Source organism: Pedobacter sp., from assembly GCF_035317785.1.
Lineage (GTDB): Bacteria > Bacteroidota > Bacteroidia > Sphingobacteriales > Sphingobacteriaceae > Pedobacter.
Genome location: NZ_DATHGC010000069.1, coordinates 1 through 50,485, shown reverse-complemented (window position 1 = coordinate 50,485; position 50,485 = coordinate 1). Strand labels below are relative to the sequence as shown.

The window sequence follows — 50,485 nt, the reverse complement described above, 5'->3', positions numbered from 1 at the left end:
CGGCTGCCCGTCGCTGCTCTGTACCTGGACCCCAGATACCCTTCCTGCAAGTGCTTCATCAAAGGATTTTACAGGGGCCTTAGCAAATTCAGACATATTAACAGAGCCGACCGACCCCGTCAGATCGGCACGCTTTGCCGTTCCGTAACCTACAACTACCACGTCGTTTAACAGCGTTGTATTTGGCTGCAGCGAAACATTGATCGTTGTTTTAGTGCCTATCGTTACGGTTTGTGAAGTAAACCCAAGGTAGCTGAATACCAGCTGGTCAGCCGGCGATGCCTGGATTTTGAAGCGCCCGGTACCGTCTGTTTGTACCAAGGTTTTGGTATTCTTTATCAGTACCGTAGTGCCCGGTATCAGCCCGCCCAGCTGATCGGTAACAGTACCGCTGACCAATTTGCTTTGTGCATTGGCCATAAAAGGAAGAATGAAGGTTAACAGCAGTCCCGTTAAAACTCGTTGTTTCATACATTAATTGATTATTTGTTTGGTTTGGTTATTAGTACTGGGTAAAGTTGAGCGGAATAAAAAATACCAAGGGGTGAAAATTGTGTTTTTATAGGTTGACAATTGTGTTTTCAACCTTAAATACCAAATAAACGGCATGAAAAACTATAAAAATTGTAATTTACCTTTGGGAAATTACCTTTATAAAAGTTTGCCTGACCTAATAAAAAAACCAAGCATGAAACGAAGTATCCTGGTGCTGTTTCTACTCCTCTCGGAATTTTGCACCGGACAAGATCTCATTTTCAATCATTTGATGACAGAAAACGGTCTTTCTCAAAATTCCATATTTGCCATTGCCCAGGACAGCAGGGGTTTCATGTGGTATGGATCGAGGTATGGGCTAAACAGGTATGATGGCAGCAAATTCCATTTATACAGAAGTAATGCCGCCGACACCTCCAGCCTTTCTGACGATTACATTTCAGCTTTATACAATGATGCCAGGGGCGTCCTTTGGGCAGGCACCATCAATGGATTGAATAAATTCAATCCCCGTAAAAATAACTTCGAAAGGATCCGTCTTAACGCGGACGAAAACAAAACTCCGGTTTATATAAGGACAATAAATGAAGACAGGAAAGGACATCTCTGGGTGGGAACCAATAATGGACTTTATATGCAGAGCGCTGACCAAAGCCAATTTATCCCTGCGGATCAACTGGGGCTTGAAACGGAAATTGCAAAAAGCGAGGTCCTGAGCATTTATGAAGACCATGAGGGTTACTTATGGATAGGGACCGATAAACGTCTTGTTAAATCACTATTCAGCAAAAAATTTAGTGCAATTAAGATTTTTACCAGAAACAGCTCGCCAACGAGTATCAGCGACAATTCAGTGACCGCGATAACAGAAGACCGGCAAAAAAACCTATGGCTGGCTACAGAAAACGGGGGGATCAATCTTTTTAACAGGACCACTCAAAATTTCACCAGGTTTTTACATAAGGAAGGGAACAGCAATACGCTTGTACATAATGCTGTTCGCAAGATCATCATCAGTAAAACCGGCGAATTATGGATAGGTACATTAGAAGGGCTGAGCATACTAAATCCTGTTACCGGCAAATTCAGTACTTTTCAGCATCATAAATCCAATCCCAAAAGTTTAAACCAGAATTCGGTGTACAGTATTTATGAAGATTTAAATGGTTCTGTGTGGGTGGGGACCTACTATGGCGGGGTAAACGTAGTTTATGCATCACCAACTAAATTTAAAACCTGGCAATACAATGAAAAGTTAACAAGCCTCAACCATAATGTAGTCAGCTCCATTACTGAAGATAAAGATAACAGGTTATGGATCGGTACAGAGGGTGGCGGCCTTAACTACTACCAGCCCCACACCCGGAAATTCGGGGCCTACACATTTATGCCCCATGATCCGGCAAGCATAGGATCTGATCTGGTCAAGGTAGTATACCGGGATAAAACAGATCGCATTTGGATAGGTACTCATGGCGGGGGCTTAAACCTGTTCGATCCCTTAACAGGAAAGTTTAAACGTTTCTTTTCCAACAATGACGACATTAAAGCTACCCGCTCTGAAATAGTGGCCCTGCTGGAAGATCACCAGGCGAGATTTTGGGTGGGCAGTCAGACCGGCCTGGGCATTTTCAGCAAGTCAAATACCACGCTGACCCCCTATCCAATTCCCGAAAAGCTTAAAATATTTGAAGATAAAAACATTAAGGTCTTATTTGAAGACTCAAGACAGAACATCTGGATTGCCGCGATCAGCGGTTTATATACTTATTTCAGCAGCACCAACTCCCTGCAGCTATTGGCGCTCCCAACAGGCGCCAACCGGCCAATTACCAATACCATCAATTGCATCTGTGAAGATTCAGAAGGAAACATCTGGATGGGGCTGTATTATGGCGGATTAGCCAAATACAACCCAAAAAAGCGAAGCTTTACCCATGTTTACACCACAAAAGATGGTCTATCCAACGATAATGTCCTTGGAATTATAGAGGACAACAAGCATCATCTTTGGATCAGTACTTCAAACGGACTTTCCAAGCTTGATCCCCTGAACAGCTTTTTTCAAACCTACACGACTAGTGACGGTTTATCAGGAGATGATTTCAACTACAACTCCTTTTTTAAAAACAAAGCCGGCGCAATATTTTTTGGCGGTTTCAATGGCCTTACCTATTTTTTTCCGGATGAAATCCAGAAAAATAATTTCCGTGCGCCCATCGTTTTTACAGGTTTGCTGCTGTTCAACAAGCCCGTAGATATCGGTGCTCCCGATAAACTGCTGGCGCAGGACATCAGTTTCACAAAAGAGCTTTTGTTTAAGTACGATCAGAACGTATTTACCATACAATTCGCCCTGCTCAACTATATCAAATCGAAAAAGAATAAATACGCCTACAAGCTCGAAGGCGTCAATCAGCAATGGATAGAAACCAATACCGCATCTGCCGCTTACACAAATTTACCTTCTGGCACATATACACTTCTTGTCAAAGGTGCAAATAATGATGGTGTATGGAGTAAACCTGCAAGTATCGAGATAGAGATCCTCCCTCCTTTCTGGAAAACATGGTGGGCCTTTTGCATTTACCTCATCATAGTGGTTGTCATTATATTTCTCATTATACGTTTCTTCTATTTACGGGAATTGCTGATCAAAGATGAAGAACTGCACCAAATCAAACTCAATTTCTTTACCAATGTATCTCATGAAATCCGCACCCACCTTACCTTAATTATGGCCCCCATTGAAAAACTGCTTGATGGAAACCAGAACAACAGTTCAATAAGCTGGCAGTTAAACAATGTAAAAAACAATGCAGACCGCTTATTAAAGCTGACCAGTGAACTGATGGATTTTAGGAAGGCGGAAACAAACAACTTAAAACTGCATGTAGAAGCCCATAACCTGGTTACTTTTCTCCATGAAATTGGCCGTTCTTTTGAAGAACTGTCAGAAAAGAAAAAGATCCATTTTTCTATCGTTTATGACCATGACCCGGTTACCATATACTTTGATAAAGAGCAGTTGGAGAAAGTGTTCTTTAACCTAATCTCCAATGCATTTAAATTTACACCGGCTGGTGGCAGCATTACAATAAATATTAAGCTCCTGGAAAATCAGGTTACCATAAATGTAGAAGATACCGGAAGAGGGATCGCACCTGAATACCTGGATCGACTGTTTACCAATTTTTTCCAGGTAGATGACCACAGCATACAAAATACCGGGTATGGCATAGGACTTGCCTTGTCTAAGCATATTGTAGAATTACATCAGGGGACTATCTCTGTAACCAGCAGTGCCGCTGCAGCCCAACAGGCAGGCTATACCAGTTTTACGGTAAGACTGTTAACAGGAACCGCCCACTTCAGTCATACACCGTATTTACAGCACCGCGCTGTTACGCTTGCCGCCACCACTGAAGAGAAAGAGGCAGGACAAGAGCAGGCTCCCATCACTGAAGTTGCCCGGTCCGGAGCGGAAAATAACGTAAAAAAACATACGATATTAGTTATTGAGGACAACGCCGAACTGCGTTTGCTGATCAAAGAATCCCTGCTAAGCGATTATCACGTTCTGACTGCAAAGAATGGGTTGCAGGGCTGGGAAAAAGCGATCGAAGAAATTCCAGACCTGATTGTCAGTGATGTAATGATGCCCGGGATGGACGGTTTTATGCTTTGCCATCAATTAAAATCAGATGTGCGGACCAGTCATATCCCTGTTATTCTTTTGACCGCTAAAAGCTCCGAAGCAGACCAGATAAGCGGCCTAAAGGGCGGTGCTGATATGTATTTAACCAAACCCTTCAGCAATAAAATATTTCTGCTCAATTTACACAATCTGTTAACGGGAAGGGAAACCATGCGCCAGAAGTTCAGCAAACTGTTTGTACTTGAACCACAGCAAATTTTGATTGACGATGTTGAGGAGCAATTCCTTTCGAAACTCATCAGGATCATTGAAAACAACATGGAAGATGAGAATTTTGGCGTTGAATTGCTCGCCGGAGAAATTGGCATGAGCCAATCCGTGCTGTATAAAAAGCTAAAGGCTTTAACAAATATGTCTGTAAACGACTTCTCAAAATCCATCCGCTTAAAAAGGGCCGCTCAATTATTAATGCAAAAGAAATACACGATCTATGAAATTGGCTACATGATCGGCTTTTCAGACCGAAAATATTTTAGCAGGGAATTCAAAAAACAATTCGGCAAAACGCCCTCCGACTATCTAAAAATCTGAAGAAATTCAGCAGCGATGGAAAAACACCCCCATTAAGGTTCAATATTACCCCCTTCCTAAAGTTCATACCGGGTAAATTTGGGTAACCAAATACAAATCAATCATGAACATGAACAAAATTACATTAGGGCTCCTTATCGGAATGAGCCTTTTCACCTTGAGCTGTAAAAAAAGTGCTCAGGATGCAGCCTCGCAGCAGACTGATGATTTTTCTGCAAACACAAAAAGCCAATCATCTGCCAGCGTTTTCTCGACCAGCGCCGTTGATTTAGCCAATTACACCTTGACATTAGAGGATAATTTTGACGGAGTTGGCCCTCTTCATTCCCGATGGAATTACCGGGCCGAGAATACTGTGAGAGGATATGCTACCATCCTGCGGTCAAATGTTACCTATGCAGTGAGCGGAGCAGGGATTCTAAGAATGGCTGCCAGAGAAAATTCCACTGCCCCTTTATTTACAGCCAGTCAAATTTCAACACAGAACTCATTTTTGCAAAAATACGGCTATTTTGAATGCCGTGTTCTCGTTAACAGAACAATAGGGCCACATTGTGCATTCTGGCTACAATCACCCACATATGGAAATACGAATGATCCGGGAGTTTCCGGAACAGAAATAGATATTTTTGAACATCATATGGCCAACGGGCCAAATATTGCCCGCCATAATCTACATTGGAACGGTTACGGAGCCGATCATCAAACCATTGGAACAACAGAAACGGTGAGCGGCCTTCAATACGGCTTTCATACCTTCGGTTTGGAATGGACATCCTCAGAATACATTTTTTATGTAGACGGTGTTGAAAAATGGCGGACCAGTACTGCCATTTCTCATACGAGTGAATACCTCATATTTAGTCAGGAAATAACCGGATATGGAGGAGACCGCTTTGCGGGCACCTACCCTGACTTTATGGATATCGACTGGGTAAGGGCGTACAAGACCAGAAAAGTATCGGTATTCCAGAATTGCACCTATAAAGGCTGGGCAAAACAACTCGCGACAGCTAATTATACAATGGCACAATTAGCTGCTCTTGGGGTAACAAATGATGCCATTTCCTCAGTGTCAGTACCTGCTGGAATAAAAATCCAACTATATCAGGGAGACAATTTTACCGGATCTTCAATAACGCTTACGGCTGATAACTCTTGTCTCATTGATGAAGCTTTTAACGATAATATTTCTTCTGTAAAAGTAAGTGCGAATTAATCATACTGTCGTTGTTTAGATCGGTCTGTAAAAAATAGCCCTCCTTGCAGAGGGCTATTCCTAGCTTTTTCCAAGAGTCGATTTTTTAACCCCTAAAAAAGAACACTTCTGGTCCCAGGTCAGCCTGCCTTTCAGTTTCGGAAACTTTTGCTCAAAAGCCTCAAGCCTTGCCGTCTTACTCTCCATCAGCAAAATATCAGTATGCATCATCCGTCTGCTGATTTGTTCGTTGATTATTTTCTGTGTCAGCAGATAAGCAACCGTATGCTGGTCGTAGATATTATCCATACAAAAGTTAGAGATACTCACCATTTCAGCATCTTCGATCAGCATGATGTAATAATCGCCATTGGGCAGTTTTTCCTTAAACTCTTCATAAAGAACGACAATACTGCCCTCCTCCCAGATGTAAAAGATCTTCATCAGACCGCTTTTGGCGTCAATCGTGTACAATATCGCAAGACCGCTGTGCAGGTAATGCGCTTCACTGACCAGGGATTCGGGCTCCAGCAGAATTGTTCCGGCAACCCGGAAGCGTGCGGTCAGCGCTCCGGGAGCCATCAGCGCGTATTCCAGTTCGTTGATTTGACTGTGTAAGCCTCTCAGGTAATCTACAGTTGCTGTTTTCAATTCATGTTTTCTTTGCTCAGTTAGTTTAAATGGTTTTTTTCTCATCAATATGTATCGTTAAGGATTATATAGATGCGCCTCGTGCGCTGGACAGTATTTCTTCTACTGCAGCGCAAAACTATACAAAACCAAGCCTCACATACAACCCAGAGCTCTATTCAAATTATTCATTATAAGACTGAAAAACAGTTAGTTATGCAACAAAAAAAGGCCATAATTTTGCAACTACAGCCCGAGGGTTATATTCAGTATATAAACACTTATTTTCCGCTCTGCCAGTACCCGGTCACAACCGAATAACACCGGTTATTTAGTTGAAGCATTCAATAAAATTGTTGTTGTGAAAAACTAGATTAGCTTCTTCAGTATATCAGATGCGGCCATTTCCATTTTTGAAAACGCAAACCACTTCAAACCCAAATCCTTTAATGACGCTCCAATATGATAAACTTCAGCGCCATCAATGATCAAAAACCGATCATGTGCATGTTTAAACTGTTTAATGGTGACGGGATCATATTGCTGGTCATGCTTCTTTTTGTCTAGCAAGAGCTGCTTACTGATGTCTTTTGTATAAATAGTTAAAGAGACACCTTTATTCCGTTTTGTAAACATACTCAACACTGTATCATCAACATAGTTGTCGATCAGCACAATCGATCGTTTAGCAACTCTGATCAAATCCGCGACAAACACATAAGCATCAAACACCTGCCCATCGTAAAATATACCTTGCTTAGGCTTCAAATCGCTACTTCCCAAAGCATCAAAAATCTTCTCAAAATTCTCATCAGCCTTAAGCTGCCTTATTTCCGTAACAATTTGCTTTTGTTCTAAAGATTCAATTCTCCGAAAAACAAGCGCATTGTCCCTTAAAATCTTTCGCATTTCTACAAAAGCTTCCATTATTTGAATACTAATCTTTATAGCTGTTTCACTACGCAACACAGCAGAAAGCATCGCGATTCCCGCTTCGGTAAACACCAGAACTGGATATCGGCTCCCTCCATGTTCCAAACTTGAGGTGCCAGATTGGCACCTCAAGTTTTCTAGCTCTTCATCCGTTAATAAAAAACTGAAAGATGTCGGAAATCGCTCTATATTTCTCTTTACCTGCCTTTTAAGCTGCTTCGTCTCCACACTATACAATACCGCCAAGTCTCTATCCATCATCACATACTTCCCGCGTATAGTAAAAATCTGGCTTTGTATTGTCTCTGGAGTAACTGCAATAATTTCTGTCATAATAAGCTAGTTGTTACCAGCAAATATAACCAAAACCCACAGCATTAACCAAAAAGAAATATTTTACATCATCAATCAATTTTCTGAACAAAACATCAAAATTCTGCACTTATTCTTCACAACAACATGTCAATGAACTTTTTCGTCTCTCCCTACAACTGTCTCTCCCTCATTACATACACCCTCTTCCCCTCAACCCTAAACCTCACCATCTTCGTCGCCTGCAACATCTCCAATACCCACTCCAATCTCTCAGCCTTTCCTATCGACCCGCCAAACCGCATCTTCCTTAAAGAATCATCCTCATACACCACCTCCACACCATACCAATCCGTCAGCACATTCATAATATCTTCCAGCGGCTTCTGACGAAATTCCAGCTCCTCAACCTTCTCGACCTTCCGTACCACTTTCTTCGGCACCACCACCTCAACCGGCTCTAACTTCTTCATCACCTCTCTGACAAACCGCATGATCGGCTTAGCATACAGCAAAACCACACTCAGCACAATCAAAGCAAAAGTCAGCAAAGGCTTCAAAACACTACCTCCTGTATTGTCCCTGATCCTGATGTCCCTTATCGAGATCATCGCGGTGCCCAGGTCAAAGTTCAATTTATGAACCCGGACATTACCCGCATCCTCAAAATCGTATATAAAATTTGTCAGTTCAGCGAAAGTGACCCAGCCAATTTGCCGCTTTCCCTCAAGGACCAGGATTCGCTCCGCCCCCGTATACCGCATATAGGTCAACGCCTCAATTACCAATTGATCGGCGCCAAATTTAATCTTGTCCAGTTTTTTTATAAGTTAGTTTTCAGTATCATCCGTAAAGCACTTCATGGTGCGAGGTCGTGATTTCTTCCATCTGCTGCCAAAGAAAAGGCTCAAGTGCATCAGGCAGTTCTATTTTCGGGTTTACGCTCCACAGCAGTTTCATCAACCTTTCAAAAGGAATTTTTGATTTCAACATTTATCAAATCAGTTTACTCTAAAATCAGTCCTGTCAGCAGTCATTGTATCAATACGTCTCATCAGTTCAGTCAGGTGACCCTGGATCTCATTGTATATCCCATCCATATAGTCGCTCGTTCTGCCATGCAGCAAATTTCCTACATAAAGATCATCAATACTCTCGCTCAGCCGGTCAGCTTCTTCACGGTGAAATTCCAAAAGGTATTCCCAGCCCATTGCTTTGTCGTGCCACAGGGCGCCCAAAGACAGGGCGATTCTTCTGAACTCTTCATCCAGGAAGCCCTGATTTTCAGCTGAAGGCGAAAACTTCAAATTACGTTTCAAGTCATAAATTATAACGCCTATCCGGCAAAGTTCGTTTTGCATTTTGTTTTTTTTTTAAATAAAGCCCCTCCCATTTGCCACTGCTTATAAAGTTCAATGATCGAAAAAATGACAGGAAAAAAATGGTAGCTGAATATTAGGCTATGGTATTTTATGAACTCATTTTCATACCATATTAATTGCTAAATTTGTGTAATAGCCGTAATGAGCGAAAAAGAATTTAACCCCAAACGATTGATTTTTATCCCAATTTTCTTTGGGTCAGTATTGATATTCTCTTATGTCAGCACCTGCCAAAGTGAGCGAAGGAATTTTCCGAAATATGCCAGCCTGGTGGTAGCCCGTATTGATACATCTGAATCCATGCGAAAAACTTACTATGATAAGTCAGGAAAAGAACTCGGCTTAGAAGGCTTTACATTTACGGGTGATTATGGAATCAGAATAGGTGACAGCCTGGTCAAAAGATCTGGATCTGACACCCTCTATTTTTACAGAAAAGACAACTCCGGACATTACATTGTTTTTGGACAAAGAACTTACTAATATTGAAATTGAATTCACTTTCTTATTTTCCTCAACAAACCCCTTCCCTAAATCTTTTCGGACTCAGGCCCGTAATCTTTCGAAAACACTTACAAAAATAACTGGGATCTGTCATACCCAATTCAAAGGTTATTTCCTTTATTGTCAAAGTCGAATACTTTAAAAGCTTTTCTGCTTCTTCATGTATCCTGCCTTGCATCAGCTCATAAACCGTGCAGTTAAAATGCTGCCTGGTTAGGTAGTTCAGGTTGGATAATGTTACTTTTAACGCTTCGGAGTAAAACGAAGGCTGACGTATGCCTCTGAAATGTATTTCCAGGAGATCGAATAATTTCTTTAAGACTACAAGATCCGAGGGGATATGTCCCTGCTGAAAATGAATGATTTTGTTGTTTAATAATGTTAAATGTTCCTTTAACATAGCATCCATGTAATTTCGCTTTTTTTACTTCTTAAAAGGGCTGCAGGCTAAGCCCGCAGCCCGGCTTGTTAAACTAAATTCTGTCTTGATTTCACCAATTTTTTTCATTTTTTTTATCTTTGTTTAAAAGGCGGTCTTTTACCAGCCTGTTTAGGGGCGATCAATAACGGTCGCCTTCTAATTTATTTTCATTTCCTGGACCTGGTTCTGCATAAAGTTTGGATCATACCGGTTCCTGGTCTTGTGAACAGCGAACATCATCTCGAGCAATTGCCGTTGGACTGCGACAATCGCCTTCATTTTAATGCCGTGTCGAGCAACCAATCGATCAAAGACAGCCTTGAACTTAGAATCATATTTTATCGCAGTCAGTGCCGACATATGCAGTGCCTTTCTCAAGTAGCGATTACCCTTTTTTGAGATGCGGGATTTGCCTTTTACCGAAGTGCCAGACTGCTTTTCCTTAACATCCAGTCCTGCATAGCTCGCCAGCTGCCTCCTGTTGCGGACATGCTCAAAACAGTTGGTCTCTGCTATGACTATCGCTGCTGTAATCTCACCGATACCAGTTATACTCGTCAGCAATGATACTGTTGCTCCAATCTTTTCATCGGACTTTAAGAGTTTCAAAAGTTCCTTCTTTATTTCTTCGTCCTGTTTGTTCAAAAAAACGATTCTTTTCTTCATCCTGTTAACTGTAAATTTATTCGGCTCGGCCTCGCTTTGCTCTGCATGTAACTGGTTCTTCACTATAGTTCGTTCGTTCATCAGCTGGTCACGCTCCCTGGTCAGTTGTTTGATCTTTTTGCATACCGGTGACGGTCTCATCCATTTATCAAGTGGTCTGCTCAGCCCGAACTGCGCGATTGCTTGCGATGCAGTTTTGTCGGTTACTGTTTTAACAGTCAGCGTGCGTGCATAGTTGTTGATCTTGTTAGGAAGTATTACACTTACATACTCACCCTTGCTATCAAGAAAATAGGTTAGCGCTTCATGATAGACACCTGTGGCCTCCATAACATACTGCAAGGGAAGATCCTTAAAAGCAAACTTTACCGCCCATTTCTGCAACGCAGCAAATCCTTTCTCAGTATTTGCAAAGGCAGCATGTGCACAAAGCTCGACCTGAAGATCAGAATCCATTTTTCCAAGGCATACAATCAATTCCTTTTTGGAAACATCAATGCCCAATACCTGTTTGATCACTGTTTTCATACCAATCATTTTTATGTAATGAATAATTGAAAATCTCTCTTCGTTTTGTTTCCCGGTGGACATACAGGATACTGGTCAATGACAGCTCCTTACATTCTGTTCAAACTCGAAAAGATAAAAAAGATGAGGCTACATTTAATTATCTGTATGCCTGTGGCTACTTATCATCATCTCTGCTCTCATCCTTTTCAATTATTCTATTTATACTAATTTATTGGTATTATTTTCATCAGTCAAAGAACATCTTATTCTCAAATCAAACATAGGAATCATCATCGCACCACAAACGACAATTTCTCAATAAGCGTTAATTCTCAATCAATTCTTTATTTATGTTGTGCTAACTCTTTAATAACCCCGGCCGGAAACTGATCCAACCGACCAGGGTCGCACTAATCAAAATGGTTGCTTTTTATTTCTTATAACTCCTCAACAAACCTCCCCCAAAACCTTTATTTTTTTTATAAGTAAACGATCTTGCCCGGTTACAACCGGTTATATTAAGTCCATTTGCATCAGTTCCTTCATCATTTCGTACTCTTTCTCCCCTTGCAGGGGATCCTGATTTTCTAGTCTCTCCAACAGGAGGCGATAATATTCAAACTCTTTCATTTTTTAATTCTTAAAAAAGGCTGCAGGCAAAGCCCGCAGCCCGGCTTGTTAAACTATTCATCATCGCACCACAAACGACAATTTCTTTATTGAACCATCCCTCCTCTCTCCCTCCGGGAGAGATGTCCGCAGGACAGAGAGGGAAAGATTTCAAAAACCCTCTCTCCCCGCAAGGGGGATCTCTCCCAAAGGGAGAGAGGAGATAATTTCACAAACTCCCCTGGGCTTCGAATAATTAATAAGCGTTAATTCTCAATCAATTCTTTATTTATTTTGTGCAACCTCTTTAATAACCCCGGCCGGGAACTAAACCGACCAGGGCTTACTAATCAAAAATGGTTGCTCTTTATTTTAATTATCTCTTTTTATAAAATGCGGAGGTGGTTTAATCCTCCGCATCGTAAACCCAATCAATTTTTAGTTATGGCAAATCCTTTAAAATAACAGCACTTGTACTGGGATCTCCATAGGTACAATATTGCTGCAAGCCCCAATATGCGCTTCCATAGCTCTGATAATAATAAAAATCTGGTTTCCATTCAAAGCCATTCCAGAATCGTTCAGTTAATACCATGCAAACAGCATCATTTCCGTATTCACATTGCTCATATGGGTTTTGATCGTCTGGCAGCAGTACATAATTATTTGGATTTAAATAATTGTTAATGTTATACGACGGTGATGGTCCTGTATAAATAAAATAGTAAGAATACTCTGGGTCAACAGCCTTTGCTTCTTTAGTTGCATTAAATTTACTTGGTAGGGTAAATGCCATTGCAGTAATGGTAATTACAAAGGCCAAAACTGGCAATAGAAATCTTTTTAACTTCATAGTTTGAGCCTCCTTTTTCTGAAAAAGGAGAAAATTTAAATGAATAAATAAGTATAGTTTTTGGATGATTGGGTTTACTTCAGTTCAATTTTAAAAGGTATTTCATCATTTATACACTGTTCCTTATCACAGGTCATGTACTTCACTTTGCCTGAGATGACTTTATTACCCTTATCATTCTTCACTTTCACCAGCTGAACAAATTCCACCTTGTGCTCAAAGTAGTGTACGTCAACTCCAAATACTTCTTCATGCTTTTTCTTCATCGTGCCTACCTCTTTGGCCTTTCCGCCCAGCAATATATTCGGGTTCTTGTCAAATGAAATCACAGTCGGCTCTGGCCCACCCTCAGGTGTCCACTGGCTATATGTTGTCCAGCCCTTTTCAATGGTCGTAGTCATATGCACCTCATACAAACCCGGTTTTACAAACTTGCTTGTAAAGATCCAGGCAGCGGGTTTTATAATTTGGGCTTGTGCGCAAATCCCTGCAAATAACAGAACAAATAACAATATCCTTTTCATTTTAACAACCCTTTCAACGTTTTCCTAAGTCCTTCACCTCTAATTATTGGTCCTTGCTGACCTAGACCTTTCTGAGTAATAGAAATAATATTCGAAGCAATTATTTTCCCTTCATTGTCTAATAATAAATAAGAGGGAATTCCATCCTTTGGAAATAGAGTATCGGTAATGTTAGTTAAATCCCTACCTTGATCCCAAGGTGTATTATCCGTAGCAAGAGCCTTCTTCCAAGATATTTCTTTATCATTTTTCGCTGTAACAATTCCAATTATGTTAAAACCCTCACTATTAAATTCTTTATAAACTTCTTTCAGATCAGGAATAGCAGCTCTGCAGGGCGAACACCAACTAGCCCAAAAATCGATTAGGGTAAATTTATTTTGTCGAATTAGTTTTTTAGCCGATATACTTTCACCCTTTACATTAGTCAAAATAAAATCCGGTATTGTATCACCTAGCTTGAGAGCATTAATTTGATTTTCCAATTCCACGCCATAATAACTTCTTTTCGCTTCCAATGTTAGTCTACCATAAGCCTCTTTCGTTCCTTTTTGTCCCAAAGCTTTTTTAAAATGACTTATTCTTTTTGGAGCAAATAACGAAGCTGTATGATTTGCTATCCATTTTAATGCTAATTTGTTATTATCTTTGACAAGACTATCTACTTCTCTTTGCATGTCTGCTTTTTCATACTTTAACCTGTTAAGTTCTATTGAATCTTTTGTTTTTTCAGTTACAATAGTATTGTTAAACAAAGCGCTACTAAGTTCCCTAATTCGATTCGAAATGTTTGCTGTGGCCTTTATCACATCCGCATAATCTTGATGCCCAGGAGATCCAACTACTTCTATGCTTTTCATCCCAAATGTACCAGTTACCTTTATAGATCTATTCTCCAAAAAAATAACATCTAAAGCCGTACTCTTTAAAGGATTTGACTCATTGCCTATGATAATAAAGTGAAATCTTCCATTTTGAGGAAGCTTTCCGGTAAAAGAAAAAAACTCATTTTTTGCAACTGCAGTCGAAATAGTATCCTTGTCCTGATTTCTCAAATATACTTTTGTTCCATTCGGCAGCCCTTTTAAATGGCAATTTACTTCAAAGCCTATTGTATCTTGCGCTACACTTCTCATGAGGATACCACTACATAAAAAGATTAGGGACGCTATTATTTTATTTTTCATTTGTTATTTGTCTGAAATTAATAATCAACTTATTTTAATGCACTTATAGTTCCTTAATTGAAAGACATTTCACGTTCCTTATAGCCTCTTTAATGTGTAGGCCATAAAGTGCCAATTCTCCATTAAGTTTTACTAAATCTGGTTGGAAACGTAAATCCATATCAACTTTAAATGTTTCATTATAACCTGTTTCGTTTAACAATGGAGGAGCATCTTTCTCGCCAAAACAGATTTGCATTTTCTTATTAAGCTTATTTAATAATACTCCAAACGGTGTATTTCTGAATATTGCTGTGCCGTTCATTTGATCCGAAAAATAGCTGTCATCTGATTCCTTCATTTGAACAAATTCAGATCTGCCTTTACTTTTCAATTTATCTGCGTTATTAATTCTGGTGATTACCCAACACTTCAATTTTCTGTTTTCTACTGAGTAAGTTATTCCAAAATGACTTAATACATAATCCTTTAAGTATTTTTTGATATATTCTCTTTCCGCATTATATCCTAATGACATCAGCAATCTATCTGGTAATGAAGAGATCTGAATTTTATATGCGTTTTCCATCCTCCACTTAGACTCAAGGTCAACATTAACTGGCGGGAAATATTTGGTGAAATTTAAGGAATCTCTAACTTCAACTACCACTTTTTTAATCCCAAAGCTTTCATCAACATCAATAAAATGGATCCTAATCAAAGCTGGAATAGGCCAAAATGCGCTTTCATTCAAAGCTATATTTGGGTGCTTTTTCATAATGAAGACGCCTGCTTCCAGATATTTTTCTGGCTCAGGTATATTTAATAGCTGTTCAACGATAGGAGCATTTAATATTTTGGAGGACAGGATTGATTTTTTTAAAGGCAAATCAACTTTGCCGGTTTCTAAATATTGTTTAATATTAGTTGAATTTGTGGAAGTCCCATCCGTCATACCTACAACTTTACCATCTGGTCCAATCCAAACATGATAAGGAACCCCAATGTGTGGAAACAATTTATTAAGGATAGTATCTCCAAGAGGCATTGGTAACGTTACAGCTTTCGCATTTGGACTCTTTTTAAAAAGCAACTTTAACTCTTCTTCATTATTTTTACATACTAACAGTATTTGTATTTTATTTCCAAATTCTTTCTGCAGAGCTTCCATTTTGGGAAAGTTAGCAATGCAGCTCGTACACCCTTTATCCCAAAAATCAAGCACCAACAATTTCCCTTGGAAATCCGAAATTCTAGCAGTTTTTGTAGGGTAATTTCGTATTCTTTCGATAGTGACGTCCTCAACCTTATCACCTAAATCATACCATTTTTGATCTTTATTAATCAGATATTTATTTATTTTTTGTTGCGCAATGGTAGGCAACGACGCCAACAATAGTGATGCCGTTACGTATGCTTTAATACGTTTCATTTTATTAAGATTTGTGTGTTTGCTATTAAATATTCATTAAATACAAGATACTTACCATCCAGGGTTTTGTTCCAGATTCGTTTTTTCCATAGTATCATCAGGGATAGGAAAAGTATATTTATAACTATTTGGCTCTAAGACATATGTTTTACCTCCAACGATTCTTGTAAGTGTAACAGCAAATCTTGGATCCCGGTTCAGTCGTCTTAAATCACTCCACCGTAAACCACGCATAATCAATTCCTTTTTTCGCTCTTCCAATACTTTTCTTAGCGCATCATCGGCACTAGTTGCAGTTATATCTGTATAAGCACCAGACCATCTGGTCCTTAATAAGGTATTCAAATCCGTCATAGCCTCTGCTACTTTTCCAGCACGAGCATAGCATTCCGCCCTGATCAAATAGAGCTCATCTGTGGCCAATCCTGTAAAGTGTAAATTGAATCCAACTCCACAGTAAGTTCCTTTCGATGTTATAAGGCCTGTAGTTAGATTTCTATTGAAAAAAATCTTCTTTCTCAAGTCGTTATCTGCATATAAGTTGTACCAAGTAGGATCTATCCTGTTATTTGTGAAACTATTAGATGATGCCGATGTCATTGAAGAATAAAAAATCATTTCTGGATTATACACCGAAATGGGATTAGTCGTTGACATGGAATTTAAACTACGATAGTCCATCAATGTACTATAACCATCCAAAGACAAGCCAGCATAAATTCCCGCCTGATTATACTCCTCCATGCTCAAATATACTCTAGACAACAATGCCAACACTGCTGTTTTGGAGGGACGGGTTTTATAGAGCGGGGTGTGAGGTAATATATCCAAAGCAGTCAATAGATCCTTAATAATTTGATCATATGTTTGCTTAAGAGTCCCCCGTTTACTAGGAATATTTACATCTGATTCCAAACGTAAAGGAATGCCTAATTTGCTTTCTGCGTTTGTGGCCTCATAAGGCGCAGCAAATGTTTGACTCAGGTCGTAAAACGCTAAGGCTCTATGAAAGAGTGCTTGACCTTTTACATTTCCCCACTCTCCTCGTTCTTCAGTTCCGTTAGGTTCAATTTTACTTAGGCCTTCCAACACTATATTTGCATAATAAACCCTCCTATAACATCCATTATTAGCCACGACCCAATCGACGATATTTTCATTGCGTTGTTCATGTGTCCATGTATAAGCATTTCTATCTCCTCCTACTAAAGCACTAGCTCTTGTTTCCTCTAGATAGTGTCCATCAGAAGCTACCTCCTTTAGATATGGAGTATTTATATTTAGAGTTCCACTATTATCCATTAGAGCTTGCATGTCTTTCAAAGTTGAAGGTACAGAAAGCTGCTTATTTGATTTCACATCATACCAGTCGCCTTTTTTGCAGCTTATACTTAGAATTGCGATACATAATACAATATAATTGAAATATTTTTTTCTCATCTTTTTCATAAGTTTAGAAATTAGCGTTTAGTCCAAATGCAATAGTTTTAGAATTTGGTAATTGAGTAAATGCATAGGCATCTGGGTCAAGCCCATGCTTGTTCGCTTTCCAAATTATTCCGAGATTAGAGACAAACATGTATAACGAAACATTTTTGAATGGGGACTTTTTAAATGTATTTTTATCAAACCGATAATCTAACCGAATATCTTGTAAACGAACATGATCTGCTTTCTCAACTAAAAAATCAGAATTTAAATAAACATTCTCTCTATTTGGATTTGAAGTTAGAGGTAGAGAAGGAACGTTTGTAAAAAGTTCATCTCCTGGTTTCTTCCATCTCAATGTATAATCAAAGTGCCCATTTGGAGAAGATAGAAATAAAGGATTTATATAATTGTAGTCTATTGAGCTTCGTCTAAAATAGTGGCCAAACTTATAGGTGACATTTGCAGAAGCAGAAAATTGTTTGTAATTAATCTGATTGAGAATTGAGCCAAAAAATTTCGGATTCCTCTGACCACTATATCTTAAATCTTCCTCCTTTACTTGAGTTACATTTCCAAATGAAGATATAGTATCTGCCAAATAGAATCTTGGGTCACCATTTAATGGATCCAACCCAGCCCAACGATAACTTAAAATCCTTGATAGCGAGTATCCAACAATAGGGGAACTCACATCACCTGCCAGACTCACTCCTCTTGGTTTTATTCCCTTATATGCTGTAACTTTATCTTTATTAAAACTGGCTAATAATTTAGTAGTCCACATGAACGATTTTTTTTTAACATTAATAGTATTTAGTATAAAATCTATCCCTTTAATATTAATACTCGCTTGATTACCTGTATAACTAACTACACCGCTTGTAGGATCCGGAATTATCGGACCCAATAAATCTATCCCATCCTTTTGATAAAAATCGATACTTCCATTTATTCGATTATTTTTTATAGAAAAATCAATTCCTAGGTCAATTATTTTAACTCGTTCCCAACGTAATTGCGGATTATTAACTGTTAATAAATTGCCCCATATGACGTTTCTTATTGGAACCCCTTCACTTCCAGTTCTATTTATAAAAGTTGCATAACTACTTGCCCCAGAATTCGCATTTCCTGTATACCCGTAGCTTGATCTAAGCTTAAGTGTTGAAAGCCATGAAATGTGATAAAAGTCTTCAAGGTGTAGGTTCCAAGCCAAACCTACATGCCAAAGAGGTACACGACGCAAATTTGCCTTCACTCCAAAAAAATTACTTTGATCTATGCGCCCACTGAGTGTGGCTAAATATTTTCCATTAAAGTCATAAGCTGCATTCCCGTACACACTGCCATTTCTTGTTAAATTTTCACCCGGATCTCCAGTATTCCTTGGAATTCTATTAGCACCTATTGGTCTAGTTGGGAACACGTTTACAACGTCAACCGACTTTGAAGTATACGTTTGTGGATCAAAACCATATAGTGTGCTAAAATTAGATTCACTTGTAGTTTCTCTTAATTCCATTCCTACAAGCGCAGAAATGTGATGCTGCCCAAATTGCTGATTAAAATTTAAGCTCCCACGTATATTCCATGCCTTGAATATATTATTGCTTAAACCAATTACGTCACCTAATGGCCAAGGATAAGTTAATTTACCTGTTGCATCTTTGTTTGTAAATTTATTAATACCATCTCGTACAGTAAAACTTTCCTGACTGCTATAATTGCGTCCATTAGACTGGCTAGTTTGATTTTGGTATTGAAATTCTGCTTTAACCCAAGGTCTGATATTGTATTTCAATATGGCGCTAAGCCTTGTATCATACTGCTGATTTTGATTATCAGTATATTTATAATCTTCAAGAGGCCTATAATGCCAATCTAATAACCCGGGATAGCGCGCGGTATCTATATAAGCCATGCGGAAACTCTTTGGAATAGCCAAAGCCATTCCATTTTCATCAACGAGCCTGGTATAAGGTGAGTAATTGGATAATAATTCATCATAGATAACTGACATTCCAGGACTTTTATTATTCATCCTAGTATGAACAATACTACTACTGATTTCAAGACTCTTGATCGGACGCCATGTATTGTTAAAATTTAACGAGAGTCGACTATTTCGGTCTTCAATATTATCATTTGTACTTTTATCATATCCAATAGAAGAATAATAATTAAAAGTACTGCCTCCGCCGGATAAGTTTAGGGCATACTGTTGATTTAAACTATTTTTTAACAAGTATTTCTGAATATCATTGCGTATATCATATTTACTCAATTCATCCAATTGGGCATTTACAGCTGGATCATTTAAGGCATTGTATCCTACAGTGCTTTCATTCTTTTTTCTGGCAGCAAGTAAGATTTCTATAGATTGCGGAATTATAGGAAAATTATTGATCGAAGGATACAGATCATCATATTCATTAAATATACCTGCGCCATATTGCTGTTTTTCAAACTCAATCATATCTTTTGATGGTATATATGGGATATAAAAAAGATCTGGTTTTTGACCAACTGTTACATTACTGTTAAAACCTATACTTGTTGGTTGATTAAATCTGCCTTTCTTAGTGGTAATGACAATTACTCCGTTCCCTGCTCGGACACCCCAAATACTTGCTGCTGCTGCATCTTTTAAAACTGTAATTGACTCAATGTCATTGGGATTTAAACTCTTCAAATCCCCCTCATATGGAAAATTGTCGACAACAACTAATGCACTATTATTAGCTTCAATAGTACTCACACCACGTATTACAATGTTATTAGGATCCGGTCCTCTGGTACTTGTTGGAGTTGGATTAAAGATTAAACCACTTGTTATATTATAAATTCTATCTAATACTGTTGAGCCAACTGCTCTATTGAATAGTTCATTATCAATTTGAACAAAACTCCCTGTGCTTCGCTCTTTATTCAACTCCTGATACCCTGTATTAAACACTACCTTCACTTCCTCTAATTCCCCAGTCGCCACATTCAGTTTAATCTCCAACGGCATCACCGCATCCTTCAGCGCAATCTCCAACATTTTGAAACCAACATAGCGTATCACCAAAATACCATCATCAGCAACATCAGGAATACTAAATTCCCCTTTATCATTACTATTATAAACCTTAGCTTTCCCTTTTACCTGTATCGACGCATTCGGCAACGGATTACCCGTTTCATCCACCACACGCCCATGCACATCAATATCAGTAAACCTGGCAACCAGATTATCCAGAAAGGAAGGCTCCTTAGCTTTTAACGTTACCGTTTTATTTTCAATCGTATAAGTAAGTGGCTGCTCGTCAAAAATACTTTCCAGCACATCTTCTAGCTCCATGTCTTTTACTTTCAGGCTTACAGATTTAGATTTCTCCAATAGCGCTTCTGTGGCTATAAAATCAAAGCCGCTTTGCAGGCGCAGTTCCTTCAACACCGTTTTCAGCGGCGCATTGGTTTTAGATAAAGTGATTTTTTGTGCAAGGCCGGCAGCGCTGACTTGCATTAGGGACGCTATCAACAGGACTGTGGTGAGTCTCATAATTAGCAGGATTTTATGGTACAGCCGATTAGGCATACCATGTAATGGTATATTTTTATACATTTGTTCAGTTGGTTCTTATGCAGTTTGCCTTTGTCCTCGAAAAACTTCCGGCTTGCTGCGATAAACAGTTGATTTCAATTAATTGTGCCAACATCAACCAGGCTTTAGTCTGGTTGATTTGCATATAGCCCTAGCTATTCTGTCGTAAATGTTTCTTCATTCCCATGATTTTAAAGGTTTGTAATCCTGTTAATTGTATATCAAAGGGGGATTTACCGTGAAACATAAATCCTCCTTCCTTCTATTTTAAAATGAACGTTGTTGGTTGATTCTAGTGCTTTCAGCACTTTAGATACATTGTCAAACCTGGACACAGATCCCCAAAACTTATCCGTTGGCAACTCTCCGGTGTATATGACCTCTACGTTGTACCAGCGTGACACCATGCGCATAATGTCTGTGATGCTTTGACTGTCAAACATAAATTTGTTATTCTTCCAGGCGACAGCAGCTTCAGGGTCTATGTCGGTTACTGCTAACCGGTTAGAACCGGCTAAAACAGATTGTTGGTTAGGTTTTAAGAGTACCATTCTATCTGCCAATGTCTCGTAATCTTTTCCAGGCTCTGGCAAATTATAAACTCTTACACTTCCCTCCAACAACGTCGTCTTAGTATTATCTTCATCCTTGTACGCATTAATATTAAAGTGCGTACCCAGCACCTCTACTTCTTGTTTATCCGTCGCTACCATGAAAGGATGAGTTTTATCCTTTGCTACTTCAAAATACCCCTCACCTGATAGTTTCACATTTCTTGTTTTACTATTCACAAAATTGGATGGAAACTCAAGTTTTGAGTCAGCGTTTAGCCAGACCTTGGTTCCGTCGGGGAGTGTGAATTGGTAAGTCTGGCCTTTGGCAGTACTTGCAGTAAGCGCCATGCTCCTCTCTCCCCCTGGGAGAGATGGCTGCAAGCCAGAGAGGGCAGTACCGTCATCATATTTTAAATCTTTTCCCACTACTACCCCACTCTTCGCATCACTCAGCTGTATCATCTTGCCATTAGCTAGTGTAATAGTCGCACCATTTTTCCCTGGAGCTATATCGTTTGCAACAGCCGTTTTAACCGGTTCTAACCGGTTATCACCGCCAAAATAAAACAAGCCTGCACCAAAAACAACAACAGCTACCGCAGCGGCAGCTATCAGCGAAGTCCCGAATTTACTTCGGGAAGCTGCAACCGCTATCTTCGGCCATAGCTTGACAGTCTTACGGTCTGTCCCTATTACTCTTTGCCTTAGTTCCGTTAGATCAGCATTAAGTTCAGCTTCAGACAAATCGAGATCAGTAGCCTCGCCAAAGGTCAGCCAGTTTTCTACGATAGCCTTCTCTTCTGGACTGCACAATCCTGACTGGTACTTCTCAATTAAACTTTTAGCATCCTGTTGTGACATGTTTTGATTATCCTATTTAGATACATAACGATTTGATGTTAAGCCAGGGTCAAAAAAATATTAAAAAACTTTTCGGCCCCAGTTTTCCCTTCAGGATTTTCAAAGAACTGTGCATCCTGCTCTTTACGGTTTCTTCAGGCAAACCGAGCGTATCCGCAATTTCTTTCCTGCTCATTTCTGTATTTCTACTCATTTCAAAGACGATTCGCATTTTCTCCGGCAATGCGGCTATCTCTTTTTCTATCAAAGCTGCAAGGTCATTATGCCTCACTCTGTAATCCGTGGCTTCAGGCTCCACATTAAGGTATTCCTGGAAGGCATCCAGGTAGCGCTGAGTTACCTTTTTATGCTTATACAGGTCAAATATTTTGTTTTTTAATACCGTATACAAATAGGCCAGCACTTGCCCGGTTATACTCAGACTTTCACGCTTCTCCCAGATAGCGGCAAACAGATCATGAACGATATCCTTGGCCTCCTCCCTGTCATTAATCTTTTTATAGGCAAAAATGTAAAGCAGCGAATGGTATCTTTCAAATATTTCTGCAAAGGCCGCATGATCCCCCTGCTTTAAAAAAGCCACAAGTTCCTGATCGGTATAAGAGCTATAACCAGCCATGATGTTAAATTTTCCCTGTATTAAAGATAATAATTAGTTGTGGCAAGTTTATACATTATTTAATTACCAACGTTAATCACGGGAGAAAATAGATGGACGTTAATAATGATACCTGCATTGCAGAATAATTATTGAATCATCTTCTATCCTATACACGACATGATGCTCCAGATTTAATCTTCTGAACCACCACCCCGATAAATCATGCTTAAGCATTTCAGGCTTCCCTTGCCCCTCATATGGTGTTCTCTCAATTTCTTTGATGATCATATTGATCTTCTTTAAAATTGATTTATCAGTTTGTTGCCAGTAAAGGTAGTCTTCCCAGGCACCGCTTTGAAAAATAATCTTCATTCCTCAATAAGCGATCTTTCCTGCCCTTTGCCTTTTTTATATTCTTCAATGCCTTCCATAAGCCGTGAAGCATTTTTAGGACTTTTTAATAAATGAAATGTTTCCATTAGACTTTCATAGTCAGACTTTGAAAGCACAACAACATCTTCTCCATTGCTCCTGCTGATATACAGCGGACCCTGATTTAAGAATACTTTATCCAGAAAGCTCTTTAAATGTTGTCTAAAGTTAGAGTATGTTGTAATCTCCATGATCTTATCTATAGTATTGGAATTCAAATATAATTAAAAAATTAGAGTTGTACAACAACACGTACAATCCCATCTGGATGTCTCTTCTGCCATGGTCATCGCTAAGCTTTATAGATTATCTGAACTAAAATGTATCTTCGTTTTGACCATTACAAACTATAATGAGTGCTCTTAAACAAAAAATCGCCGGTAAAACGGATAATGAGTTGATGTATTACATTAATAACGTTGACAAACACACAGAAGAAGCGGTACAGCTGGCCTTGGCTGAATTAAAAAGCAGAGGTGTTCAACTTCCCGATACAATTGATGATGATGTTCAAAGAGAATTGGGTGCTAAAACAATTCTTGAACAACAGAAAAACAAAAACTCCTGGAAAAGGAATGTCGTAGAGGATCCGGATGCTCCTCAATACTATTCAAAAACTGCAATCTATGTCTTCTCTATTTTATTTTCTACATTCTTTGGGTCATTTATGCTGGCATCTAATTGTAAAGATGCCGGCAAGCCTGGCTGGCCGGTGATAGTTTTTGGCTTTCTATATTCTGTAGTTTCTATGGCTATTTTAGACCGCTTTAATGCCAATGGCTCTTTCACATTTATCGCCAACAGCATTGGTGTATTAATTATGTACGAACTATTTTGGGCAAGGTATATAGGTGCTGATACCAGGCACCGGGCAAAACCAATCTGGAAACCATTAATCATAGCAGCCGTTATATTTATTCCATTGACGGCCTTAATGATTACAGTATCACACAGCAGAATTAATTCGCGGATCTTACCTTTCTTATCTGCATCCGGGGAAAACAGGATTGTTTTGAACAGCGCACCAGTTCCCACCAATCAAAACTGAATTTTCAGCTTTGGATGGTATCAGCTTCTGGATGGTAAAATACAAAACTTCAGGGTAGTGTTTGATCCGAGACCGCTGCTGGACTGAGTTAATGCTATTTTCTGCGCCTGGAAGCGGCTTCCTGCGCTTGTCCTGCGGTTACGTGGCGTACTTTCTGCGGTTAGAGGTACTTTTAACCGCAGAAGGTATGCAGAAGGCCCGGAGAAATTGTGCGGAGGGGGATGACAGTAACTCTAGAAAACTTTTCTTTTCCATATCTTTAATGAACATATTGATTAACCTCTCCAAAAATGGCTGTTTTTATACCATATGAACGAATAACCTACACAACCAATCTTGATAAAGACGAGGTCATAAAAAGGCTGGTATCAAAAATAGACCCTAATCCCTCTCTCCTCAATTGGAAATTCGGCAAATTAGATCGGCCTTTTAAAGGAGAATTGCTGGGCTATAAATTTAGGTTATCGAAGATTAGCCACAATGGGGTATCATTGCCAATTATAAGCGGAAAGATCGACGACTCTAAAGGAAATGTAACTGTGAGTGTAACCATAAAACTCGACAGGTTATTAATCGCCTTTGCCATGTCTTTCTATCTTATATTTTTTGCTGTTACACTGGCATTTATCATTAGCAGCAACAGATCGTATTGGCCAATAATTCTTTTCCCTATGGTACCTATATTATTCTCCTATATTGTAGCAATGATTTCCTTTAACTTTAAAAGTAGCTTCATAAAAGATGATCTTAAGGAGATTTTTAAAGGGGAATAATAAGCATTTTCAGTAAAAATGGCTGAATGACTAAATTTTATCTTCGAACACCAAACTTTAACGATTCTTATGTCCAAAGCAGTTAGAAACAAATCCCTGATCAGGAAAACCAATTTGGCCAAACGCAACAGTATTCTAAGACCCGAAAAACTCTGGAAATTCTTTTACAACGCGTCCTTTTTACTCGGAATACTTTTGCTGGTTTTAGAAGTTCAAATTTTCCGTGTGACCATTATATCTTACCTTATTCCTTTGGCCGTATTATTTGTTGTCGGAATTTTGGGCCATTTCATTACTTCAAGACACTTGGACGAATTATATCCAGGCGGAAATATTTTTCTTAAGCTGGTTCTAAGCTGCTGCGCCTGGGGAGGTATCGTTTGTTACCTTTTAATGGCCGCCAATTTTTATCTGGCAAACAATGAAACTGAAGTAAAGACATTTCCAATTGCAGAGAAGAGTTCGTTGCCTGGGCCGAAAGGACATAGAGAACGCCGAAGTCCTGTTGCGAGATTCGATTATTTTGGATCTGAAAAAGAATTGATTTTTAAATATCCGGAAACAGAAAAAGTTAAGCGGGCTAAAAGTGTTTATATACATGTGAAAAAAGGTGCCCTTGGCTTTGATGTGATCAGTGAATTTGATGCGTTTTAATCCTAGGGTTATTATAGACGATCTGCATGCGAAAAACTTTGAACAAAATAAGTGATCAAAACGAATCCAGGAAAAATTACAAAATAAAGCAAACCCGCCCGGAAAGCTAAAAAATGATATTTAGAAACCGATTTGAGCTTGTTATTATTGTAGGCCGTAACAGCCATCAATACCGGGGCAGGGAGCATTAAATAAAACATACCTAATGAAGCCATTCCCGACCACCGCCAAAAGAATCCAGTTAACACGACCATCAACAAACCACCATAAGTAATAAAGATAATTAAAAAGTAGATCCCCAGGGTACTGACCAGGTTCTGCTTTCTAAGCTTTGCCAGCAAGCGAAGGTAAATCGCGAGCCCTGCTAGAGGCACAAGCACATGAATAAACAAGACAATGATGATTTCTTTAACGGACATCCTAAGAGATTATCAATAAATTTTAGAGCGCTCAGTCTATTTGTAATAATCAAACAAAAGATCAAATGTTTGTAGTGCCGTCTTAGTGGTCTGTTTAACCGGCAAGCCTTCAGCATTGTACTCATACTCATAAACAGTCGGGTACGGATTTCCATATTGATCGAAGCCAGTATTTTTTACCCTGTTATTCGGATTGAAGTATTCATCAATATTAGTCGGAGAAACCAGCTTGTAAAGAGGATTGATTTTATTGTCGTATTCCCTGAGCTCAACAGACGTACCAGCAAGTGCACCCCTTACATAATGATCCCTTTCGATCTTGGTTACATTCCCCTTATCGTCCGTCGTTAACCTGTCAATTGAAACCAATTCTATAATGCCCCCACTGCGCAGAAATTCCATTTTCTTTGTTTTGATGAAGCCCCTGCTATCATAGGTAAGCGTAACCAGTGAATTATCTTCTCGTGGTTGTGGACCTAATTTTTCTATCAGAACCTCGACTATCTGATTCCCGCTGTATTTATAAATCTGTTTGAAATATGGCTCCAATGGATCTTTCCACCTTGGAGGAGGTGGTGTGGAAACATTCAATGACATTACTATGCCGTCTTTGTAAACAAAATCATGAACTGACATCAAATCAGACCCAGATCTGGTCTCCACTTTGTCAATACGACCGTTGCTGTTGTAATAATAATCTATCCCACCTGGCCCATCAGGCGGGCGCACAGACTTTAACTTTGCCAGCGGTACGGGCTTTTCTTCAGGTTCGTCAGGGCCTGAGTTCTTTTTGCTGCATCCCTGAAACAGTAGTACGACCAAAACCAGAGTTTTGACGAGAGCGTTTTTGAAATTCATAGTTTGAAAATAAGATGTAAATATAATATTTCCCCTTAAGAAAAAAGCAGTTTCATAGAAGATGATCTCGGAGGCACAGCTATTTTTTTATTGATCTATCCTATTACAAAGCCAATGGGCCCGCAAAAAGAAGCGCAAGCTTTGTTTTACTTAAGGGATTTTCAATTTGTCCTGAGGGCGTTGACATGTCGCAAATATAAATGAGAACCTCTAAAGGTAAATTTTTAAGCAAGAATATAATATAGACAGAGAAACTGAAAATAAATTAATACTTTTAAGCAAGCATTAAACAAAAGATGAATAGACGCTCAATAACAATGATTTTGCTGATCACTGTAGCAACATTTGCTGTAACAGGCTGCAAAAAAGAAAAACCAAAAGAAGAGGAAAAAGAACAGGAAACAGAGGGCCAGAACCCTAAACTACTAAATAAAATACTATATGCTGGAGGAACCATAAATCTACCCTTGCATCGGCAGTTTTATACCGTGAATAGCGATGGAACCAATGAAAAACAGCTCACTTCATTCCCAAATCCGGAATATCTGCAGATTCACGGAATGTCGTGGTCGCCAGACGGCACCAAAATTATTTTTGTCTCCAACGAAAGCGGTCCAAGCATCTATGAAATATACATCATGAACGCTGATGGTACTGGTGCGACAAGACTTACTAACAGTCCAAACCGATTAAAAGCCAGTCCATCATTCTCTCCGGATGGAAAAACTATCCTATTCAGCACCTCACCTAAGGACAGATTATATGCCATCCAGCTTTTTACCATGAATATCGACGGTACGGGAGAAAAACAATTGACATTCTTTGAAAATCACGGAATATTCAATTTTACCTCTGCGGGCGCATGGTCTCCGGATGGCAAGAAGATCGTGTTTATGTCAAACAAGGATGCAAAAAAGGACAACTATGAAGAGTATCAATTCTATGTCATGAATAGTGATGGCACAGATGCAACCATATTGAAGACAAAGGCTAAGGTGAAAAATTTTCCGTCCTACTCACCCGATGGCAACAAAATTCTATTTAACGGAAATGTTGAAAATAAGGTAGGACAAAACAGGTTATTCACTATCAATATTGACGGAACGGGAGAAAAGCAAATCACCAACGACCAACTCATTGTCAACTCACCAAGGTGGTCGCCGGACGGCAAGAAAATCATTTTCGGGGGCTACACGCATATGGAAGACTATATGCTGTATACCATAAATGCAGATGGGACGGGTATGATAAAATTAAATACTAAAACGCCCGCAACAGGTGACGTGGTGTGGAGGTAGGTGAAAGCAAGGTAAACGTTTGTCGGCGATACGATTGAGATATTCTACCGAAGACCCTGAAGTTTTTGAAATATTGAAATGAGAGTATTTTCACTGGAAAAAATCTGGCAGATATATATGGCAATTGGCTGTAGACTTGGCGCTAAATGCTCCAATTTCTTGGATTATTTGGCAAAAATATAATATTTAGCTGTTTACATAATCTTTTTGTTTGTGCTAAGTTATATAAGTTTGGGTTAAGAACTATAAGTGGCCGAAAGATTTCATAATAAGCACATCTGTTTTTTACAGTAGTTTAGGATATAAGTAATTCTTTTTTTTCCCATTAATAATTGTAAATTGAGAAAACATTTATAGAAAAGTATGATTGATCTTTATGAGAAAGGCAGGGACACACTTCAAACTTTACTCCAAGAATTTTCCGAAATAGAAAAAGAAAGATTAAACGAAGCTGATACTCGTTTTAGATTCATAGATAGAATATTGATCGATTGTCTAGGATGGGAACCAAAAGACATTAATAATGAAGATGTTAAGGACGGTCACTATTCGGATTACAAACTAAATTTATTCAGACCAGTTGCCGTATGGGAAGCAAAAAAAACGGGAAATTATTTTGAATTACCAGCTGGGGCTACTAAGTTGATTTATCCTTTAAAATCAATCGTGAAGGATAATGAGAATATCAAGAAGGCCTTATATCAAGTAAGTGGATATTGTCATGAACGAGGAATTCAAATTGGCGTAGTTACGAATGGGTGGCAAATAATTGCATTTATAGCAAATAGAAATGACTCCATTGCTCCTTTAGACGGTCAAGCCTTAGTTATACCGAGTTTAAAGATATTCCTGGACAACTATAAGGAGGTTTGGAATTTTTTATCGAAGGACGGGTTTAATGAAGAACGCCTTTTAAAAAAACTTACTGGAGAATTTAACGAAAATCTACCGCCAAAATTAAGCTCAATTATTGATGACTATCCAGGTGTTAAAAATAGAAATCCTTTTCAAACTGAGGTTGAAATAATAAGCGATCTAGTGCTAGAAGACGTAATCAAAGATAAAGCGATTGAAAAGGAATTTCTTGAGGATTGCTATTGTAAAAGTGGATCATTATCTCAATACTCTGTATTAAGCAGGCAAATATTAACGACACGATATAGCTACTTATTTGAGGGTAACGATAAAAAAGCCGTATTAGAACAAGTAATGAATAAAAAGGGCGTATCAAATGATCTATTAGATCTTTTCGCCAACAGTCTCAGCAAAAGGCCAATATTACTAATAGGTGATGTTGGTGTAGGAAAAAGCACATTTATAGACAATCTCCTGTTAGTTGAAGCTCCTCAAATTTTTCAAAAATCTATAACTTTCAAAATAGATCTTGGCTCAAAAGCTATTATTACTTTTGATATAAGGAAAGCCATATTAAAAATTATTATTGATCAACTCAATAATATATACGGAATCAATATCACTGATGATGATTTTGTTAGACACGCATATTATGTCGAGTTGGAAAATTTCAAAAAAAGTGTCCACGTAAAAAGACTATATGAAATCGAGAGCTCTAAAGCCATCGAAAAAGAAATTGATTTTCTAAGTGATCTGGTCAATGACGAAATAGCCCATTTAAAAAAATCGTTGGAGTATATTTGTAAGAACCAATCTAAACAAATAATAATTTTCATTGATAACTGTGATCAAAGAAATGATGCGGATCAGGAAAGCGCATTTTTGATTGCTCAAGAATTCGCAACTGATTGGCCAACTTTAGTATTTTTATCCTTGAGGCCTGAGACCTTCCACAGAACAAAAAAATCAACAGGTGCTTTAAGTGGTTATCACACTAAGGCTTTTACAATTTCCCCTCCAAGGATTGATGATGTGATAATTAAAAGGTTGACATTTGCTCAAAAAATAACTAAGGGGGAAATTTCGCTATCAAAGCTTCAAAATAAAACAAGCTTTTCTAAATTGGAAATGTTATTGGAGTCATTTAAAAACTCGTTACTTCGAAATCGAGGTCTTTTCCAATTTATTGAGAATATTTCAAATGGAAATGTAAGAAAATCAATAGAACTTATTAAGAAATTTCTGGGTAGCGGCCATGTTGATACAGAAAAAATCATTTCAATAATTGAAGACAGAGGAAGTTATACTATTCCTGTACATGAGGTGCTAAGAAGTATCATATTTGGAGACAATATTTACTACAATTCCTATAATTCAGACATTGTTAACATCTTCGATGTAAGAAATAGTAATGAAAGTGACCACTTTACAATCCCAATAATACTGGGTTTACTGAATGATCAATCCGTCAATAGTAGAAACGAAGGTTTTATTCCTATTAATGAAGTATATTCATACATGCAGGAGAAGGGCTTCAATCCTTCTATGATTGATTCCGCATTAAACTTTATGTATAATAAGCAATTATTTGAAACTTCAGAAAAAGGAAATTCGTTACGTACCGAAAAATCGAGTCTTATGCTGCGTACCACGAGTTCTGGGATTTATCATATAAATTATTTAATAACTTCCTTCACATATATTGACGCTATAATTGTTGATGTGCCAATTTTCCAGATTGAAGTAAGAAATCAAATGTGTAATAAATATGATATAGAGTATCGTCTCGAGAGGGCTAAACTTTTCGCTCTCTACTTAAATGATGCTTGGAATAGGTGTAAATTTTCCGACACTTATTTTGTTTGGCCTGTGAAATCTGATGAACTAATAGAAGATATTAAAAATATTCAGGCCAGAATCAATTCGGGAAAAAAATAGCGTCAACCCACCGCCAGCTTCCCACTCTCTTTCCAAATATAAGCTGGCATAGGCTCCTGTAACTTCCATTCTATATTCATGGGCTTCGCTCCTTTTGTTTTCACAAAATCTGCCAAGCCTAAGAACACGTAAGCTATGGTATTACCATATTCGTCATCATTCTGCTCACGCACAAACAAAAATACATTTTTACCAGTATCTGCTTGCTGAATGTAAGATATACCAGAGGTATTCTCAGGGGATGCTCTATTTTGTGATTGCCAGTGAAATAGAGACTCACTAATTGCATAATCATCATACAATGTAGTTGGGGAATATTCCTTCTGAGATTTCTTTAGTGTCACAAATAACGCCTCTGAATTTAGCTCCTTATTTAAAGCCACTCCTTCCCTATTCGACGATGCCTTTTCAAATTTATGCAGTTGCATAGCCACAAGTATTTGATCCCTGTTATAGCGACCATGTACATTCAAAGGAAAAGCAAAACTCAAATCAACATCCTTTTCAACAAAACTTACCTTGTTAATTAAAAATCCCAATACTTCAGACAGCTCAGCAATCATATTGGGATTCCCAGCCAATGCATTTATACTACCCTCCAGGCTATTAAATCCAAGAGTTGGTCCAGCAGCTTGCCAAACATCATAATGAAACATCAATAACATCTGCTGTTCAACCTCAGATGGCTTATTTAACCGGAAGCCTTGCTCAATTAAATTCAACAGGAACTTAAAATAACTAATAGAATTGCCTTGCATTATTTTCTTTATTCCCCGTGTCAATTCCTTTTCCTGTGGTTCATTAAACTGCGGAACTACACCGGCATCTGCACACAGCCTTTTCCAACTTCCTTTTTTATAAACCAACTGGATTTCAATATGATAGAACGCCATAAAGTTTTCTAGGGTCAATTCCGAAGTACTATTATGTGTAAAATTCCTAATCTTAGTAAGCAGTTGATTTCTATTGAAGCGAGTGGCCTCTTGAATGTTCTTTAAGATGACATCTTTTGCTTTTTTCTCCAATACAATTGAACAGCCCAGTGGCAAATGAGGAAAGTCATCTTCAATTTCTTTAATCATTGAGGTATGCGTCTTTCCTACAAGTGCTCTAAACTTATGTTCAAAATCATACTCAGGTCTTGCATTACCAACAAAATCCAACACTGTCAAACAGTCCTTTCCACTGGCTAACCGCAATCCCCTACCCAATTGCTGTAAGAAAATAGTTAAACTCTCCGTAGGCCTTAAAAACAGTACAGTGTCAATCTCCGGCACATCAATACCTTCATTAAAAATATCTACAACAAAAAGATAGTTAATTTCTTTACTCCGTAAACGACTTCTAGCGCCATCTCTATTCTGTTTAGCATTGTCACTTGTCAGATAATCTGCTTGCAGGCCGGCAAAGATGAATTTTTCTGCCATGTATTGCGCATGCTCAGTACTGACGCAAAAGCCGATTGCCCGAACCTCATGTACATCGGTCAGATACTTTTCACAATTGCTCAATATTTCTGCAACCCTTCGATCATCCTTTGTGTAGACGCGTGTCAGCTCCTTACTTTCATATCTACCGTTTTTCCAGCTAACATCTTTCAAATCGATGGAATCCGAAACGGCAAAATACTGGAACGGGGTTAATAATTTCCGATTCAACGCTTCTGGTAACCTAATCTCCGCAGCAATAACACCACAAAAATCTTTCAATATATCCTCACCATCTAAGCGCTCTGGCGTAGCAGTAAGTCCTAGAAGTAAACTTGGATTAAATTTATTCAGTACAGGCCGGTAACTACTGGCAGCAATATGATGTACCTCGTCAATAATGATGTAGTCATAAAAATCTGCAGATAAATTTAAGAGGTGCATTCTACTGTTTAGAGTCTGCACAGAAGCAAACAAGTATTCATACTCTACGGATTCAAGGCCATCAACCCACAAATCCCCGAAGTTAGCGTCTTTAAGAACGTGTCGGAATGTCTCTTGGGCCTGTGTAAGTATCTCCTTTTTATGAGCAACAAAAAGGAGTCGTGCCCGAGGATTTCCATCTTTAAACCGCTTGTAGTCAAACGCAGATATCACTGTCTTTCCCGTTCCCGTTGCTGCGACGACAAGGTTTCTAGCTCTCAGATGAATCTGTCGTTCTGAATCCAACTTCTGTAAGATCTCCTCTTGATATGGGAACGGCTTTAAATCAAAGAAAGTAGTGATGTTACTTCTATCTGAAGAACTTTGCTGCTTAATGGCTTTGGTCAGTTTCTCTTTATCAGTGCCAAGGTTGTAATATTCGAACTCTTTATCTTCCCAGTAAGTTTCAAACGTCTTTTTGAATTTCTCTATAATGTGCCCGATTTCTTTGGAAGTAACCTTTAAATTCCACTCTAAGCCATTGGTAAGTGCCGATCTGGATATGTTTGAAGAACCAATGTATCCGGTATCAAACTTCGTTTTTCTTAAAAACAAATATGCCTTTGCGTGCAACCGTTCATGATCAGTGTTATAAGAAACCTTGATTTCGGTATTTTTCAGACCAGCTAGAAATTCAATAGCTTTCGGATCAGTAGCGCCCATATAGGTCGTCGTGATAATCTTCAATTTCCGACCGCTATTGGTAAATTCCTCTAATTCAGACTTGAATATTCTGATACCGGAATATTTAATGAAAGACACCAACCAACAAATTTCATCGGAAGAAAGAATCTCTTTTTTTATCTCACTTTCTAAAGATATCCCTACGTTACTCCCCGTAAACAATTCACTCTGGCTCAGCCTGGTATACGGCATAATCTCTTGTATCCGCTTTCCAAGATCCGGATATGGGGAATCTAATTTTGTAATTACAGCCTCAAGTATTTTCCCTTCGTTATGAATTAAATTCTCTGTTAAGTTGAGATCAGGAAGTTCGGCAATTAGTAATTGAATTAGCTTGTTTGATAGTTCAACCTTATTTTGAATGCTGTTTTCTTCGTCCTTAACAAACTTCAGAGCGTATTTTATTGTCTCTGATAAATACTGGCTTAAATAACGAGAAGCTTCTGCTTTATCTAACGCCACTGTTTTTATATAGAAAGCATCGTTATCTAGAGCATCTAGCTTATTGGCAATAATCTTGGTAATCAGCTGCTCGTATATTCCCTGTTCAAATGACATTTATAGAGGTTAAGTGTTTCAAATCTAACAATTACTTTGAGTTTTTTTTCGTTCTAGCAATAGCTCTAATATTTCCTCTTCAGAATGCCATTGTTCCCCCTCAAATAAATACCAGTCGTATCAAAGAAATAGTTAACAGGTTCAGCAATAAATGCCGGGCACTGCGCGTGCCAAGTTTCCGTCTGGTGTTTAGCCAATTTTAAAAACAACGCCTGAAGTTCAATTAATTTGATAGTTTCAGCGATAAACTCTACGATATTATAGTACCAGTTTGACATGTATCAGCATTTATGAATATTGCTAAAATATATACTTTTGTATTGAGGTAAAAAACGGTAAGGTTACTTTTTGTTATTTTCACTTCACACAAGATTATCTCATCTCGGATTTGACCAAATTCTACAGCTGAGATCTACAGACCCATAATGCTCATTCAAAGATACGTAATCATGAATTACGATTTCTAGCACAATTAGTTTGAATTCATATAAGCTAATAGCCAAGATCTGCCTTAAAAAACCCGATAAATAATACCTTATTTAATAGTGAATTATTTTATTCTAAGATTTAGTATTGTGTAAAAAATTGTATTGTTAATGATTTTTTTGAAACTTGACGCCATTATTGAGTATTCTTGATGTAATTTAGTTGTCGAATAAATAAATAGGAAATTAGGAGTGATAAAGGAAAAAAAAAGTGTCTCAAATAAAAGAAATTACCTTGTATCCAATGTTTTACAATGTAAGGACATAACAAATATATGGTTAAAAGAAATAGATCTAGTTCAAGCTATAAATCTGGGGCTGCCTGAAATTGATGATCGATATAATATATGGAGAGTGCCACTTATAAGTGGATTATCGAAAGAAAAAATAGGTGAAGTTGTTATCGATGCCTTTACAACCGAAATTTTATCTGACAAAACTACCAAACCTTCAATGCTTGAAGCTAGATTATTAGGTAAGAAGGAAATTAATACTCGAAAAGGGAAAGAAAAGAAAAAACAATATATCTTATCGAAAGTTCGCAACACAATTGGTTTAGGAGATAGCTCTAATTTAATAGATGAGATGCCGACTGAAAGCGTCGATTTAATTTTCACTTCACCACCTTATTTTAATGCTAGACCAGAATATAGCGATTATGAAGTCTATGAAGATTATTTAAAAGAGATGCGTAAAATAATTCGTAAGTCTCATAGAGTTTTGAACGATGGAAAGTTTTTTGTGATGAATTGCTCACATGTCCTAATTAGAAGAGCTAACCGTAACGAATCGTCTCGTAGAATTGCTGTTCCCTTTGATCTACATAGAATTTTTATTGAAGAAGGCTTTGAATTTATTGACGATATTATTTGGGTAAAACCTGAAGGAGCAGGATGGGCAACTGGAAGGGGAAGAAGGTTTGCAAAAGATAGAAATGCGATGCAATATAAAGCAGTTCCGGTTACCGAATATGTTTTGGTGTTTAGAAAGAAATCAGATTTATTAATTGATTGGTTCATAAAAAATCACCCTGATAAAAATATAGTTCAGGACTCGAGAATTGGAGACGATTATGAAAAGACAAATATTTGGAAAATAAATCCAAATACTCATTCTAAACATCCTGCCCCCTTCCCTGTAGAACTAGCAGAAAAGGTCATAAAATATTATTCATTTAAAGGAGATGTTGTTATGGATCCATTTGCTGGGTCAGGAACTGTTGCAGTAGCATGTAGCAAATTAGATAGAAGGTTCGTGTTATTTGAAATTAACCCGAATTACTTGCAGATAATTCAGGATGAAATTACAAAGGCAAATAGTTCAATTGCTGAGGAAATTCTTTGGGTTAATACTCATGCACCGGTACCCACAAAGAAAAAAAAGTTGTAAAACATAAATAACATGACAAAAGCTCTTAAATCAACTTCTGAAACAAGTACAAATGTATTTTCATTTTTCCCTGAAGAGGGAAAAGTTTTATTAACGGGTGGTGGTAAGGAATTTATTGAACGAATCGGAGTTGATTCGGTGAGGAATGCCGTATATAGCGTAATGATAGGTGAAAACCTAAGATCACAAACGGAACCTCTTTCTCGACGTAGAATATCACAAGTTAGTGGAGCATTAATCGCAATGGTTACTAAAGGTTATTTAAAAATTGACAATTTACAATCGCAGCTTTCTCAGTCAGCGGTTGATTTCCTCAAAATATCTAGAAAAAATGATAATTCTGCTGTTTGGCTTGCACAATGGATAATTGGATTAACAGGTAAATCTGTGCAAAATGTTTTGAGGAGTGATAGCGCCGCATTACAAGATTATGTTAAAGACTTTGAATTGGCAATTAGAGAATCTGCGGATCATTGTGCTAAACAAATTGGTGATTATTCCATTACTTTAGGTTACAATGATACAGATAAAAGAGAAGAAATAAGACTTGACTGGGAAGGGATGATCAGATTGACAACAATGATCGGTGCCCAAACGCTCACTATAAGAGGATCAGATAAATCAATGTACGGAAAGTTATTTGAAAAACTTGTATTAGGATCAATCTTAACAATACTTGGTTTTAAAAGAGTGGACCCTAAAATAAACACTGAGACCGAAGGAGTATTTTGGCTTTCTGATAGTAGTGCAAATAGGGAGAGCGATGCAACATTGTTAATTTCTGCTGGTAAAGTAGCGAGATTTGATATTGGTTTTATAGGTCCCGGTAATTCTGAAATTTCAAAAGATAAACTTTCAAGATTTGATAAGGAAATAGAAACAAGTGCTGGGAAAGGATCTTCTGTCACTTTTATAATCATCGATAGATTACCAAACACAGGAAAGACAAAAGCTGCAGCTGAAAAAATAGGTGCAGAGATTATTCAAATGAGTATGCAATATTGGCCTCGTGAATTAGGGATAAAATTAAGAGAAAGATTTGGTTTCAAGCATTCCATTCAATCTATGAAAGATAATGAACTCAATGAATTTCTAGAAAAAAGTTTAAATCAGATAAAAATTCAAGAATTTTTATCTGATATCTCTTTAGAAGAAATTGGAGTAATAGAAGAAAATCAATTAACTCTCAATGATCAATTAAATATAGAAGATAAAGGTTGATTGGAATCAATTAAAGACGGGAAGAAATGTCTATCAAATAAATTGCCCTATAAAAGCATATTTCTAATCTTATTAACAGCTCCAAATGCGACAAGCTCCCTTCTATAGCACATCATTTTGATCCGCATTTTGATTTGCAGGTGCTGGGCTTAAAGACTGTGCTCAGCAATGCGCACAACAAGAACACAGAAAAGCTGCTGCAGGATTACCTGACGTTTATTCCTGATTTGGGGGATTTTGGTAATTTGGATGTTTCTGTGCTAAAGGCTAAGTTCAAAGATAATATACAGCCTTTGATTACGATAGCAAGTAATAATGGGTTTGAGTTTCTATAACACGCCTCTGTCCGACCCTTGCAGTCCTTCTGGACCTTTGCCGTCATCTCGACGAAGGAGAGATCTCTTGTTATTGGTCCAAAACTCAATTTTCATATCAAGCGCTAACTTAACCGGATAATCACCGACTAATTGAATACTTGTTGTTTATACTTGCAGCATAATTTGAAAATGCAAGCTATGTCTGATTTATTACCTATTACTAACGAAACTATACAGAGTCAAATTTTTACAATACGGGGCAAGCAGGTAATGGTTGATCGAGACTTAGCGAAGCTGTATACAACTACAACCAAAGCGCTTAACCAAGCTGTTAAACGTAATGTGAGCAGATTTCCAGAGAAATTCTGTTTCCAGCTAGATGAAGTTGAAAAAAATGGACTGGTAACAAACTGTGACCGGTTTAAGACATTAAAACATTCTAGCTACCAGATCAATGCATTTTCGGAACAGGGTATTGCCATGCTTAGTTCAGTTTTAAGAAGCGAGATTGCTGTTAAAATAAGTATTCAGATCATGGATGCTTTTGTAGAGATGCGGAAATTCTTAAAGGATAATGCTGAAGTATTTATAAGACTAGAAAACGTGGAGCGAAAGCAACTCAGGGCGGACGAAAAGTTTGATAAGATCTTTGATGCTTTGCAAAGCAACGATCTAAAGCCTAAACAAGGGATATTTTATGACGGGCAGGTATTTGATGCTTATACTTTCGTAGCTGATCTAATCCGCGAGGCTAAGCATTCCATTGTATTGATTGATAATTATGTCGATGATACTGTACTAAAGATGTTTGCCAAACGCAATAAAAATGTAGCTCTGTCGATTTATACAAAAAAAGACTGCATACTGAGCTTAGATTTGGCTAAATATCAGACGCAATATGGTGTTATAACAGTTAAAGAGTTCAAGCATGCACATGATCGGTTTCTGATTTTGGATAGTACTACGGTGTATCATATTGGTGCTTCCTTAAAAGATCTTGGGAAAAAATGGTTTGCCTTTTCAAAAATGGAGATAGGAGCTTTAGATATATTAAACAAACTTTGAAGACCTTACCTCTCTCAAAACAGTGGCATCTTAAAGTCCTTTTGCTATTGGCACCTGAGTCTATATCTTCAAAAGCGCATCCTAATGTCCCTGATATTCCAAACAAGCTGATCAAACCGCCACAAAGAAATGGTTTATCTAAGCAGCGCAAGGATTTCTGGGACCTGGTGATCCATCACAATGGCCCGGTCAATTGCATTTATACACAAAAGAAATTGACCATTGGCGACTATGCTGTTGAGCACTTTGTACCTTACGCATTTGTATCACACGATCTGTTGTGGAACCTCATCCCTGCCGATCAAAGTTTCAACAGCTCCAAATGCGACAAGCTCCCTTCTATGGCACAGCACTTCGATCCGTATTTTGATCTGCAGATGCTGGGGTTAAAGACAGTTCTCGGCAATGCGCACAATAAGAACACAGAAAAGCTGCTGCAGGATTATTTGACGTTTATTCCGGATTTGGTTGATTTTGGTAGTTTAGATATTTCAGTGCTAAAGGCTAAGTTTAAAGACAACATCCAGCCATTGATTACTATTGCCAGTAATAACGGGTTTGAGTATCTTTAGCCACCTCCGTACGGCTTTTGCCGTCATCTCGATACTGACCACGAAGTAGCTGCGAAGCAAAACAAGTTCAGCACAGGCTGTGGGAGAGATCTCAGTTTTTTAAAATCGTCATCCAGGTGCACCCCAGAATTGTTTGACGGTTTTGTCACTTAGAGTGCTTTCATATATTATCCTGGAATTTTAGAGCGGGAAAGCTTGACAAGAAGTGTAGAGAAGAATTAAATGCTTACCTGGAATTGTTAAAGCCTATGAGGTACATCACCTCAAGGGAAATAGGCAATGTCCAAAATCATACTATATGGAGTGTTGTTATAGTATAAAAAGAGAAAAGGCAATGCTATCGCTAGCAAAGCCTCCGATACAAATGTAAGAATATTCAAAATAAAATAAAACTTCGCTCACCTTTTTTATTTTCTATGAGATCATTAGTAACACACTTAGAGTAAGCAACAATACTGCAACACATCGCTTGCTTCGCTACTTTGACGGAGAGGTGCCCTATCGCTTCCTGAGCCCATGGTTCCCTGCTGCTAAGGGCATCCCTTGATCACTATTGTCAGTAATATTGATGGGCAATTGAGAGAGCCATGCAATAAGATGTCTTCTCCGCATTATTGTTTTATGTCATTTATGCTGTCGACAAAGTTGTCTAAATTTCGGAGATATCGAAAATTACCGCCTTTTTAAAGATGTTATATCCACGATATCCAATTTCCTTAAATTGGAATTCATATTTCTTATCACGTATGTAAAACTCGTTACTTGTATTTACGTTAACGAATAAGCTCTTTATTAATTTATAATCAGAAGCCTCGCGAACCTCAACAACTGCTGTTTTCTCTCTCTTATTTAAATCTGCAAGCACTATTTTATAATTTTCAAATTTCACGTAATAACCCACTTTGAACCAAAAATCATCAGACGGTTGTGTCAAATATTTTGAATCGGAGGCTAATTCAAAAATTGCTTTTGAGTCTGTAGTAACTTTGATATTTTTTTGAGTCTTTTGCGGATAGCAGTAATAATTTATCGATTGCTTTGCAATTTCATAATCTATCCATATATACCCATCATCACCCCAATCTTTTCCCCAAGAATTTAAAACTTTAATAGCATTGAGCTTATCCGAGTATCCTACACACACCATAGCATGGGTTTGATCTTTATCGCCGTAGTTCTTCCAAATTTTAGGTTTCCCTGTGCGGGGACTACGACCTAAATCACCTACTTGATCATCAAGTCTTATACTGATAATCAAAGGCTGACCATCAGTTAACTTCTTTTGGGCAGAGAAAAGATCCGTCACTACAAAAACATCATAACCAGGCAAGGCATTCTTCTTAGCACTTTGTAAAACTGAAGAATTCATATCATTGCTTCGGTTACAATCGGTGCTCCTGTACGAAAATCTATCAAATGTAACTGCTCCTTCCTGAAGGATCTTATTAAGAGTGAGCTTCGCAAGCGCACCTGAGTTGCAAGGTTCGTCGCGTCTGTTACGGTATTTTTCATAAATAAATGCAGGGCTATAAAGCGTTGAGCTATCCAAAGAACCGTCAGCCTTATAGTAACCCTTATTTTTTTCAAAATCCATCCAACTTCTCATTGCATAAGCTGCTGCCCATGCCCAGCAAGAACCTTGCTTACCCTGATCACTAGCAGGTGGCATTTTATTACTTAAATCGACCAAAGTATCAATTTTAAAGTCCTTCTTCTTAAATTTTGTAGAAATAACTGATTTTTCAAGTGAATCAGTAAACTCTAATTCACCGGTATTGTATGAATTATTTTGAGCTTTTAAAGAAGAAAAGAGAAAAGAAAAAAAGATAAGAGCAATTAAATATTTAAACATTATTTTAGATTTAAATTCGCTATATCTAAATTAAATATTTTAAAATCAAAAAAACGTAATCATGAAAAAAAATTTTACTTTTATTTTGCTAATTATTTGTTTAAACGCAAACGCTCAAGTTGTCGAGGTTTTCACTGGGTACTTAGAAAAATCAGACAGTACTTCCCAAAAAACTAAGTCAATAGAGTTATTTGGAAAAGGTCTTATCGATTATGGCTTCCAAGGTCAACTTCAAACTACAGCTCAAGCTGTCAAAGTAAATATCGGAGAGCCAGATGCTTTTTATCTACCTTTGTATTTATTAGTTGGTGCAACTAGCGGGGATTTTGGCACCAATGAATTAAACAAAAACACTGTATTAAGTTTGATCAATCCTACCGGTGGAGTTCTAAATCTTTCAAGTAATTTATACTTAAAGATTTTGTCTTCAAAAAGCGATATTACTTCTTTAAAATTTACAACACTCTTTGGTGGCAAACTGGTTTCTGGCAGGGACGTTACTAATGCAAGCGCCTTATTAAAGCCAGCTGGATTCGTTGATGCAGGACTTTATTTTCAAACAGGAGCATGGGAAGAAGATGCCGGTTATCAGGATGGTGGAGTATTTTGGCTACAAGCTCGTTATGGTATTATTGGAATGTCAAAATCTGATTTAACCTCTTATTTTGGAAATACAGCATCGGTTCCTCATGGCCCTAAAATCGAATTAGGAATTCTTGTCAAAAACCGAGTAAATATCAAACTCTCTTATTATAAAGCTGTTGGTACCACAAATATCCCAACCCTTGACAAGGACCAATTCAGATTAGCATTAGATTATAGTGTCTTCAAATAGGTGAATTATTAAAATATCTAATCAATAAGTATCGTATTTATTAGATTTTCCTTTTAAAATGATATTATTTCGATCTAAAAATGCCCATTCCCCCGAATGGGCATTTTTAGCAAAGCCTCAGATATAGATATGAAAATATTCCAAATAAAATAAAATTTCAACCACCTTGTTTATTCCCCTATAGGATCACTAGTAAACAAGCTTAAAACAAATAATCATTAATTACCATTGCCAGTGATAAAAGCCTGTTGGTGGCGAAGGCAATACATTGGATTTTGATTTCCATAAGTCTAGATTCTTTCGGACCACTGTAGCCCACCTGGCAGTTCATGACAACAAAATTCTATGTGTATTACTCTTCTTTTGTTGTTATTTGTTGTTCTGTTCGAACTATGCAGCAATAAGGGTTTCATAATCATAACCCCTCCTCTTGGTACAGCACAGGTAAATTCAGTTTCCTTATCCCAGTCAATTGCTTCAGGACGGTAAATCTGCTTAAGGTGTGAACCTGGTACAACTTTCAACGCTCCATTATTCGCATCGGTATCATCAAGATGGATTCTGACGGTAAAACTCTTTTCCAGAATGTGTAACGGAGGCTGCACGGCAAACTGACCTTGTTTTACTGTCCATTTGGTAAACCCATCCAGTTCCATTTTCTTGTTAACAGAGATCGTCAGGTCCTGATGGTAGGAAACAAACCAGTTGGATTGCTCTGGCTTATCAAAATAAATCGATTTGACGACAAAATGGTCTTCTGTGAACAATCCGGCCAGCAGGTTCTTAAAGGTGTCGTTAAAAATCAGCGGATAAATATCTGGCACTTCTTTTAAAAACTGTCTGATCGCAAATAGGTCGGTGGATCTTCTAAAGGTATCGCTGGAACTATTAGCATTTTCTATCTTTTCGCAAAACTGCAAAATCTGTTCCTCAGAAAATACATCGTCAATAACGGTAAATCCGTTTTTGGCGATCTGATTTTGATAGATGTTCATTCACAACAAAGATGGCGATTTATTTCAAATGCCATTAATCCCCATTATCAGTAATATTGGGTTTGAGTTTCCGAAAAGTTCAATATGAAACAGAAAGCACTCAAGTAAAATCTAATTGATTGACTATCAAGCAAAGCTTTTACTAAAGTATAAAAGATTAAGGACTTATTTTGATGGTGTGGCCAATAAGTCCTTGGCTGGAACGTGTTTGATATTCCCGTCTTTATCAGCAAGAACTAATTTTTCGTCATTGGCGGCACTACTTATAATGAGTTTATCAACCGCTTTATGTATACCAGCCATGATTTTACCTCTTAATTCGATGTTCTCCGGTTTCAAGTTCATATTATCTGAGCCTTTATCATATTCCAAATATCGTAATTATATATTAATTCTGATTGATCAGCTTCACCATCGGCTATTATCTCTGATCTTCCAGCTGAATTATTTACAACCAACCAATAATCGCATATCGGTTTATATAGTTTGAACAAATTGGTTAATCCGCCATAATACCTCCTCCTAATCACATCATGCGGTATATCATGTCCGCCTTTACTGACTCTGGTAGCAACCCGTGCTATAGCTTCTTCTGGAGAGGTTAACCAAAAGTAAACCAGGGTAATTTTATAACCTAAAGCCCTGGCCTTTTTAATCAGAGAAACATAGCTCTTAGTGGACAGCGTAGTTTCAAATGCAAAATCAGCACCTTCCTGCATTAATTCGTCAATGCGGTTTAACATGATCCTCCCAGCGCCAAGCGCGACACTTGCCGGATTAAAAGGTGATATACCAGCAGCTATGTTATCTGCGTTCACAAATTCCTGGCAATTTAGCATTTCAGGCAGCACAGTATAACTGGCAGTAGTTTTTCCGGCTCCGTTACATCCTGAAATAATATACAAATTGGGCGTCTGAGGTAATGTTTTCATTCCATGCGAATATAGTGAATGTAGAGAACTTACACACGATCTGTTGCGACAAGCTCCCTCCTATGGCCCGTTATTTTGATGCTTACTTTGACTTGCAGATGCTGGGCTCAATATCATATTGAAAGCGCACATTAATGAGTCGACCCGTAAGTTATTGCAAGAGTACCTTACTTTTATACCAGAGCTTAAGGAGTTCAATAACATCAGCAGAAAAACGCTTAGGACAAGGTTTAAGGATAATATAGAGGCCTTGATTACTATAGCAAGTAATAATGGGTTTGAGTTTATGACAAATGTATAAGATCAATCAGATGTTTACTCATAAAACCGGTTTCTGCAAATAATTCAGCATTTTTAGATTTCTTAATTCTAATTGGTAGTTCTTCAGTGTAATATTTTAAAAGGTCATCAATATTGTTTACGTAACAGTAAGAAGCCTTAGCAACAGTCGCTGGAAGATTTAGTGAACAAACGTATCCAACGTTTTTAGACATATCCAACCAAGTCATTTTAATCATGCACTTGTCTACTAAGTAATTGATGTTTTCAAGCGACCCTTCCCGTGTTCCGAAAAATTTACCTTTCTGAAAATTTATCGCTTTCGGCGTGCCTTCGCTTCTGTACTCAATTAACGTCATATCATAGTAAGACTTAAATGTTCCAGTAATTATGGCAGCTATAAATGCTCCGTCTGAACATTTAAGTGAGAGACAATCACCAGTTTTATATTTGGATTTTCGTTGCATTTATTACTTTATTCTCCGTGAGTATTAATTCAAATAGTATTCGCTAGGTTACACAAATGTTTACAAAAACGGTTTGATTATCATCATAAAAGCTAATAGAATAGTAACGGGTACTATATATTCCATTGACGTGAATTTAGAGATTTTCTTAAGTTAACTGATTATCGATTGTAATAGCCGGTTAAATCAATTTGTATTCAATGGTAGTTTGATGGGTATGCTTACCTTAACTCTGATTTTTTTTCCAGCTTGAACACCTGGCTCCCATTTAGGCATAGACTTTACTACCCTCAAGGCCTCCCGATCTAGCGACTCACTTATACCCTCTTGGATAACTGCACTAGCAACTTTACCTTTTTGATCTATCAGCGCCTCTACAATGATCTTCCCTGAGGTTGCTTCATCTCCCACTGGGAAATGAAAATTTTTAGAAAAGAATTTATTCATTGCATCTGTTCCGCCATTATATTTAGGGAACTTTTCTAGGCTTACATAGTCATATGGTCCGTCACTGCCACCGACAACCTCAAATTGCTGAAGTTTTTTCTGGGATGATTTGGCGTTGCGCGTAACTGTGTCTATATTCTGAGAGAATGCTATAGTTGATAGACATATATAAAGATTGAAAAGTGAAATTGTGTATCTGAGATTGATCATGATCAAATCTAATAATTGCTGGTGACAATTTATTAACTATTGGAATTGTTGCTATCCCATCTCACTTATTTACTTTTAGAGGAAGCCACTCCTGCTTCCTTGTTTTTAGATAATATTTGAGGTGCCCACAATGTAATGCGTCCTATATTGATTTCGAAAGATATAAGTATATGCGACCAAATGAATATTACGGTAACACTTACATTAATGAAAATCGGTAAAGTTAGAGGCTTAGTTTTCTAAACTGCCAATTGAACGGACAAAATGGATTGCTTACCTCTCTCAAAACAGCGGCATCTTAAAGTCCTTTTGCTATTGGCACCTGAGTCTATATCTTCAAAAGCACAATCCTAATGTCCCTGATATTCCACACAAGCTGATTAAACCGCCACAAAGAAATGGTTTATCTAAGCAGCGCAAGGATTTCTGGGACCTGGTGATCCATCACAATGGCGGGGTCAATTGCATTTATACACAAAAGAAATTGACCATTGGCGACTATGCTGTTGAGCACTTTGTACCTTACGCATTTGTATCCCACGATCTGTTGTGGAACCTCATCCCTGCCGATCAAAGTTTCAACAGCTCCAAATGCGACAAGCTTCCTTCTATGGTAGATCATTTTGATCCGTATTTTAATTTACAGCTGCTTGGGTTACAGACTGTGCTCAGCAATGCGCACAATAAGAATACGGAAAAGCTGCTCCAGGATTACCTGACGTTTATTCCGGACTTGGCTGATTTTGGTAACTTGGATATTTATGTGTTAAAGGCTAAGTTTAAAGATAATATCCAGCCATTGATTACCATTGCCAGTAATAATGGGTTTGAGTATCTATAACACCCTTTTTCCGACCCTTTCCGTCATCTCGACGAAGGAGAGATCTCTTGGTCTACGCCCTAGAGTTACATCTTCTTTTTATCTTTATGCCTATCCTATATAGTTAGGTATTATATTTGCTATTCTATTTGTTATTCCAAGTTAATCTATATTTGTATATTTGTATATTAATTGAAATCATTAATGTTAATCAATAGATCGGACATCTCGGTATTAGAACAACTTTCCACAGTGAAGGACTTGGTTCCTATTGAAAAAATTCCTAGCTCTTTCAAATCAGATTTCAATAAGTTTTTCTTTGGCAAAACCCTCGTCAAGGATGAAAAAAACCATTTATTCGTTTATCCAGCTGATATTAAGAAATGGATTCGCGTGCTTTTTTCGACTTATAAATAATTTCTGGTTCGATGCTTTCACAACATCTTCAAAGATTTAATGAAGCATTACGAAAGTTTCAAGAGGAATTTCCAAGAAAGACTTGGTCGGAAGAATTCAAGACAAATTTGGTCAATGACTTTTCATTTTTTTCATCCCGAATCGAAGATTCTAAATTGGAATATGGTGATACATTGAAATTCTTGAATGATGAGTGGGTAAAAAAGGAAAATCTATCCAGTCTACTTCAAATCAATAATCATAAAGAAGTGTTGAAAGAGGTTGTCGACCGTTACGACAACTTCGAAATTACAGAGGATTCTATAAAAGCCATACATAGAAACTTGATGGGAAATGAGCTGTCCTGGAATGGTGACTTTAGGCCTGACTTGGTGGGCAACTATCGGAATTATCCAGTAATCGGTTATAGAGAACCATTATATTCTAATAGAGAATACGATCCTCATTACAATTTGGAGATCATTATGGCTTCTCATGTTGAATTCTTTCAACGAGCTTTTGAGAATATTGACAATTCAAGTGACAAAACGCACTTAATTACGGCATTGGCCTTTTTTCACAATAAATTTTTGAATGACATCCATCCATTTGCTGATGGTAACGGCAGGGTTTGCAGGATAATTATGGGAACGGTAATGATGAAAAATAACTGTCCGCCTGTATTTGCTCGAATATTGGATAATACGGATATGGAGCAATATATCAATACCATAATAGCCTGTGAAATGACAAATTCAAATGGTCCTTTCGCTGAATTCTTGGCAAATGGAATGTCGGAATATCTTGAACAGAAATTAATTGCATCAAAATAGTAAACACCCTTAAAGCAAGCAACAATACTTCAACACATCGCTTGCTTCGCTACTTTGACGGAGAGGTGCCTATCGCTTCCTGAGCCCATGGTTCCCAGCTGCTAAGGGCGACAAGATACAGATTTACAGTTTATCCCGGTCATTCCTAAACGATTCGCTATATGCCGTAAATGAGCATGAGGTGACCATAAATCAATCTATATCTTCAAAAGCACAATCCTAATGTCCCTGATATTCCAAACAAGCTGATCAAGCCGCCACAACGAAATGGTTTATCTAAGCACCGCAAGGATTTCTGGGACCTGGTGATCCATCACAATGGCGGGTCATAATAAGCTCCCTTCTATGGCACAGCACTTCGATCCGTATTTTGATTTGCAGGTGCTGGGGTTAAAGACTGTGCTCAGCAATGCGCTCAATAAGAATACGGAGAAGCTGCTGCAGGATTACCTGACGTTTATTCCGGATTTGGTTGATTTTCTAATAGTGTCTATTTTCCCATTCCTTTTTTACCAATCAGATAGGTTAGTACACAAACATTTCACAAGATTATTTAACATATCGAAATCAACTACAAAGAAATAAGCATGTCCACAGTTATTATTGCGCACATAAACAACATATTATAGTAAAATTTATTTCACTGATATAGCAAATAAACGTTTTTTACAGGGCAATTTCTGGTATATTTTGAAAAATATTTATCCATTTTAAAACTTTTATATATAAATACAGATTTATTTGTTTTTCTTAAATAAGTTATTTAACTTTCAAATACAAATTGAATTATTTTATTTACTATAGATTAACGCTCCCATGAATCTAGATGTTTCCTGCAATCTAATCATTCCTATAACTGGCCTACCTGCAATCGGATTAACCCTTATTATAGCATAAAACCATAACTGCCATGAATACCTTTGATATTCCAGTAAACTTAAAGGCTTATTTCAGCAAGGCCAATCACCTGAAACTATTGGCAACTTTACATATTCGGGATACTGAGGACATTTCGACTCCGGACTGGGGAATATTTTTCAGTGTAAAAAAAGCGGTTAACGGCGATCCGGATTTTACCGGCCAGGTAAACAGCCCCGCTCCGGGGATACTTAAGTGGAAGCCTGTAAAAAGCCTATGGGTTGTACCCCTCAATAAATTCGCAAATGACAACTATGATAAACTAAGTGCGTCTTCGATAAGGATTTGGAATGAAAAAAGTAATAATGGGGATTGGAGTGGCTATAGGTTTGAAGAAGCTACTGGCACCGAAGGACTGGAAATTGCGTTAAATGCAAACACAACTGCGTATTTAAATTCTGCATTCGGGCTATGGCATAAATTACAATATAGTGGTGAAGAAGCATGGAATGTTTGGATCACGACTAATGTTTTTGAACTCAATGACAAAATTATTCGATTTGATTTACCAGATACTAAGATCATTGAACGTGATGGCCGATATCCGGCAATGGACCTTTCTTTCGGAGTACGTAATACAGACTCAGGAGTCGGCCCTTATATCAGTATAGATCTTGCCAACTCAGAAGATAATGGTGAAGATTGCCCTGTCACCTGGCTGAAAAATGAAATGAGACTGGATGATGTGTCTCATAAATTATCACAGACATTTGAAGCAGAGAATTTTACACTGAACTGCTTGAGAACAAATGGGGCCGACTACAACATAAGGTCTTTAGCAATAACGAACAACTTAGATACAATAAATTCCTATGAGCTCCTTCCCTGGATGATAAAAGAAGGTAAGAGTTTGTCAACCATATATGTAAAGGCCTTTTTTTATTTCAACGATGTTAACGTAAAAGTAATCCAGGTAAACAGAAAGAAAAATACGCAAATCTATACAAGACTCTTGGAGCCACTACTTTTTTTAACCAAGGGAACAAAGACCATTCAGGATGTGCGATCTGGCATTGAATCGACTCAGGCAGCTAATCCTATTGGCATCGTAGCTTCCAGCCTTGGTTTAACGACAACAAAAACGCCAAGAGCATACGTCGCAGAATGGAAGATAGACCAGGCAAATAGTTGCACTAGCTTGGGCAACAATGTTGATTTGGTAAAAACCATTGCCTTCGATACGACGGGTAATTTCATTGACGATAGAGACAAAACCGGAGGCGCAAAAATCGCAATAAGATCCAAACTTGAATTCCCTCTCCTTAAAACCACCAGTGGCAAACAGGTCAGCCTTAATAACGCGGGAATTCAAACTTATCTTGAACATTCGCAGATTAACGATAATGGAACGATCATAAGATGTGTCCTGTATGACTACGATTTCCCAGAGGACTTTACCATCATAGATGGGCCCTTTGAATTCACACTGGGGAAAAAAGCTGGTCATGTAATTGACCCGGCCTCCCTCACAAAAAAGAAGTTTGGGCAAATCCGTTTTACGCTGCAAAATAAAAAAAACCAAACACCCTTCTTCATCTGGCAATGGCATGCTGGGTTAAAGGCAGAAGATATTGCCTACAATTATTCAATTGAAGACTTTTCTCTGGCAGTGAAATCTGTGAAAGCCGCCGGACAGGACCTCCTGAATACTGAAAGGTCTCTGGCGGCTTCAAGTCTCGGAAGTATTGTAGAAGGTGCTGGAGAAAGAAACGAACCAGCGCTCATTATTCCGATTGCAAATACAAATAAGTTCGATAATTATTTCCTCACATTTTCGGAAAGTGTCAATCTTGGTCAGGACTACCGGCTTGATGCAAAAATTCAGGAATTTAGTCCTGATGCAGAACGGGATCACAGTTCCACTATCAAAGCGGTAATCCTCGCTACTCATCCGCAGTTTACCGGACTGCTGGATGCACGTTTTCTGCAGCAACCAGGCTATGATGATGGCACGTGGATCCTTGCCAGGCGTTCGCCGCTGTCACTGGAAAATGGTTCATGGGAAATATTGGATGACAATGCAAACACCAAGGGCTTCAAACTCATTCTGCCTTCCCAGGCGATCGGCGAAGCTTACACCAAAAACGACATGACAGCCGACGCTGAAA

General features: G+C 38.0%; 45 protein-coding genes. 18 read left to right on the top strand and 27 right to left on the bottom strand.

All coding sequences use genetic code 11. From position 1 onward, the window contains the following. A partial coding sequence (locus VK541_RS04440; protein ID WP_324367326.1) for a carboxypeptidase-like regulatory domain-containing protein occupies nucleotides 1-471 on the bottom strand: 471 nt, incomplete at its 3' end. Nucleotides 472-688: 217 nt separating this feature from the next. Between VK541_RS04440 and VK541_RS04435 the strand changes: the two genes are divergently transcribed. Then, nucleotides 689-4,744 carry a hybrid sensor histidine kinase/response regulator transcription factor gene (locus tag VK541_RS04435; protein WP_324367324.1) on the top strand — a complete coding sequence of 1,352 codons (4,056 nt, stop codon included), beginning with the start codon at nucleotides 689-691 and terminating at the stop codon, nucleotides 4,742-4,744. A 109-nt stretch (nucleotides 4,745-4,853) separates the two neighbouring features. Continuing rightward, complete coding sequence (locus VK541_RS04430; protein ID WP_324367322.1) at nucleotides 4,854-5,963, top strand: family 16 glycosylhydrolase; 1,110 nt, start codon at nucleotides 4,854-4,856, stop codon at nucleotides 5,961-5,963. 60 nt (nucleotides 5,964-6,023) lie between these two features. Here VK541_RS04430 and VK541_RS04425 read toward each other — a convergent pair whose 3' ends face one another. From VK541_RS04425 to VK541_RS04405, 5 genes are all read right to left on the bottom strand, one after another. After that, nucleotides 6,024-6,638, bottom strand: a complete 615-nt coding sequence (locus VK541_RS04425; RefSeq protein ID WP_324367319.1) for a Crp/Fnr family transcriptional regulator — start codon at nucleotides 6,636-6,638, stop codon at nucleotides 6,024-6,026. A gap of 303 nt (nucleotides 6,639-6,941) precedes the next feature. Then, nucleotides 6,942-7,838, bottom strand: a complete 897-nt coding sequence (locus VK541_RS04420; protein ID WP_324367318.1) for an ORF6N domain-containing protein — start codon at nucleotides 7,836-7,838, stop codon at nucleotides 6,942-6,944. A gap of 152 nt (nucleotides 7,839-7,990) precedes the next feature. Next, the gene (locus tag VK541_RS04415; RefSeq protein ID WP_324367316.1) at nucleotides 7,991-8,605 is read right to left on the bottom strand and encodes a DUF4974 domain-containing protein; all 615 of its coding nucleotides are present in this window, start codon (nucleotides 8,603-8,605) and stop codon (nucleotides 7,991-7,993) included. Between the two features lie 55 nt (nucleotides 8,606-8,660). Next, nucleotides 8,661-8,810 carry a hypothetical protein gene (locus VK541_RS04410; RefSeq protein ID WP_324367314.1) on the bottom strand — a complete coding sequence of 50 codons (150 nt, stop codon included), beginning with the start codon at nucleotides 8,808-8,810 and terminating at the stop codon, nucleotides 8,661-8,663. Nucleotides 8,811-8,818: 8 nt separating this feature from the next. Further along, complete coding sequence (locus VK541_RS04405; protein ID WP_324367312.1) at nucleotides 8,819-9,178, bottom strand: hypothetical protein; 360 nt, start codon at nucleotides 9,176-9,178, stop codon at nucleotides 8,819-8,821. Between the two features lie 162 nt (nucleotides 9,179-9,340). On the opposite strand from VK541_RS04405, the gene VK541_RS04400 reads away from it, so the two are divergent. After that, nucleotides 9,341-9,682 (top strand): hypothetical protein, encoded by a 342-nt coding sequence (locus VK541_RS04400; RefSeq protein ID WP_324367310.1) that lies wholly within the window; start codon nucleotides 9,341-9,343, stop codon nucleotides 9,680-9,682. A 31-nt stretch (nucleotides 9,683-9,713) separates the two neighbouring features. Here VK541_RS04400 and VK541_RS25795 read toward each other — a convergent pair whose 3' ends face one another. From VK541_RS25795 to VK541_RS04345, 12 genes are all read right to left on the bottom strand, one after another. Further along, nucleotides 9,714-10,103 carry a helix-turn-helix domain-containing protein gene (locus tag VK541_RS25795; protein WP_414692604.1) on the bottom strand — a complete coding sequence of 130 codons (390 nt, stop codon included), beginning with the start codon at nucleotides 10,101-10,103 and terminating at the stop codon, nucleotides 9,714-9,716. A 177-nt stretch (nucleotides 10,104-10,280) separates the two neighbouring features. After that, nucleotides 10,281-11,318 (bottom strand): transposase, encoded by a 1,038-nt coding sequence (locus tag VK541_RS04395; RefSeq protein ID WP_324367308.1) that lies wholly within the window; start codon nucleotides 11,316-11,318, stop codon nucleotides 10,281-10,283. 1,033 nt (nucleotides 11,319-12,351) lie between these two features. Next, nucleotides 12,352-12,762 (bottom strand): DUF6520 family protein, encoded by a 411-nt coding sequence (locus VK541_RS04390; RefSeq protein ID WP_324367307.1) that lies wholly within the window; start codon nucleotides 12,760-12,762, stop codon nucleotides 12,352-12,354. 74 nt (nucleotides 12,763-12,836) lie between these two features. Then, nucleotides 12,837-13,286, bottom strand: a complete 450-nt coding sequence (locus VK541_RS04385) for a protein-disulfide reductase DsbD domain-containing protein (protein ID WP_324367305.1) — start codon at nucleotides 13,284-13,286, stop codon at nucleotides 12,837-12,839. Beyond that, nucleotides 13,283-14,473, bottom strand: a complete 1,191-nt coding sequence (locus VK541_RS04380) for a TlpA disulfide reductase family protein (RefSeq protein ID WP_324367303.1) — start codon at nucleotides 14,471-14,473, stop codon at nucleotides 13,283-13,285. The genes VK541_RS04385 and VK541_RS04380 overlap by 4 nt, the downstream gene beginning before the upstream one ends. Nucleotides 14,474-14,516: 43 nt before the next feature. Beyond that, the gene (locus VK541_RS04375; protein ID WP_324367301.1) at nucleotides 14,517-15,884 is read right to left on the bottom strand and encodes a TlpA disulfide reductase family protein; all 1,368 of its coding nucleotides are present in this window, start codon (nucleotides 15,882-15,884) and stop codon (nucleotides 14,517-14,519) included. 51 nt (nucleotides 15,885-15,935) lie between these two features. Continuing rightward, the gene (locus tag VK541_RS04370) at nucleotides 15,936-17,333 is read right to left on the bottom strand and encodes a RagB/SusD family nutrient uptake outer membrane protein (RefSeq protein WP_324367299.1); all 1,398 of its coding nucleotides are present in this window, start codon (nucleotides 17,331-17,333) and stop codon (nucleotides 15,936-15,938) included. Between the two features lie 4 nt (nucleotides 17,334-17,337). Next, the gene (locus VK541_RS04365; protein ID WP_324367297.1) at nucleotides 17,338-20,859 is read right to left on the bottom strand and encodes a SusC/RagA family TonB-linked outer membrane protein; all 3,522 of its coding nucleotides are present in this window, start codon (nucleotides 20,857-20,859) and stop codon (nucleotides 17,338-17,340) included. 275 nt (nucleotides 20,860-21,134) lie between these two features. Next, a complete protein-coding gene (locus VK541_RS04360) occupies nucleotides 21,135-22,316 on the bottom strand; it encodes a FecR family protein (protein WP_324367296.1) in 1,182 nt (393 codons plus the stop codon). A gap of 49 nt (nucleotides 22,317-22,365) precedes the next feature. Next, complete coding sequence (locus VK541_RS04355) at nucleotides 22,366-22,935, bottom strand: RNA polymerase sigma-70 factor (protein WP_324367294.1); 570 nt, start codon at nucleotides 22,933-22,935, stop codon at nucleotides 22,366-22,368. Nucleotides 22,936-23,034: 99 nt separating this feature from the next. Beyond that, on the bottom strand, nucleotides 23,035-23,289 hold the full coding sequence (locus VK541_RS04350; protein WP_324367293.1) for a Txe/YoeB family addiction module toxin: 255 nt from the start codon (nucleotides 23,287-23,289) through the stop codon (nucleotides 23,035-23,037). Further along, a complete protein-coding gene (locus VK541_RS04345) occupies nucleotides 23,286-23,540 on the bottom strand; it encodes a type II toxin-antitoxin system prevent-host-death family antitoxin (protein WP_324367291.1) in 255 nt (84 codons plus the stop codon). The genes VK541_RS04350 and VK541_RS04345 overlap by 4 nt, the downstream gene beginning before the upstream one ends. A 161-nt stretch (nucleotides 23,541-23,701) precedes the next feature. Between VK541_RS04345 and VK541_RS04340 the strand changes: the two genes are divergently transcribed. From VK541_RS04340 to VK541_RS04330, 3 genes are all read left to right on the top strand, one after another. Continuing rightward, nucleotides 23,702-24,397: a hypothetical protein gene (locus tag VK541_RS04340; RefSeq protein ID WP_324367289.1), complete on the top strand. Its 696-nt coding sequence runs from the start codon at nucleotides 23,702-23,704 to the stop codon at nucleotides 24,395-24,397. A gap of 290 nt (nucleotides 24,398-24,687) precedes the next feature. Further along, complete coding sequence (locus VK541_RS04335) at nucleotides 24,688-25,170, top strand: hypothetical protein (RefSeq protein ID WP_324367287.1); 483 nt, start codon at nucleotides 24,688-24,690, stop codon at nucleotides 25,168-25,170. A 195-nt stretch (nucleotides 25,171-25,365) separates the two neighbouring features. Continuing rightward, nucleotides 25,366-25,824 (top strand): hypothetical protein, encoded by a 459-nt coding sequence (locus VK541_RS04330; RefSeq protein ID WP_324367285.1) that lies wholly within the window; start codon nucleotides 25,366-25,368, stop codon nucleotides 25,822-25,824. A gap of 11 nt (nucleotides 25,825-25,835) precedes the next feature. Here the strand turns inward: VK541_RS04330 and VK541_RS04325 are convergent, their stop codons facing one another. Together VK541_RS04325 and VK541_RS04320 are read right to left on the bottom strand one after the other, a co-directional pair. Continuing rightward, on the bottom strand, nucleotides 25,836-26,243 hold the full coding sequence (locus VK541_RS04325) for a hypothetical protein (RefSeq protein WP_324367283.1): 408 nt from the start codon (nucleotides 26,241-26,243) through the stop codon (nucleotides 25,836-25,838). 36 nt (nucleotides 26,244-26,279) lie between these two features. Continuing rightward, nucleotides 26,280-27,101 (bottom strand): hypothetical protein, encoded by an 822-nt coding sequence (locus tag VK541_RS04320; RefSeq protein ID WP_324367281.1) that lies wholly within the window; start codon nucleotides 27,099-27,101, stop codon nucleotides 26,280-26,282. Nucleotides 27,102-27,397: 296 nt separating this feature from the next. Between VK541_RS04320 and VK541_RS04315 the strand changes: the two genes are divergently transcribed. Together VK541_RS04315 and VK541_RS04310 are read left to right on the top strand one after the other, a co-directional pair. Then, nucleotides 27,398-28,399 (top strand): hypothetical protein, encoded by a 1,002-nt coding sequence (locus VK541_RS04315; RefSeq protein ID WP_324367279.1) that lies wholly within the window; start codon nucleotides 27,398-27,400, stop codon nucleotides 28,397-28,399. Between the two features lie 363 nt (nucleotides 28,400-28,762). Further along, nucleotides 28,763-31,192: a hypothetical protein gene (locus VK541_RS04310; RefSeq protein WP_324367277.1), complete on the top strand. Its 2,430-nt coding sequence runs from the start codon at nucleotides 28,763-28,765 to the stop codon at nucleotides 31,190-31,192. Between the two features lie 2 nt (nucleotides 31,193-31,194). On the opposite strand, the gene VK541_RS04305 is transcribed toward VK541_RS04310, so the two are convergent. Beyond that, on the bottom strand, nucleotides 31,195-34,344 hold the full coding sequence (locus VK541_RS04305; protein WP_324367276.1) for a DUF3427 domain-containing protein: 3,150 nt from the start codon (nucleotides 34,342-34,344) through the stop codon (nucleotides 31,195-31,197). Nucleotides 34,345-35,021: 677 nt separating this feature from the next. Between VK541_RS04305 and VK541_RS04300 the strand changes: the two genes are divergently transcribed. From VK541_RS04300 to VK541_RS04280, 5 genes are all read left to right on the top strand, one after another. Further along, nucleotides 35,022-36,218: a site-specific DNA-methyltransferase gene (locus tag VK541_RS04300; RefSeq protein WP_324367274.1), complete on the top strand. Its 1,197-nt coding sequence runs from the start codon at nucleotides 35,022-35,024 to the stop codon at nucleotides 36,216-36,218. Between the two features lie 12 nt (nucleotides 36,219-36,230). After that, nucleotides 36,231-37,439: a CfrBI family restriction endonuclease gene (locus VK541_RS04295; RefSeq protein WP_324367272.1), complete on the top strand. Its 1,209-nt coding sequence runs from the start codon at nucleotides 36,231-36,233 to the stop codon at nucleotides 37,437-37,439. A gap of 140 nt (nucleotides 37,440-37,579) precedes the next feature. Next, complete coding sequence (locus VK541_RS04290) at nucleotides 37,580-37,774, top strand: hypothetical protein (protein WP_324367270.1); 195 nt, start codon at nucleotides 37,580-37,582, stop codon at nucleotides 37,772-37,774. A 180-nt stretch (nucleotides 37,775-37,954) separates the two neighbouring features. Then, nucleotides 37,955-38,821 carry an ORF6N domain-containing protein gene (locus tag VK541_RS04285; protein ID WP_324367268.1) on the top strand — a complete coding sequence of 289 codons (867 nt, stop codon included), beginning with the start codon at nucleotides 37,955-37,957 and terminating at the stop codon, nucleotides 38,819-38,821. Then, the gene (locus VK541_RS04280) at nucleotides 38,818-39,393 is read left to right on the top strand and encodes an HNH endonuclease domain-containing protein (RefSeq protein ID WP_324367266.1); all 576 of its coding nucleotides are present in this window, start codon (nucleotides 38,818-38,820) and stop codon (nucleotides 39,391-39,393) included. The genes VK541_RS04285 and VK541_RS04280 overlap by 4 nt, the downstream gene beginning before the upstream one ends. A 649-nt stretch (nucleotides 39,394-40,042) precedes the next feature. Here VK541_RS04280 and VK541_RS04275 read toward each other — a convergent pair. Then, on the bottom strand, nucleotides 40,043-41,245 hold the full coding sequence (locus VK541_RS04275) for a C1 family peptidase (RefSeq protein WP_324367264.1): 1,203 nt from the start codon (nucleotides 41,243-41,245) through the stop codon (nucleotides 40,043-40,045). Between the two features lie 61 nt (nucleotides 41,246-41,306). Between VK541_RS04275 and VK541_RS04270 the strand changes: the two genes are divergently transcribed. Next, complete coding sequence (locus tag VK541_RS04270; RefSeq protein WP_324367262.1) at nucleotides 41,307-42,080, top strand: hypothetical protein; 774 nt, start codon at nucleotides 41,307-41,309, stop codon at nucleotides 42,078-42,080. 290 nt (nucleotides 42,081-42,370) lie between these two features. Here the strand turns inward: VK541_RS04270 and VK541_RS04265 are convergent, their stop codons facing one another. From VK541_RS04265 to VK541_RS04245, 5 genes are all read right to left on the bottom strand, one after another. After that, a complete protein-coding gene (locus VK541_RS04265) occupies nucleotides 42,371-43,075 on the bottom strand; it encodes a phytanoyl-CoA dioxygenase family protein (protein ID WP_324367260.1) in 705 nt (234 codons plus the stop codon). A 165-nt stretch (nucleotides 43,076-43,240) separates the two neighbouring features. Beyond that, entirely contained in the window at nucleotides 43,241-43,420 is a 180-nt protein-coding gene (locus VK541_RS04260; RefSeq protein WP_324367258.1) for a hypothetical protein, read from the bottom strand. Beyond that, nucleotides 43,417-44,007 (bottom strand): zeta toxin family protein, encoded by a 591-nt coding sequence (locus tag VK541_RS04255; protein WP_324367256.1) that lies wholly within the window; start codon nucleotides 44,005-44,007, stop codon nucleotides 43,417-43,419. Before VK541_RS04255 ends, VK541_RS04260 begins: the two co-directional genes overlap by 4 nt. A 284-nt stretch (nucleotides 44,008-44,291) precedes the next feature. After that, on the bottom strand, nucleotides 44,292-44,753 hold the full coding sequence (locus VK541_RS04250; protein WP_324367253.1) for a hypothetical protein: 462 nt from the start codon (nucleotides 44,751-44,753) through the stop codon (nucleotides 44,292-44,294). 186 nt (nucleotides 44,754-44,939) lie between these two features. Beyond that, nucleotides 44,940-45,410 (bottom strand): TonB family protein, encoded by a 471-nt coding sequence (locus tag VK541_RS04245; protein WP_324367252.1) that lies wholly within the window; start codon nucleotides 45,408-45,410, stop codon nucleotides 44,940-44,942. 436 nt (nucleotides 45,411-45,846) lie between these two features. Here VK541_RS04245 and VK541_RS04240 point away from each other — a divergent pair, with 436 nt between their 5' ends. The 4 genes from VK541_RS04240 to VK541_RS04225 all read left to right on the top strand — a co-directional run. Beyond that, the gene (locus tag VK541_RS04240; RefSeq protein WP_324367249.1) at nucleotides 45,847-46,251 is read left to right on the top strand and encodes an HNH endonuclease domain-containing protein; all 405 of its coding nucleotides are present in this window, start codon (nucleotides 45,847-45,849) and stop codon (nucleotides 46,249-46,251) included. A gap of 407 nt (nucleotides 46,252-46,658) precedes the next feature. Further along, a complete protein-coding gene (locus VK541_RS04235; RefSeq protein ID WP_324367247.1) occupies nucleotides 46,659-47,459 on the top strand; it encodes a Fic family protein in 801 nt (266 codons plus the stop codon). A gap of 345 nt (nucleotides 47,460-47,804) precedes the next feature. Further along, nucleotides 47,805-48,044, top strand: a complete 240-nt coding sequence (locus VK541_RS04230) for a hypothetical protein (protein ID WP_324367245.1) — start codon at nucleotides 47,805-47,807, stop codon at nucleotides 48,042-48,044. Nucleotides 48,045-48,369: 325 nt separating this feature from the next. Next, the coding region (locus tag VK541_RS04225; RefSeq protein ID WP_324367243.1) for a hypothetical protein at nucleotides 48,370-50,485 on the top strand (2,116 nt) is incomplete at its 3' end.

Coding starts and splice junctions, on each gene's coding strand:
- VK541_RS04400 (WP_324367310.1), top strand. CDS start 9,341: ATGAGCGAAAAAGAATTTAACCCCAAACGATTGATTTTTATCCCAATT.
- VK541_RS04270 (WP_324367262.1), top strand. CDS start 41,307: ATGAAAAAAAATTTTACTTTTATTTTGCTAATTATTTGTTTAAACGCA.
- VK541_RS04390 (WP_324367307.1), bottom strand. CDS start 12,762: ATGAAGTTAAAAAGATTTCTATTGCCAGTTTTGGCCTTTGTAATTACC.
- VK541_RS04370 (WP_324367299.1), bottom strand. CDS start 17,333: ATGAAAAAGATGAGAAAAAAATATTTCAATTATATTGTATTATGTATC.
- VK541_RS04350 (WP_324367293.1), bottom strand. CDS start 23,289: ATGAAGATTATTTTTCAAAGCGGTGCCTGGGAAGACTACCTTTACTGG.
- VK541_RS04405 (WP_324367312.1), bottom strand. CDS start 9,178: ATGCAAAACGAACTTTGCCGGATAGGCGTTATAATTTATGACTTGAAA.
- VK541_RS04430 (WP_324367322.1), top strand. CDS start 4,854: ATGAACAAAATTACATTAGGGCTCCTTATCGGAATGAGCCTTTTCACC.
- VK541_RS04425 (WP_324367319.1), bottom strand. CDS start 6,638: ATGAGAAAAAAACCATTTAAACTAACTGAGCAAAGAAAACATGAATTG.
- VK541_RS04230 (WP_324367245.1), top strand. CDS start 47,805: ATGGCACAGCACTTCGATCCGTATTTTGATTTGCAGGTGCTGGGGTTA.
- VK541_RS04395 (WP_324367308.1), bottom strand. CDS start 11,318: ATGAAAACAGTGATCAAACAGGTATTGGGCATTGATGTTTCCAAAAAG.
- VK541_RS04235 (WP_324367247.1), top strand. CDS start 46,659: ATGCTTTCACAACATCTTCAAAGATTTAATGAAGCATTACGAAAGTTT.
- VK541_RS04360 (WP_324367296.1), bottom strand. CDS start 22,316: ATGTCACAACAGGATGCTAAAAGTTTAATTGAGAAGTACCAGTCAGGA.
- VK541_RS04260 (WP_324367258.1), bottom strand. CDS start 43,420: ATGAACTTGAAACCGGAGAACATCGAATTAAGAGGTAAAATCATGGCT.
- VK541_RS04380 (WP_324367303.1), bottom strand. CDS start 14,473: ATGAAAAATAAAATAATAGCGTCCCTAATCTTTTTATGTAGTGGTATC.
- VK541_RS04310 (WP_324367277.1), top strand. CDS start 28,763: ATGATTGATCTTTATGAGAAAGGCAGGGACACACTTCAAACTTTACTC.
- VK541_RS04285 (WP_324367268.1), top strand. CDS start 37,955: ATGTCTGATTTATTACCTATTACTAACGAAACTATACAGAGTCAAATT.
- VK541_RS04340 (WP_324367289.1), top strand. CDS start 23,702: ATGAGTGCTCTTAAACAAAAAATCGCCGGTAAAACGGATAATGAGTTG.
- VK541_RS04245 (WP_324367252.1), bottom strand. CDS start 45,410: ATGATCAATCTCAGATACACAATTTCACTTTTCAATCTTTATATATGT.
- VK541_RS04385 (WP_324367305.1), bottom strand. CDS start 13,286: ATGAAAAGGATATTGTTATTTGTTCTGTTATTTGCAGGGATTTGCGCA.
- VK541_RS04420 (WP_324367318.1), bottom strand. CDS start 7,838: ATGACAGAAATTATTGCAGTTACTCCAGAGACAATACAAAGCCAGATT.
- VK541_RS04375 (WP_324367301.1), bottom strand. CDS start 15,884: ATGAAACGTATTAAAGCATACGTAACGGCATCACTATTGTTGGCGTCG.
- VK541_RS04410 (WP_324367314.1), bottom strand. CDS start 8,810: ATGTTGAAATCAAAAATTCCTTTTGAAAGGTTGATGAAACTGCTGTGG.
- VK541_RS04335 (WP_324367287.1), top strand. CDS start 24,688: ATGGCTGTTTTTATACCATATGAACGAATAACCTACACAACCAATCTT.
- VK541_RS25795 (WP_414692604.1), bottom strand. CDS start 10,103: ATGTTAAAGGAACATTTAACATTATTAAACAACAAAATCATTCATTTT.
- VK541_RS04365 (WP_324367297.1), bottom strand. CDS start 20,859: ATGAGACTCACCACAGTCCTGTTGATAGCGTCCCTAATGCAAGTCAGC.
- VK541_RS04315 (WP_324367279.1), top strand. CDS start 27,398: ATGAATAGACGCTCAATAACAATGATTTTGCTGATCACTGTAGCAACA.
- VK541_RS04355 (WP_324367294.1), bottom strand. CDS start 22,935: ATGGCTGGTTATAGCTCTTATACCGATCAGGAACTTGTGGCTTTTTTA.
- VK541_RS04325 (WP_324367283.1), bottom strand. CDS start 26,243: ATGTCCGTTAAAGAAATCATCATTGTCTTGTTTATTCATGTGCTTGTG.
- VK541_RS04305 (WP_324367276.1), bottom strand. CDS start 34,344: ATGTCATTTGAACAGGGAATATACGAGCAGCTGATTACCAAGATTATT.
- VK541_RS04265 (WP_324367260.1), bottom strand. CDS start 43,075: ATGAACATCTATCAAAATCAGATCGCCAAAAACGGATTTACCGTTATT.
- VK541_RS04255 (WP_324367256.1), bottom strand. CDS start 44,007: ATGAAAACATTACCTCAGACGCCCAATTTGTATATTATTTCAGGATGT.
- VK541_RS04295 (WP_324367272.1), top strand. CDS start 36,231: ATGACAAAAGCTCTTAAATCAACTTCTGAAACAAGTACAAATGTATTT.
- VK541_RS04275 (WP_324367264.1), bottom strand. CDS start 41,245: ATGTTTAAATATTTAATTGCTCTTATCTTTTTTTCTTTTCTCTTTTCT.
- VK541_RS04345 (WP_324367291.1), bottom strand. CDS start 23,540: ATGGAGATTACAACATACTCTAACTTTAGACAACATTTAAAGAGCTTT.
- VK541_RS04320 (WP_324367281.1), bottom strand. CDS start 27,101: ATGAATTTCAAAAACGCTCTCGTCAAAACTCTGGTTTTGGTCGTACTA.
- VK541_RS04250 (WP_324367253.1), bottom strand. CDS start 44,753: ATGCAACGAAAATCCAAATATAAAACTGGTGATTGTCTCTCACTTAAA.
- VK541_RS04435 (WP_324367324.1), top strand. CDS start 689: ATGAAACGAAGTATCCTGGTGCTGTTTCTACTCCTCTCGGAATTTTGC.